Annotated in this window: 49 protein-coding genes and 1 riboswitch (2 of these 50 cut by a window edge); of the genes, 25 read left to right on the forward strand and 24 right to left on the reverse strand. The window is 71.3% G+C overall.

The features are described 5' to 3' along the window. Window positions 1-686 carry the 5' portion of an NlpC/P60 family protein gene (locus tag SH922_RS24495; RefSeq protein ID WP_393059993.1) on the reverse strand. It extends 490 nt beyond the left edge of the window, so 686 of the gene's 1,176 nt are visible here — the first part of the coding sequence; the start codon lies at window positions 684-686; the stop codon falls past the left edge of the window. Continuing rightward, window positions 685-851: riboswitch (cyclic di-AMP (ydaO/yuaA leader) on the reverse strand. Its footprint overlaps the gene before it by 2 nt. Window positions 852-1,109: 258 nt before the next feature. On the opposite strand from SH922_RS24495, the gene pcrA reads away from it, so the two are divergent. After that, on the forward strand, window positions 1,110-3,548 hold the full coding sequence (pcrA, locus tag SH922_RS24500) for a DNA helicase PcrA (RefSeq protein ID WP_393059994.1): 2,439 nt from the start codon (window positions 1,110-1,112) through the stop codon (window positions 3,546-3,548). A 220-nt stretch (window positions 3,549-3,768) separates the two neighbouring features. Here the strand turns inward: pcrA and SH922_RS24505 are convergent, their stop codons facing one another. Beyond that, complete coding sequence (locus tag SH922_RS24505) at window positions 3,769-5,337, reverse strand: peptidoglycan DD-metalloendopeptidase family protein (RefSeq protein WP_393059995.1); 1,569 nt, start codon at window positions 5,335-5,337, stop codon at window positions 3,769-3,771. A 261-nt stretch (window positions 5,338-5,598) separates the two neighbouring features. Continuing rightward, window positions 5,599-6,597: an esterase/lipase family protein gene (locus tag SH922_RS24510; protein WP_393059996.1), complete on the reverse strand. Its 999-nt coding sequence runs from the start codon at window positions 6,595-6,597 to the stop codon at window positions 5,599-5,601. A 406-nt stretch (window positions 6,598-7,003) separates the two neighbouring features. Between SH922_RS24510 and SH922_RS24515 the strand changes: the two genes are divergently transcribed. Continuing rightward, a complete protein-coding gene (locus tag SH922_RS24515; RefSeq protein WP_393059997.1) occupies window positions 7,004-7,417 on the forward strand; it encodes a cobalamin B12-binding domain-containing protein in 414 nt (137 codons plus the stop codon). 177 nt (window positions 7,418-7,594) lie between these two features. On the opposite strand, the gene SH922_RS24520 is transcribed toward SH922_RS24515, so the two are convergent. Then, window positions 7,595-9,301, reverse strand: coding sequence for a DUF5691 domain-containing protein (locus SH922_RS24520; RefSeq protein ID WP_393059998.1), 1,707 nt, complete (start codon window positions 9,299-9,301; stop codon window positions 7,595-7,597). 17 nt (window positions 9,302-9,318) lie between these two features. Then, a complete protein-coding gene (locus tag SH922_RS24525) occupies window positions 9,319-10,749 on the reverse strand; it encodes an SWIM zinc finger family protein (protein WP_393059999.1) in 1,431 nt (476 codons plus the stop codon). A 117-nt stretch (window positions 10,750-10,866) separates the two neighbouring features. Here SH922_RS24525 and SH922_RS24530 point away from each other — a divergent pair, with 117 nt between their 5' ends. From SH922_RS24530 to sucD, 7 genes are all read left to right on the forward strand, one after another. After that, window positions 10,867-11,979 carry an AAA family ATPase gene (locus tag SH922_RS24530; RefSeq protein WP_393060000.1) on the forward strand — a complete coding sequence of 371 codons (1,113 nt, stop codon included), beginning with the start codon at window positions 10,867-10,869 and terminating at the stop codon, window positions 11,977-11,979. Next, entirely contained in the window at window positions 11,976-14,384 is a 2,409-nt protein-coding gene (locus tag SH922_RS24535) for a DUF5682 family protein (RefSeq protein WP_393060001.1), read from the forward strand. Before SH922_RS24530 ends, SH922_RS24535 begins: the two co-directional genes overlap by 4 nt. Before the next feature lie 98 nt (window positions 14,385-14,482). Further along, on the forward strand, window positions 14,483-15,625 hold the full coding sequence (locus tag SH922_RS24540; RefSeq protein WP_393063676.1) for a vWA domain-containing protein: 1,143 nt from the start codon (window positions 14,483-14,485) through the stop codon (window positions 15,623-15,625). Window positions 15,626-15,729: 104 nt separating this feature from the next. Beyond that, entirely contained in the window at window positions 15,730-16,626 is an 897-nt protein-coding gene (locus tag SH922_RS24545) for a hypothetical protein (protein ID WP_393060002.1), read from the forward strand. Window positions 16,627-16,734: 108 nt separating this feature from the next. Beyond that, a complete protein-coding gene (locus tag SH922_RS24550; protein WP_393060003.1) occupies window positions 16,735-17,898 on the forward strand; it encodes a hypothetical protein in 1,164 nt (387 codons plus the stop codon). A 428-nt stretch (window positions 17,899-18,326) separates the two neighbouring features. Further along, window positions 18,327-19,508, forward strand: coding sequence for an ADP-forming succinate--CoA ligase subunit beta (gene sucC, locus SH922_RS24555; protein WP_393060004.1), 1,182 nt, complete (start codon window positions 18,327-18,329; stop codon window positions 19,506-19,508). Window positions 19,509-19,529: 21 nt separating this feature from the next. Then, window positions 19,530-20,414: a succinate--CoA ligase subunit alpha gene (gene sucD, locus SH922_RS24560; protein ID WP_326738197.1), complete on the forward strand. Its 885-nt coding sequence runs from the start codon at window positions 19,530-19,532 to the stop codon at window positions 20,412-20,414. A gap of 135 nt (window positions 20,415-20,549) precedes the next feature. Here the strand turns inward: sucD and SH922_RS24565 are convergent, their stop codons facing one another. Beyond that, window positions 20,550-21,932: a helix-turn-helix domain-containing protein gene (locus SH922_RS24565; protein WP_393060005.1), complete on the reverse strand. Its 1,383-nt coding sequence runs from the start codon at window positions 21,930-21,932 to the stop codon at window positions 20,550-20,552. A gap of 125 nt (window positions 21,933-22,057) precedes the next feature. Here SH922_RS24565 and SH922_RS24570 point away from each other — a divergent pair, with 125 nt between their 5' ends. Beyond that, entirely contained in the window at window positions 22,058-23,722 is a 1,665-nt protein-coding gene (locus SH922_RS24570) for a DUF6350 family protein (protein ID WP_393063677.1), read from the forward strand. On the opposite strand, the gene SH922_RS24575 is transcribed toward SH922_RS24570, so the two are convergent. Beyond that, entirely contained in the window at window positions 23,712-24,683 is a 972-nt protein-coding gene (locus tag SH922_RS24575) for a hypothetical protein (protein WP_393060006.1), read from the reverse strand. The two genes, SH922_RS24570 and SH922_RS24575, sit on opposite strands and share 11 nt — an antisense overlap. A gap of 365 nt (window positions 24,684-25,048) precedes the next feature. Between SH922_RS24575 and purN the strand changes: the two genes are divergently transcribed. After that, window positions 25,049-25,705: a phosphoribosylglycinamide formyltransferase gene (gene purN / locus SH922_RS24580; protein ID WP_393060007.1), complete on the forward strand. Its 657-nt coding sequence runs from the start codon at window positions 25,049-25,051 to the stop codon at window positions 25,703-25,705. Next, window positions 25,692-27,245 (forward strand): bifunctional phosphoribosylaminoimidazolecarboxamide formyltransferase/IMP cyclohydrolase, encoded by a 1,554-nt coding sequence (gene purH / locus SH922_RS24585; RefSeq protein ID WP_393060008.1) that lies wholly within the window; start codon window positions 25,692-25,694, stop codon window positions 27,243-27,245. Before purN ends, purH begins: the two co-directional genes overlap by 14 nt. A 112-nt stretch (window positions 27,246-27,357) precedes the next feature. On the opposite strand, the gene SH922_RS24590 is transcribed toward purH, so the two are convergent. After that, window positions 27,358-28,131: an RDD family protein gene (locus tag SH922_RS24590; RefSeq protein WP_393060009.1), complete on the reverse strand. Its 774-nt coding sequence runs from the start codon at window positions 28,129-28,131 to the stop codon at window positions 27,358-27,360. Between the two features lie 228 nt (window positions 28,132-28,359). Here SH922_RS24590 and SH922_RS24595 point away from each other — a divergent pair, with 228 nt between their 5' ends. From SH922_RS24595 to SH922_RS24610, 4 genes are all read left to right on the forward strand, one after another. Then, entirely contained in the window at window positions 28,360-29,223 is an 864-nt protein-coding gene (locus SH922_RS24595; protein WP_393060010.1) for a bifunctional methylenetetrahydrofolate dehydrogenase/methenyltetrahydrofolate cyclohydrolase, read from the forward strand. Window positions 29,224-29,252: 29 nt separating this feature from the next. Then, complete coding sequence (locus SH922_RS24600; protein ID WP_393060011.1) at window positions 29,253-29,840, forward strand: DUF3017 domain-containing protein; 588 nt, start codon at window positions 29,253-29,255, stop codon at window positions 29,838-29,840. A 457-nt stretch (window positions 29,841-30,297) separates the two neighbouring features. Further along, window positions 30,298-31,401 (forward strand): XRE family transcriptional regulator, encoded by a 1,104-nt coding sequence (locus tag SH922_RS24605; RefSeq protein ID WP_393060012.1) that lies wholly within the window; start codon window positions 30,298-30,300, stop codon window positions 31,399-31,401. 200 nt (window positions 31,402-31,601) lie between these two features. Beyond that, window positions 31,602-32,591 (forward strand): malate dehydrogenase, encoded by a 990-nt coding sequence (locus tag SH922_RS24610; RefSeq protein ID WP_393060013.1) that lies wholly within the window; start codon window positions 31,602-31,604, stop codon window positions 32,589-32,591. Window positions 32,592-32,685: 94 nt separating this feature from the next. On the opposite strand, the gene SH922_RS24615 is transcribed toward SH922_RS24610, so the two are convergent. Further along, the gene (locus tag SH922_RS24615; RefSeq protein WP_393060014.1) at window positions 32,686-33,405 is read right to left on the reverse strand and encodes an isocitrate lyase/phosphoenolpyruvate mutase family protein; all 720 of its coding nucleotides are present in this window, start codon (window positions 33,403-33,405) and stop codon (window positions 32,686-32,688) included. Window positions 33,406-33,451: 46 nt separating this feature from the next. Beyond that, complete coding sequence (locus tag SH922_RS24620) at window positions 33,452-33,961, reverse strand: carboxymuconolactone decarboxylase family protein (RefSeq protein WP_393060015.1); 510 nt, start codon at window positions 33,959-33,961, stop codon at window positions 33,452-33,454. Between the two features lie 47 nt (window positions 33,962-34,008). On the opposite strand from SH922_RS24620, the gene SH922_RS24625 reads away from it, so the two are divergent. Further along, window positions 34,009-35,412 carry a PLP-dependent aminotransferase family protein gene (locus SH922_RS24625; protein WP_393060016.1) on the forward strand — a complete coding sequence of 468 codons (1,404 nt, stop codon included), beginning with the start codon at window positions 34,009-34,011 and terminating at the stop codon, window positions 35,410-35,412. A 6-nt stretch (window positions 35,413-35,418) separates the two neighbouring features. Here SH922_RS24625 and SH922_RS24630 read toward each other — a convergent pair whose 3' ends face one another. Further along, entirely contained in the window at window positions 35,419-36,288 is an 870-nt protein-coding gene (locus SH922_RS24630) for a hypothetical protein (protein ID WP_393063678.1), read from the reverse strand. A gap of 98 nt (window positions 36,289-36,386) precedes the next feature. Next, a complete protein-coding gene (gene rocD / locus SH922_RS24635; protein WP_393060017.1) occupies window positions 36,387-37,592 on the reverse strand; it encodes an ornithine--oxo-acid transaminase in 1,206 nt (401 codons plus the stop codon). Between the two features lie 214 nt (window positions 37,593-37,806). Between rocD and trpS the strand changes: the two genes are divergently transcribed. Both trpS and SH922_RS24645 read left to right on the forward strand, forming a co-directional pair. Further along, complete coding sequence (gene trpS / locus SH922_RS24640) at window positions 37,807-38,820, forward strand: tryptophan--tRNA ligase (RefSeq protein ID WP_393060018.1); 1,014 nt, start codon at window positions 37,807-37,809, stop codon at window positions 38,818-38,820. 106 nt (window positions 38,821-38,926) lie between these two features. Then, entirely contained in the window at window positions 38,927-39,517 is a 591-nt protein-coding gene (locus SH922_RS24645; protein WP_393060019.1) for a 2'-5' RNA ligase family protein, read from the forward strand. An 82-nt stretch (window positions 39,518-39,599) separates the two neighbouring features. Here SH922_RS24645 and SH922_RS24650 read toward each other — a convergent pair whose 3' ends face one another. Both SH922_RS24650 and SH922_RS24655 read right to left on the reverse strand, forming a co-directional pair. Further along, a complete protein-coding gene (locus SH922_RS24650; protein ID WP_393060020.1) occupies window positions 39,600-40,400 on the reverse strand; it encodes a decaprenylphospho-beta-D-erythro-pentofuranosid-2-ulose 2-reductase in 801 nt (266 codons plus the stop codon). Window positions 40,401-40,475: 75 nt separating this feature from the next. Beyond that, window positions 40,476-41,837: an FAD-binding protein gene (locus SH922_RS24655; RefSeq protein ID WP_393060021.1), complete on the reverse strand. Its 1,362-nt coding sequence runs from the start codon at window positions 41,835-41,837 to the stop codon at window positions 40,476-40,478. Between the two features lie 140 nt (window positions 41,838-41,977). Here SH922_RS24655 and SH922_RS24660 point away from each other — a divergent pair, with 140 nt between their 5' ends. Then, entirely contained in the window at window positions 41,978-42,955 is a 978-nt protein-coding gene (locus SH922_RS24660; RefSeq protein WP_393060022.1) for a YihY/virulence factor BrkB family protein, read from the forward strand. Here SH922_RS24660 and SH922_RS24665 read toward each other — a convergent pair. Then, on the reverse strand, window positions 42,903-44,171 hold the full coding sequence (locus SH922_RS24665) for a D-alanyl-D-alanine carboxypeptidase family protein (protein ID WP_393060023.1): 1,269 nt from the start codon (window positions 44,169-44,171) through the stop codon (window positions 42,903-42,905). The genes SH922_RS24660 and SH922_RS24665 overlap by 53 nt on opposite strands. A 121-nt stretch (window positions 44,172-44,292) precedes the next feature. Between SH922_RS24665 and SH922_RS24670 the strand changes: the two genes are divergently transcribed. From SH922_RS24670 to SH922_RS24680, 3 genes are all read left to right on the forward strand, one after another. After that, window positions 44,293-44,538, forward strand: a complete 246-nt coding sequence (locus tag SH922_RS24670; RefSeq protein WP_393060024.1) for an SCO4848 family membrane protein — start codon at window positions 44,293-44,295, stop codon at window positions 44,536-44,538. A gap of 73 nt (window positions 44,539-44,611) precedes the next feature. Then, window positions 44,612-45,901: a metallophosphoesterase gene (locus SH922_RS24675; RefSeq protein ID WP_393063679.1), complete on the forward strand. Its 1,290-nt coding sequence runs from the start codon at window positions 44,612-44,614 to the stop codon at window positions 45,899-45,901. 238 nt (window positions 45,902-46,139) lie between these two features. Further along, window positions 46,140-47,693, forward strand: a complete 1,554-nt coding sequence (locus tag SH922_RS24680; RefSeq protein ID WP_393060025.1) for an ABC transporter substrate-binding protein — start codon at window positions 46,140-46,142, stop codon at window positions 47,691-47,693. A gap of 99 nt (window positions 47,694-47,792) precedes the next feature. On the opposite strand, the gene SH922_RS24685 is transcribed toward SH922_RS24680, so the two are convergent. The 4 genes from SH922_RS24685 to SH922_RS24700 all read right to left on the reverse strand — a co-directional run bounded on the left by SH922_RS24685 (window position 47,793) and on the right by SH922_RS24700 (window position 50,723). Beyond that, window positions 47,793-48,509 carry a TetR/AcrR family transcriptional regulator gene (locus SH922_RS24685; RefSeq protein WP_393060026.1) on the reverse strand — a complete coding sequence of 239 codons (717 nt, stop codon included), beginning with the start codon at window positions 48,507-48,509 and terminating at the stop codon, window positions 47,793-47,795. A 23-nt stretch (window positions 48,510-48,532) separates the two neighbouring features. After that, entirely contained in the window at window positions 48,533-48,982 is a 450-nt protein-coding gene (locus SH922_RS24690; protein ID WP_393060027.1) for a thiol-disulfide oxidoreductase DCC family protein, read from the reverse strand. 9 nt (window positions 48,983-48,991) lie between these two features. After that, complete coding sequence (locus SH922_RS24695; protein WP_393060028.1) at window positions 48,992-49,429, reverse strand: hypothetical protein; 438 nt, start codon at window positions 49,427-49,429, stop codon at window positions 48,992-48,994. A 67-nt stretch (window positions 49,430-49,496) separates the two neighbouring features. Next, a complete protein-coding gene (locus tag SH922_RS24700; protein ID WP_393060029.1) occupies window positions 49,497-50,723 on the reverse strand; it encodes an MFS transporter in 1,227 nt (408 codons plus the stop codon). An 87-nt stretch (window positions 50,724-50,810) separates the two neighbouring features. On the opposite strand from SH922_RS24700, the gene SH922_RS24705 reads away from it, so the two are divergent. Beyond that, complete coding sequence (locus tag SH922_RS24705) at window positions 50,811-51,320, forward strand: MarR family winged helix-turn-helix transcriptional regulator (protein ID WP_393060030.1); 510 nt, start codon at window positions 50,811-50,813, stop codon at window positions 51,318-51,320. 87 nt (window positions 51,321-51,407) lie between these two features. Here SH922_RS24705 and SH922_RS24710 read toward each other — a convergent pair whose 3' ends face one another. The 5 genes from SH922_RS24710 to SH922_RS24730 form a co-directional block, all read right to left on the reverse strand. After that, complete coding sequence (locus SH922_RS24710; protein WP_356315482.1) at window positions 51,408-52,184, reverse strand: succinate dehydrogenase iron-sulfur subunit; 777 nt, start codon at window positions 52,182-52,184, stop codon at window positions 51,408-51,410. Beyond that, window positions 52,184-53,938 carry a succinate dehydrogenase flavoprotein subunit gene (gene sdhA / locus SH922_RS24715; protein WP_393060031.1) on the reverse strand — a complete coding sequence of 585 codons (1,755 nt, stop codon included), beginning with the start codon at window positions 53,936-53,938 and terminating at the stop codon, window positions 52,184-52,186. The genes SH922_RS24710 and sdhA overlap by 1 nt, the downstream gene beginning before the upstream one ends. A gap of 30 nt (window positions 53,939-53,968) precedes the next feature. Next, window positions 53,969-54,451 (reverse strand): succinate dehydrogenase hydrophobic membrane anchor subunit, encoded by a 483-nt coding sequence (locus SH922_RS24720; RefSeq protein WP_393060032.1) that lies wholly within the window; start codon window positions 54,449-54,451, stop codon window positions 53,969-53,971. A 5-nt stretch (window positions 54,452-54,456) separates the two neighbouring features. After that, on the reverse strand, window positions 54,457-54,837 hold the full coding sequence (gene sdhC, locus SH922_RS24725; protein ID WP_026249405.1) for a succinate dehydrogenase, cytochrome b556 subunit: 381 nt from the start codon (window positions 54,835-54,837) through the stop codon (window positions 54,457-54,459). 241 nt (window positions 54,838-55,078) lie between these two features. Then, complete coding sequence (locus tag SH922_RS24730; RefSeq protein ID WP_393060033.1) at window positions 55,079-55,588, reverse strand: 2-oxo-4-hydroxy-4-carboxy-5-ureidoimidazoline decarboxylase; 510 nt, start codon at window positions 55,586-55,588, stop codon at window positions 55,079-55,081. Between the two features lie 346 nt (window positions 55,589-55,934). Between SH922_RS24730 and SH922_RS24735 the strand changes: the two genes are divergently transcribed. Continuing rightward, window positions 55,935-56,937, forward strand: the 5' portion of a protein-coding gene (locus tag SH922_RS24735) for a family 20 glycosylhydrolase (RefSeq protein ID WP_393060034.1). Its footprint extends 599 nt past the window's final position; only the first 1,003 of its 1,602 coding nucleotides appear in the window; its start codon is at window positions 55,935-55,937; its stop codon lies beyond the right edge, outside the window.

The raw sequence follows: 56,937 nt of genomic DNA on the forward strand, positions 1-56,937 counted from the left end.
AGTTCCGCAGCCTTGCGCTTGGCCTCCGCCTCCTTCTTGCGCTCCAGCTCCGCCAGACGCGCCTTCTCCTCGGCGGTCAGCTTCGACAGCAGGCTGCGGGCCTCGGACAGCTTCGTCTGGACGTTCTGCTTGCTGGTGCGCAGCGTCGCCTGCGACTCGGTGAGCGTCTCCAGGCTCGCCACGGCCTCGGCCCGCTGCTTGGACGCCTTCGCCTGCTGCGTACGGAAGTCCGAAACGGCCAGCGTCTGGCGCTCGGTCATCCGGTCCATGAGATGGGTCTGGTCGAAGAACGACTGCGGGTCGTCGGCCAGGAAGAAGGTGGCGGTCGGGGCGAGGGCGCCGCCGCGGTACTGGGCGGCGGCATAGGTGCCGAGTGTCCTGCGGGCCTCGTTCAGCTTCTCGGTGCGCCGGGCGACGTCGTCCAGCAGGGTGTCCACCTTGGAGCGCTGCTTGGTCGTCGCCTCCTTCGCCTGGTTGTACTGCTGGGTCGCGGTGCCCGCCTGGCGGTAGAGGTCGTCGACCTTCTTCTGCACGTCCTCGATGCTGGGCTTGGGGGCCGGGGCGGCCAGTGCGCTCTGCGTGGACAGCAGAGTCACCGACGCCAGCGCGGCGGTCGTGAGCCCGACGGCGGGGCCGGTGTTGCGCACCAGGGTGCGCGGTTTGCGATGCGACGCCAAGGCCGGCATCTCCTTCCGTGGACCGCCTACCGGGTTAGCTGTCGGGTTCGGGCGGAACGGAAGGCTGCCCTACGGTCCTGGTGGGGGATTCGGACCGATTCACCCCGGTGATGCGTGTGGGTCCCCGGTTCCGGACTCCTGATGCGGGCAGCCCGGATTCGGCGTGGACGCCCGGTCGGCGTGGATCGCCTCTGGGGGTACGGGCCGCCCGAACGAGCACGCTAGCCAACTCATGGTGCCGCTGTGAAGGTTGATGTTCGATATGCCCGATACATTTTCGTGACCTCGACGGATCGGGGTGCTGTGGGCCCGGTGGACCTGGAATTCCCCCACGCCGTGCGGTCCGCCGCTCGCTCTGTGTGTCCGGTCGTGAGTGCGTGGTTGGTCACTCGGGCCCGGAGTGTCAGTGCGGCGCCCTAGACTCGGACAGCGATGAGCAGCCTCTTTGACGACAGTTTCCTGGCCGGCCTCCAGCACACGGAGGAAGGGCCCCCGCCGCCCCCCGAGGACTCCGCACCCGAAGCGGTGCCGGAGGACCTCTTCGCGGGCGTTTTCGACGGGCCCCCGCCGCCCCGCGACGCGTACTACCGCGACGGGGCCCACCGCCCGGTCGTCGATGCCGCCGCGCTGCTCGACGGGCTGAACACCGAGCAGCGCGCAGCCGTCGTGCACGCCGGGTCCCCGCTGCTCATCGTCGCCGGTGCCGGTTCGGGCAAGACCCGGGTGCTGACCCACCGCATCGCCCACCTGCTGGCCGAGCGCGGGGTGCACCCGGGCCAGATCCTGGCGATCACCTTCACCAACAAGGCCGCGGGCGAGATGAAGGAGCGCGTCGAGCAGCTCGTCGGGCCGCGGGCCAACGCCATGTGGGTCATGACCTTCCACAGCGCGTGCGTACGGATCCTGCGCCGCGAGTCGAAGCGGCTCGGCTTCACCTCGTCGTTCTCGATCTACGACGCCGCCGACTCCAAGCGCCTCATGGCCCTGGTATGCCGCGATCTCGACCTCGACCCTAAGCGCTTCCCGCCGAAGTCGTTCACGGCGAAGGTCTCCAACCTGAAGAACGAGCTGATCGACGAGGAGACCTTCGCCGGTCAGGCCACGGACGGCTTCGAGAAGACCCTCGCCCATGCCTACGCGCTGTACCAGTCCCGGCTGCGCGAGGCCAACGCCCTGGACTTCGACGACATCATCATGACGACGGTGCACCTGCTCCAGGCGTTCCCCGACGTCGCCGAGCACTACCGCCGCCGCTTCCGGCACGTCATGGTCGACGAGTACCAGGACACCAACCACGCCCAGTACACCCTCGTGCGGGAGCTGGTCGGCCCGGCCGGTCCCGAGGACGCCCCCGCAGAGCTGTGCGTCGTGGGTGACGCGGACCAGTCGATCTACGCCTTCCGTGGCGCGACCATCCGCAACATCCTCCAGTTCGAGGAGGACTACCCGGACGCGACGACGATCATGCTGGAGCAGAACTACCGCTCCACGCAGACGATCCTGTCCGCGGCCAACGCCGTCATCGAGCGCAACGAGAGCCGTCGCCCGAAGAACCTCTGGACCAACGCCGGCACCGGCGCCCGGATCACCGGATACGTCGCGGACACCGAGCACGACGAGGCGCAGTTCGTCGCGGACGAGATCGACCGGCTCACGGACGCCGGGGACGCGAAGGCGGGCGACGTCGCCGTCTTCTACCGTACGAACGCCCAGTCCCGAGTCTTCGAAGAGATCTTCATCCGCGTCGGTCTGCCCTACAAGGTCGTCGGCGGCGTGCGCTTCTACGAGCGCAAGGAGGTCAGGGACGTCCTGGCCTACCTCCGGGTCCTCTCCAACCCCGAGGACACCGTCCCGCTGCGGCGCATCCTGAACGTGCCCAAGCGCGGCATCGGCGACCGGGCCGAGGCGATGATCGACGCCCTGTCGATGCGCGAGAAGATCTCCTTCCCGCAGGCGCTGCGCCGTGTCGACGAGGCGTACGGCATGGCTGCCCGCTCGTCGAACGCGGTGAAGCGGTTCAACACGCTGATGGAGGAGCTCCGCACGATCGTGGAGTCCGGCGCCGGACCGGCCGTCGTGCTGGAGGCCGTCATGGAGCGGACCGGCTATCTCGCCGAACTCCAGGCGTCCACCGACCCGCAGGACGAGACCCGGATCGAGAACCTTCAGGAACTCGCCTCCGTGGCGCTCGAGTTCGAGCAGGAGCGGGCGGAGGAGGAGGGCACGGGCACGCTCGCCGAGTTCTTGGAGAAGGTCGCGCTCGTCGCGGACGCCGACCAGATCCCCGACGAGGACGAGGACGGCTCCGGTGTCGTCACGCTGATGACGCTGCACACCGCCAAGGGCCTCGAATTCCCCGTGGTCTTCCTGACCGGCATGGAGGACGGCGTCTTCCCGCACATGCGCGCGCTGGGACAGGTCAAGGAGCTGGAGGAGGAGCGCCGGCTCGCCTATGTCGGCATCACGCGCGCCCGCGAGCGGCTCTATCTCACCCGGGCGGCGATGCGCAGCGCATGGGGCCAGCCCTCGTACAACCCGCCGTCGCGGTTCCTGGAGGAGATCCCGGACCAGCACCTGGAGTGGAAGCGCAAGGGCCCGATGGCGGCCCCGGCGGGACCGACGGCGGGCATCACCTCGTCGCTCTCCGCGTCCCGCTCGCGCTCCGGCCCCTCGGGCTTCGCGACCCGGCGGACCTCGGACAAGCCGACGATCACGCTGGTGGCCGGCGACCGGGTCACCCACGACCAGTTCGGTCTGGGCACGGTGACGGCGGTCGAAGGCATCGGGGACCAGGCGAAGGCCACGGTCGACTTCGGGGACGAACGGCCGAAGAAGCTGCTGCTGCGATACGCACCGGTCGAGAAGCTCTAGGGCGTGTTTCGAAAGTAGCGCCGTCCGCCCGAAGGGCGGGCCCGGCGGCGTCTGGTGCGTGCGATCGCAAGGCGGAGGGTCGCCCCGATACTGGTTGTATCGGGGTGATCCCGACAACGCGGCGAGCGTGCGTGCCAGACGCCGCCGGGCAGGCGGGACTTTCGGAACACGCCCTAGCGCTCTCGGGATCTCCCGCGGGCGGCCAACCGCCGCCCGCGGATCAGTTCGGGTTGACGTTGTGGCTGCGCAGCCAGGGCAGCGGGTCGATGGCCGCGCCGCCGCCGGGCCGCACCTCGAAGTGCAGGTGCGGGCCGGTCGAGTTGCCGGAGTCGCCGGAGTGCGCGATGACGTCACCGGCCTTGACCGAGCCCGAGCGGATCCGGGTGCTGCTGAGGTGGCAGTACCAGGTCTCGGTGCCGTCGGCCGCGGTGACGATGGCCATGTTCCCGTAGGCGGTGTTGAACTGCGTACGGACGGTGCCGTCGGTCGCCGCCATCACCGGCGTGCCGTAGTCGACGGGGAAGTCGATGCCCGTGTGCACGGACATCCAGTTGACGCCCGCCTGGCCGAAGTACGCGCTGAGCCGGTGATTGGTGACCGGCATGACGAACTTGGGGCGCAGGGCCTCCTTGCGGGCGGCCTCCTCCGCACGCTTCTTCTTCTCGGCGGCCTGCCGCGCCTTCAGGTCGATGCGCTCCTGGGTGCGGCTGGCGCGATCGGCGAAGTTCTCCGCGTCTGCGCTGAGGTTGGCCAGCTGGGTGTCCAGCTTGTTGTTGGCCGCGACGGGCTTGACCGTGCCGGGGTCGGCGGCCGCCATCGACGTGGTCTCGTCCTTCTTCTCCTCGCCGGCGCCCATTCCGCCCACGGACGCTGCGGCGATGCCCGCCACGCTCATCACGCAGGCGGACGGAACAGCGACGGTGAGGAGTGCGGAACGCTTCGCGGGGGAGCGCCTGCGGCTGCGGCTTCCGCCACCGCTGCGGGTGACGGGGCGGCCTGCGGGGCGGTGGCCGGCGGCCGGCGCGGATTCGTGACCGTCGGTCTGATCGTCGGCCTCGGACCGGGTGCCGTCGGTGGCCTCGGCGTCGGGGTCCGTCTCCGGGAGGCTGAACTCGGCGGTCCGGTAGGGCTCGTACGGATCGTAGGGATCGTAGGAGGCCTGCTGCTCGTACGCCGCTTCGTGCGTCGTCGTGGGGGAGGCCTGCTGCTCGTATGCCTCGTTGACTGCGTACGGATGCTGGGCCGTCTGTTCGGATGCGTGCGGCGTCGCCGCGGTGTGCACGGTTTGCTGTTCGTGCTCGGGCGTGGCGCCGGTGTTCCAGGCGGTGGCGTCGTACGCGCCGGTGTCGTATCCCGCTGTTCCGGTGTCGGCCCACTGGCCGTTCTGGTGCCAGGCGGTCGTGTCCCACTGGCCTGAGGCGTCCGGGGCGCCGTGCTGGGCCGGGATCGTGTGGCCGTAGCCGCCGTCCGCAGGGATCCAGGTCGCGCCGGTGTCGTACTGCGGGCCGGTGTCGTACGGGTACTGCTGCGGCTGCGCGGTGTGGGCCGGATAGTCGGCGGAGTGGCCGTACTCGGCTGTGCGGTGCGCGCCCGTGTCCCACTGGGAGGCGTCGTACGTGCCGCTGTAGTCGGCCTGGCCGGTGCCGTAGGGGGCGGCATAGGCCGTCGTGGTGTCGTACGAGGCGTCGTAGTCGCCGGGGAGAGAGCCGAAGAGCGGGTCGCTGTCGAAGCCGCCCATGGAGTGGCCGTCGTATCCGGCGTACCCGGTGTGGGGGTGCTGGTCGTTCACCAACTTCTCTCTCGCCTCGACAGCAGGACCAGTGTTTCCGGGGTCCGATGAGGACTCCGGGGGAAGCAGTGGCCGCGACTGTACCCGGCGGTACGCGACGCCGACAATCTTCGACGCCTTCCGAGCGCTCAGGAAACGGGCAATCGGCCGCCTTTCGACGGGCTGCTCACACAGCCTTGGCTCTATGTTCGAAACTCGTTCTATTTGTGGGAGAGGTGAGGTGCTGACGGTGCGGGGTGAGCCTTCGGAAATGCGGCAGATTCAGGCCACGGAGGCGGCGTCGGCCGACCCGTGGGCCGACGCGTGGGCATCGAGCGCCCGGCGGATGGCGGCGGCCACGGCCGGATGCACGGGCAGCGCGAGATGGCCGACCCCGCTGACGCGTACGTTCACCACGTCGAGGTCCGGGTGGTCGATGCAGGCCGCCTCGACGGGGACGATGACCTGGTCCAGCTCGCTCCAGAAGCTGACGAACCGGGTGCGGCAGCCGGGCGCGGGGAGCCGCAGCTCCTCGATCGGCGCCGAACCGCTGCGCATCTGGCGCACGATGGGGTGGGCGCCTGCCAGCGGGGCGACGGCGGTGCCGCCGTGCGGCGTGCCGAGGGTGACGAGGGTGCGGACCCGCCGGTCACCGCCCAGTCGCTGGACGTAATAGCGCGCTATCAGGCCGCCGAGGCTGTGCCCGACGATGTCGACCTCGCGCTGGCCGGTGCGGGCGCAGATCTCCTCGATGTGCCGGCCGAGCAGCTCGGCGGCCGTGCGGATGTCGCAGGTCAGCGGGGAGTAGTTGAGCGACTCCAGATGGTGCCAGCCGTGCCGGGCCAGTGAGCGGCGCAGCAGGACGAAAACGGAGCGGTTGTCGATGAAGCCGTGCAGCAGCACGACGGGCGGCCGGTCGGGGCGCCCGGTGGGCAGGGCGGAGGTTCCTGCGGGGACGGGGACGGGGGCGGTCGTGGGTGCGGATGCCGGGCCGGATCGTCCAGGCGTGCCGGCCGTCGTTCCGGTTGGCGCGGCTGTGGTCGTGCCTGTTGCCGATTCTGGTGTGGTTCCGGCCGCGGGGTGCCGCTCGCCGGTGATGCCGGTGGGATACAGGAGCGCGTGCCCTGCGAGCACCACCAGCTCAAGGGCGGTTGCCTTCAGCAGCGCGGCGGACAGCCGGGTGGACGGGATCCGGGCGGACGGCAGCCACGCGGACGGCAGCCACGCGGTGCCCGTACACAGCCGGCGCAGCAGTAGGGGAAGAAAAGGCAGGGTCTTCATGGTGACCTCCTGCTCCGGCACCAGGGGAGAAGCGGCTCGCTGCCCCGTATGCCCTTGTGAGGCGCCACGCCGGAGGTCCGGGCCGGCCGGTCGCCGTCCGGGACTCGCCGCCCGCCGTGCCCTCCGGATCACCATCGGTGACCGGCGGACGGGCAGGTGGTGAGCCGTACCACCGTGCCGTGCGGCTGACGGCGCGGTGGAACGGCGACCTCGTTGCGGCTCCCCTGACAGCCGGTCCCGCACGGCAGGACTGCCGCGTGCTGCGGGAACGGTGCCCGGTGAACATGTCCCACGTGTGATTTCCCCCTCCCCGTCCACCGCGAAACGGCGGCTTGCGGGATGCTGTGGATAACGTTCGTTCACATTCCCTGGCCTTCAGGCACGGGAGACGCATGTGGAGGCAGTGATGGGTGTGACCGGTCCGATCCGTGTGGTGGTGGCCAAGCCGGGCCTCGACGGCCATGACCGTGGGGCCAAGGTGATCGCGCGGGCGCTGCGTGACGCGGGTATGGAGGTCATCTATACGGGGCTCCACCAGACGCCCGAGCAGATCGTGGACACCGCGATCCAGGAGGATGCCGACGCCATCGGGCTCTCGATCCTCTCCGGTGCACACAACACGCTCTTCGCCAAGGTGATCGAGCTGCTGAAGGAGCGCGACGCGGCGGACATCAAGGTCTTCGGCGGCGGCATCATCCCGGAGGCGGACATCGCCCCGCTGAAGGAGCAGGGCGTCGCCGAGATCTTCACACCGGGCGCGACGACGGTCGCGATCGTCGACTGGGTCAACGCGAACGTCCGCCAGGCGGCGGAGGCCTGAGCGGGGAGCCCTGAGCGGGGAGTCCCGAACCGGTGGGTCTGGACCTCGGGCTCCTGGTCCGGCGGAGGTTCGAGTGGGTCGCGGCCGGTCGCCGGTCCTCAGCCCCCAGGGGCGCGGGCGCAGCGCGCTGTGCCCGCCCCGCGGCCGGGCCGGCACGGCAATGCACCGCCCGCCGCCTCAGAGGCGGCGGTCCGGTGTGAGCTCCAGGTCCATCGCCGCGCGCAGCCGCAAGGTGGAGACCAGGCGCTGGAACGCCTCCGACCAGTAGCCGTTCGCACCCGGTGAGGCGTCCGCGGGTTCGTCGGGCGTCGTGGTGAGGACCTCGAGCCGGTCCGCCTCGGCCGGGTTCAGACAGCGCTCGGCGAGGCCCATCACCCCGCTGAAGCTCCAGGGGTAGCTGCCCGCGTCCCGGGCGATGTCGAGGGCGTCCACGACGGACCGCCCGAGCGGCTCCGCCCACGGCGTCGGGCAGACCCCCAGCAGCTGGAACGCCTCCGACAGGCCGTGGGCCGCGATGAACCCGGCCACCCAGTCGGCCCGTTCGGCGGCGGGCAGGACGGCCAGAAGCTTCGACCGCTCGGCGAGCGACGCCGTACCGGGGCCGTTCGACGGAGGGGTGGAGGGGGCGCCGAGCAGAGCCCGCGCCCACTCGGGGTCGCGCTGGCGCACCGCCGCCCGGCACCAGGCCGCGTGCAGTTCCTCGCCCCAGCCGTCGGCCACGGGCAGCGCGACGATCTCCCGGGCGCCGCGGCCGCCGAGCCGCGCCGGCCACACGGACAGCGGGGACGACTCCACCAGTTGTCCCAGCCACCACGACCGTTCGCCCCGCCCGGACGGCGGGAGCGCCACCACCCCGTCGCGCTGCATCGCCGCATCGCATTCGTGCGGGGCCTCCACGGCCACGGACGGTCCGGTGCCGGTGAGGCCGGGGCTCACGCAGGACAGGGCGCGGGCCGCCATCCTGTGGGCCAGCGCCGATGCGGGGAGCGCGGACAACAGGTCGGCGGCCGTGGCGCGCACATTGCGGCTGCGGTCGGCGAGGGCCTGCTCCAGGAACTCCTCGTCGGCTCCGGACAGCCCGGTGCGCAGCGAGTCGATGAACATCAGCCGGTCCTCTGCCCGCTCCGTGGACCAGGTGGTGGCGAGCAGGGCGAGGGCGGCATCCGCGTCATGTGCCCGTACGGCGGACAGCAGGGCGACGCGTTCGGCGAACAGGCCCTCCTCCCACAGCCGGCGCACCGCCTCCGGGTCCGTCACGTCGGGCAGCAGCGCACTGCCGGACGCTCCGCGCAGTGCGAACTTCCACTCGGGGTTCAGCCGGGCCAGCCACAGCCCGCGCAGCCCGGCGAACGCCAGGGCCTGGGGCCGCAGATCGGTCCGCGCCCGGGCCGCGTCCAGCAGGGGCGGCAATGCGGCGTCCGGTGCCCGGTATCCATGCAGACCGGCGGTGGCGAGCCACTGCGGGAGCAGCTCCATGAGATCGGGAGCCGTGCCGCGCCTGCCGCCCGAGCCGCTCGGCGCCGCCCGGTCCGCGAGCAGCTGCGCAAGCCGGCTCCGGGCGGCCTCCGGCAGCTCCGGACGCGGGTCGGCGGGTGCGGGATCGGGGCGGGGCGCGGCGGGGGCGGGCAGCAGACCCGCCCGGCGCCGCACGGTGTGCAGCGCCGCGGCGTCCAGCAGCGCGGCCGCTGCGCCGTCCGGCCCGGTGCCGGACGGCGTCCCGGGCGGGCGGCGGTCCGTGCCGAGCAGCGCCGAGGTGACGAGCTCCTCCCACGGCGGAGGCACGGGCCCTCCGGCGGGCGCGGTGGTTGAAGCACCGGTCCGGGGTGCGGTCGTGGGTGCGGTCCTGGGCGCAGTCGTGTTCGTGGTCGTGGTGGTACGGGACATCGCTCCTCCTCCTCGGGTCAGATGAGCGGCACGGTTTCGGCGGCTGCGACGGCGTCCGGCCGGGCGCGCGACGACGGATCCGGCGACCCGGCGTCGCCGCCCTCGCTCCTGGCCGGCCAGGCGGCGAGTGGGTCGAAGCCACGGTGACCGCACTCGCCGAAGACGGTGAGCGGGCGTCCGCCGGAGAGGGCGACGAGCTTCCACAGCCCGGGCCGGGACAGTGCGCCGGCGGCGACCGGCAGGGCCGCATCGCCCTCCGCGTCCGCCAGTTGCCAGCCGTCCGCGGACGGTACGGGTATGACATCGCGCAGCGTCACCGGCCAGGAGTCCAGCCACGGGTCGTCGCTCAGCGCCCTGCCGTACGCGGCGATCGCCTCGGTGACGGGGACACCCGGCGGTGGTGTACCGGTCGGCACGGGCATGCCGAACTGCGGTCCCAGCTCCGCCCGCAGCTGCCCGGCTCCCCCGTAGGGCGTGACCTCGGCGTCGAGCGTGACGCCCACCGGCAGCGCCTGTCCGGGGGAGCGCCCGGCGGCCCCGAAGGACAGCAGCAGCGCGATGCGGCCCGAGTCCCTGCCGTACAGCCAGATGCGGCGGGTGACGATCTTGCCCTCGGGTGTGTCGTACTGCGCGAGGACCAGCCAGTGGTCACGGACCGGCGGCCCCTCCGCGGCGGCCGCCAGGCCCACGCGGGTGCGGACCGTCGCCGCGAGCGGCTGCGGGAGCCGGTCGATGCCCAGCCACGCCGTGTCCAGCAGATGGAGCAGCGCACACTCCTCCAGCAGCCGCACCGGCCAGCCCGGGCCGGAGGCCGCGATCGCGCCCAACTCCCGCACCCGCCCGGCCAGACCGGGCGCCTGCGCGTCGACCATGCGAGCGGCCGTCTCGTCCCACAGCCCGTACCCCGACTGCTCGGCTGCGGCCAGCCCGCCGCGCAGCAGGTCGGTCAGGCGCTGCTCCAGCTCCTGCGCGCCGCCGTCGATCCGATCCGCCCGGCGCTCGGCACGGCGCCGGGCGGCCTCGGGGTCGGCCGGACCACTGCCCGCAGCCTTCTCCCTGACCTCGGCGCGGGCGCGACGGCCCGCCAGCCACTCACCGGCCCAGTCGGGCGGCTCGCCGGCGGGCAGCGCCGACCCGTCGGAAGCGAGGAGGAGCAGCAGACCGAGCGCGTGCTTGCACGGGAACTTGCGGCTGGGGCAACTGCACTTGTACGCAGGCCCCGTGGTGTCGACGACCGTCCGGTAGGGCTTGCTCCCACTTCCCCGGCACAGCCCCCACACCGCGCCCGAAACGTCCCTTCCGGTGTCCGACCACGGGCCGGCCGAACCCAGCTTGTTCCCCGCCTTGCGTGAAGCGTCGTCAGGAGCCAGGGCCAGGACCTGCTCCACGGTCCAGCGCGCCGCCGGAGCAGCGGCGCCCAAGGGTTCTCCCCCGTCAGTCAGCAGCATGGGAACGACGGTAGGCCGCACCACTGACAATGGTCCCTGACCTGCGGGAAGGTCGATTGTCAGTGCCATGGTGCACGGTGGGAACCACATCAGGTCGACCGATCTGGAGGGGGATCCATGACCGTGTCCGAAACCACCGCAGCCATCGGCGCCGAAGTCCTGCGCCCGCATGCGGAGGACGCCTTCGCCGACGAGCTGAAGGCGCTCGCCGCCGCCGACGACCGCCCCCGGCCCGAGCGTTGGCGACTGTCGCCGTGGGCCGTCGCCACGTATCTGCTCGGTGGCACCCTGCCCGACGGCACGGTGATCACGCCCAAGTACGTGGGCCCGCGCCGCCTCGTGGAGGTCGCCGTCACCACACTCGCCACCGACCGGGCGCTGCTGCTCCTCGGCGTGCCCGGCACCGCCAAGACCTGGGTGTCCGAGCATCTCGCGGCCGCCGTCAGCGGCGACTCGACCCTCCTCGTCCAGGGCACGGCGGGCACACCCGAGGAAGCCGTCCGCTACGGATGGAACTACGCCCGGTTGCTCGCGCACGGCCCCAGTCGTGACGCGCTGGTGCCCAGTCCGCTGATGCGCGCCATGTCCGAGGGCATGACCGCCCGGATCGAGGAACTCACCCGCATCCCCGCCGATGTGCAGGACTCACTGATCACGATCCTGTCGGAGAAGACCCTGCCGCTGCCCGAACTGGGCCAGGAGGTCCAGGCCGTCCGCGGCTTCAACGTCATCGCCACGGCCAACGACCGCGACCGCGGGGTCAACGAGCTGTCCAGCGCGCTGCGCCGCCGCTTCAACACCGTGGTGCTGCCGCTGCCCGCCACTCCCGAGGCGGAGGTCGACATCGTCTCGCGGCGCGTCGACCAGGTCGGGCGCTCGCTCGACCTGCCGCCCGCGCCCGACGGCCTCGCGGAGATCCGCCGCGTGGTCACGGTCTTCCGCGAACTGCGCGACGGAGTCACCACCGACGGCCGGACCAAGCTCAAGTCCCCCTCGGGGACACTGTCCACCGCCGAGGCCATCTCCGTCGTCACCAACGGCCTGGCCCTTGCCGCCCACTTCGGCGACGGCGTGCTCCGCCCCGGTGACGTGGCCGCCGGCATCCTCGGCGCCGTCGTCCGTGATCCGGCGGCCGACCGCGTGGTCTGGCAGGAGTACCTGGAGACGGTGGTGCGCGAGCGGGACGGCTGGAAGGACTTCTACCGCGCATGCCGTGAGGTCTCGGTATGACCGCCGCGCGCCCGTCGGGGCCGCTGCTGCTCGGGGTGCGGCACCACGGCCCGGGGTCCGCCCGCGCTGTCCGTGCCGCCCTCGACGCGGCCCGTCCGCAGGCGGTGCTCATCGAGGGCCCGCCCGAGGCGGACGCGCTGCTGCCGCTCGCCGCCGACGAGCAGATGCGGCCGCCCGTCGCCCTGCTCGCCCATGCGGTGGACGACCCGGGCCGGGCGGCGTTCTGGCCGCTCGCCTCGTTCTCGCCCGAATGGGTCGCGATCCGCTGGGCCCTGGCGCACGGAGTCCCGGTCCGCTTCATCGACCTGCCCGCGGCGCACTCCCTGGCCATGGCGGAGGAGGGGGAGCGGGACGGCCGCCCGGAGCGGGACGACGAGCCCCGGCCCGTTCCCGTCGACCCGATCCGGGTGCTGGCCGAGACGGCGGGTTACGACGACCCCGAGCGCTGGTGGGAGGACGCCGTCGAACACCGTGTCCCCGGCGGTCCCGGCGGTCCCGGCGGTCCCGGCGCCGCAGCCGCCGACCCGCTGGCCGCCTTCTCCGCGCTCGGCGATGCGATGACCGCTCTGCGCGAGGTGTACGGCGACGGCGGACACCCCAGGGACGCGGTCCGGGAGGCGTACATGCGCCTTCAGCTCCGCGCCGCTCGCAAGGAGTTCGGCGGCGCGTTCGCCGTGGTCTGCGGGGCCTGGCATGTTCCCGCACTCGAAGCGAGGACGACGCAGACCGCCGACCGCGCGCTCCTCAAGGGCCTCCCCAAGGTCAAGGCCGAGCTGACCTGGGTCCCCTGGACCCATCAGCGGCTCGCCCGGCACAGCGGATACGGGGCCGGGATCGACTCGCCCGGCTGGTACGAGCACCTCTTCGCCTCCCCGGACCGCCCGGTCGAGCGCTGGATGACCAAGGTCGCCGGACTCCTGCGCGACGAGGACCGGTTCGTGTCCTCCGCCCATGTCATCGAGGCGGTCCGGCTCGCCGACACCCTCGCCGCCATGCGGGGCCGGCCGCTCGCCGGGCTGAGCGAGACCACCGACGCCGTCCGCGCCGTGATGTGCGAGGGCTCCGACGTGCCGCTCGCCCTCGTCCGGGACCGGCTGATCGTCGGCGTGACACTCGGAGAGGTACCGGACACCGCGCCCGCCGTGCCACTGCAGCGCGACCTCAACCGGCAGCAGCGCACCCTCCGCCTCAAACCGGAAGCCGCCGAACGGGAGTTGGAGCTCGACCTCCGCAAGGACACCGACGCGGCGCGCAGCCGGCTCCTGCACCGACTGCGCCTCCTCGGCATCGGCTGGGGCGAACCCGCCGCAGGCCGGGGGAGCACCGGCACCTTCCGGGAGAGCTGGCGGCTGCACTGGGAGCCCGAGCTGTACGTACGTGTCGCGGAGGCGGGTGTCTGGGGCACCACCGTGCTCTCCGCCGCCACGGCACGCGCCGAGTCGGAGGCCTTGGCGGCCACCGCCCTCGCCGAGGTGACCGCCCTAGCCGAACGGTGCCTGCTCGCCGGACTGCCCGAGGCGCTGCCCGTCGTGATGCGGGTCCTTGCCGACCGTGCCGCTCTCGACGCCGATGTCGGCCACCTCGCCGACGCCCTGCCGGCCCTGGCCCGCACCCTCCGCTACGGGGACGTCCGTTCGACGGACACCTCCGCGCTCGGCGAGGTCGCGGCCGGGCTCGCCGAGCGGATCTGCGTCGGACTGCCGCCCGCCTGCACCGGGCTCGACGCGGACGGGGCGGCCGCGCTGCGCGGTCAGGTGGACGGCGTCCACACGGCGATCGGACTGCTGGCCGGCGCCGTACCGGAGAACGCGGACGGTCTGCGCGAGCGCTGGAGGGCGGTGCTCCACAAGCTGTCAGCCCGGGACACGGTCGCCGGCGTCATCCGGGGCCGGGCCGCCCGGCTGCTGCTCGACGAGGGACACCTCGCGCAGGACGATGCCGCCCGGCTGATGGGCCTCGCCCTGTCACCCGGCACGCCACCCGCCGACGCCGCCGCGTGGATCGAGGGCTTCGTCGGCGGGGCGTCAGGCGGCGGCATGCTCCTGGTCCACGACGAGCGGCTCCTCGCCCTGGTCGACTCCTGGCTCACCGGTGTTCCCGCGGACACCTTCACCGACGTACTGCCCTTGCTGCGCCGCACCTTCTCGGCGTACGAGCCGGGCGTGCGGCGCACGCTGGGTGAACTCGTCCGGCGGGGCCCGGCCGCCACCGGCACCGGCCAGGACCCCGGGGCGGCGCCGGGGCGCGAGTCCACGGCGCCCGGATTCGGACCGGTCCTGGACGGCGTGCGCGCGGATGCGGTGGTGCCGGTGTTGCGTCTGCTGCTGGGCCTGGACGTCGTGTCCGTCGTGTCGACGGCGGAGACACCCGACAACCACGAGGAACGGCTGGGGGCAACGGGATGACGACAGGAATCGGCACGGACGCCGTGGACGTGGCAGCGGCAACAACGCCGACGCCACCACTCCCCCCGGGCGACGGGGAACGGCTGCGGCGGTGGCGCATGGTGCTGGGTGCGGAGAGCGCGGAGAGCACCGGATGCACCCTCACCGGCCGCGACGCCGCGATGGACGGTGCGCTGACCGCGCTGTACGGGAGCGGGGGCCGGCCCGGAGGCAGGGGCGGCAGCGGACGATCGGCCGGACTCGGGGCATCGGCCCCGTCCGTGGCCCGCTGGCTCGGCGACATCCGTACGTACTTCCCCACGTCCGTCGTCCAGGTCATGCAGCGCGACGCCATCGACCGCCTCGGCCTCTCCGCGCTCCTGCTCGAACCGGAGATGCTGGAGGCCGTCGAGGCGGACGTCCATCTCGTCGGCACCCTTCTCTCCCTCAACAAGGCCATGCCGGAGACGACGAAGGAGACGGCAAGAGCCGTCGTGCGCAAGGTGGTCGAGAAGCTGGAGCAGCAGCTCTCGACCCGGACCCGAGCGACGCTGACGGGCGCACTGGACCGATCCGCGAAGGTCACGCGGCCCCGGCACCACGACATCGACTGGGACCGCACCATCCGAGCCAACCTCAAGAACTACCTGACCCTCCCCGGTGGGGACGGGGCCGGCACGATCGTCCCCGAGCGGCTCATCGGCTACGGGCGGGCCGCGCAGTCCGTGAAGAAGGACGTCATCCTCTGCATCGACCAGTCGGGCTCGATGGCGGCCTCCGTCGTGTACGCCTCCGTCTTCGGCGCCGTCCTCGCCTCCATGCGCTCGCTGCAGACCAGGCTCGTCGTCTTCGACACGGCGGTCGTCGACCTCACCGACCAGCTCGACGACCCCGTCGACGTGCTCTTCGGCACCCAGCTCGGCGGCGGCACCGACATCAACCGGGCGCTCGCCTACTGCCAGTCCAGGATCACCCGACCCGCCGACACCGTCGTCGTGCTCATCAGCGACCTCTACGAGGGCGGTATCCGCAACGAGATGCTGAAGCGGGTCGCCGCGATGAAGGCGTCCGGAGTGCAGTTCGTGACCCTGCTCGCCCTTTCCGACGAGGGTGCACCCGCCTACGACCGCGACCATGCGGCGGCGCTCTCTGCGTTGGGTGCTCCCGCCTTCGCCTGTACGCCGGATCTCTTCCCTGACGTGATGGCGGCCGCGATCGAGAAGCGGCCGCTGCCCATACCGGACAAGGAGACTCATCAGTAACAGGGGACTTGCGTGCCCCCGGGCACCTCGTGCAAGCATCGTCCCGACGTCCGCGGAGGATCGCATTCCGCGGTCCGCGCCATCCTGAGAGGGCTCGCTCCCACGTGACCACAGCAGTTGCCGGTGCCGCCACCGCCCCGCGCCTCCGGCGCGGTGCGGCAGGCCGCCGCGCGCTGCAGGTGGTGTTGTTCCTCGGCGGCCTGCTGGCTCTGGGGCTGCTCTTCGGCACGCGTGCGCAGGCGGATCAGCAACCGGATCAGCAACTGGTCCAACATCCGGAACAGCAACTGCTCCAACAACCGGCCCAACAACAGCCGCACCAGCCGCACCAGCCGGTCCGGCAGTTGCGGGACGCGGCAGCGGATGCGGTGGCACCGGCCGCCTCCACTCCACCCGCACCGCCGGTACGGGAAGTGTCGCCGGTACGGGAAGCACTGCCTGTTGGGGAAGTGCCGTCCGGGCGGGTCACCGTCCGGCAGCTGACCCGGCCCGTCGGCCAGGTCGTCGAGAAGACCGTCGGCGCGGCCGTCACCGGTCTCCGAGACATCACGGTGGCTCTCCCGGGCGAACGGCCTCTGCCCATACCGTCATTGCCGTCCGCGCCGGAGGCACCGGCCGCGTCGCAGGCCGGTCCCGCACCGGTGTCCGATGCGCCTGACCGGGGCGCCCCGGGCTTCCCGGCCGCGCCCCGCCCCGTCACCGCCTCGGTTTCCCTCATCACCCCGGCGCCTGCCGTGTTCCCCGCGTCGAGCGGGCCGGCGGCGGCCCCTCACCGGGAGGCCGCGGCGGACCACCGTCCGGCACCCCGGGGGCCCTTCGGGCCTGACGGCGGGCAAGGTCGTTCCGTGCCCGCCGAGGTCCACCCGCCCCGAGGCGGCGACCAGCACGCCGTTCCGTTCGCGGACGGCACCTGCTTCGGACTCGTCCGTGGCGCCGGTCTTCCGGCGACCGGCGCACCGGTCCGTGACAGATCAGGCGAGATCCTCGAATTTCCCGGCTAGGGCAGGCCTTTCCCCCGCCTCGACCTGCCGCGCGGGGGCGGAACAGGTCTGCCCGCCGTCCGGACGCGCTCCGGACCGCCGAACACATTCGAAGGATCTGACACACACATGCACAAGAACATCCGCCGTTCCATAGCCGTCGCTGCCACGGCCACCGGTATGTGGGCCCTGGGCACCGCAGCCGCAAGCGCGGACGAACTGCCCGTCTCCGTCCCCCTGTCCACCCCCGACCACGCGGCCGATGCTGCCGACGTGATCGACGGCGTCGACGGTGCTGACGTCGCCGGCAAGGCAGGAGGCCTCCATGACACCGCCCGGGCGACGGCGGCCGACGTGACGTCCGCCGCCCGGAACGCCGTCGCCGGCCACGCGATCGAGAGCACCGACCTCGCGGACCGCGCCGACCTCGCCGGCCACGCCTCGCAGGTCCGGGACGAGGCCGCCGGTACCCTCGGGAAGGCCGCGGGAACCACGGTCGACACCTCTACCCCCGAAGCGCCCGTCGACTACCTCTTCGGCCCCATCGAGCAGCTCCCCGGCTACGGGCAGAACACCGTTCAGCACGCCGGGCAGAACATGGGCCAGGACATCGGTCAGCACGTCGGCCAGAGCATCGGCCAGGAATACGTGCAGACCGCGGCGCCGTACGCACTCGACACCGCCGGGACCACCGCCGAAGGTGTCCTCGCCCAGGCTGCTCCGGTCGTCGGGCAGACCTCCGACGCCGTGCTGCCGCCCCTCGTCGCCGATGCCGTCTCCTCGGTGCTGCCGGTCGTCGGGCAGGCGCTCGGTGACGTCTCCACCCTCGCCCAGGGCGTCACCGGCGAGGTCCCGCCGTTCGCCGACGGAGTCGTGACACAGGCCGCCGCGCCCTTCGTGCAGGGCGTGACGACCGAGGTCCAGCCGCTGGCGTACGGAGTGACCGGTGCGGTCCAGCCGTTCGCCGAGGGCGTCGTCTCCGAGGTCCAGCCGCTGGGCCAGGGCCTGACCGGGGACGCCGTCGCCCCGTTCGCCCAGGGGGTCACCAGCCAGGTGATGCCGCTCGCCCAGGGCATCGGCTCCGAGGCCAGGCCCTTCGCCGGCGGTCTCGTGTCCACGGTCGGCGACGACGCGCGTCCGGCCGTGGCGCACGCTGCGTACGGCTCCGCGGGCCTGACGTCCGTCACTCCGGCCTACGTCTCCGACACCGTGGCGTCGGCCTCGGCGACGGTCTCGGCGCTGAACCCGGCGCACTCCGTCACCACTCCGGGGTACCCGCTCCAGGGGATCTGAGAGGGCCTCCCGCACCACCCGTAACAACACCACCTGCAACAACACCACCCGTAACAACACCTTCCGCACCACCTGTCACTCCGGTTCACTGCCCCGGGTGACTCGCCGGGCGGCCTCCCGTACGGTCCGGACCCACCCGGGTCCGGGGCAGGGGGCCGCCCGGTCCGCGTTCGGCAGTCCTGCCCTCGCCCCCGTGCCGTTTTGTCCACTGCGACCCGGCCACCAGCGTGATCTGTGACCGTAATCACCGCCCAGGTGTGATCTGCGATTTAGGGTCCTGCGGGGCTCGGGGATAACCTGCGAGACGGACATGCCGCGTATTCGGTCACCGTGTGCGCCTTCCTTGTGACAGAGCAGTCACGTTGCCCCTCGCGGCACGCCCACGCAGAAAACCAACCGCGAGACCATTTGATAAGGGACGGACGCGCGTGGACCTGTTCGAGTACCAGGCGAGGGACCTCTTCGCCAAGCACGGTGTACCGGTGCTGGCCGGTGAAGTGATCGAGACGCCTGAGGCAGCCCGCGAGGCGACCGAGCGGCTGGGCGGCAAGTCTGTCGTCAAGGCGCAGGTGAAGGTCGGCGGCCGCGGCAAGGCCGGTGGCGTGAAGCTGGCCGCCAACCCCGACGAGGCGGTCGCCCGGGCGACCGACATCCTCGGCATGGACATCAAGGGCCACACGGTCCACAAGGTGATGATCGCCGAGCTGTCCCCGGAGATCGAGGCGGAGTACTACGTCTCGTACCTCCTCGACCGGACCAACCGCACCTTCCTGGCCATGGCCTCGGTGCAGGGCGGCATGGACATCGAGGAGGTCGCGGAGAAGACCCCCGAGGCCCTCGCGAAGGTCCCGGTCAACGCCGTCGACGGGGTCGACATCGTCAAGGCCCGGGAGATCGTGGCCCAGGCGAAGTTCCCGGCCGACGTGGCCGAGGGTGTCGCCGAGGCCCTGGTGACCCTGTGGGACACCTTCGTCGCCGAGGACGCCCTCCTTGTCGAGGTCAACCCGCTGGTGAAGACCAAGGACGGCCGAATCCTGGCCCTGGACGGCAAGGTGTCTCTCGACGAGAACGCCGACTTCCGTCAGCCGGGTCACGAGGCGCTCGAGGACAAGGCCGCAGCCAACCCGCTCGAGGCTGCCGCCAAGGCCAAGAACCTCAACTACGTCAAGCTCGAGGGCGAGGTCGGCATCATCGGTAACGGTGCCGGTCTGGTCATGTCGACCCTGGACGTCGTCGCGTACGCCGGTGAGAACCACGGCAACGTGAAGCCCGCCAACTTCCTCGACATCGGTGGCGGCGCCTCCGCAGAGGTCATGGCGAACGGCCTGGAGATCATCCTCGGCGACCCGGACGTCAAGTCCGTGTTCGTCAACGTCTTCGGCGGCATCACCGCCTGCGACGAGGTCGCCAACGGCATCGTCCAGGCGCTGGAGCTGCTCAAGAGCAAGGGCGAAGCGGTCACCAAGCCGCTCGTCGTGCGCCTTGACGGCAACAACGCGGAGCTGGGTCGCAAGATCCTTTCCGACGCCAACCACCCGCTCGTTCAGCGTGTGGACACCATGGACGGCGCGGCCGACAAGGCCGCCGAGCTCGCCGCGGCTGCGAAGTAAGGAAGAGGGACTCAGACCACCATGGCTATCTTCCTCACCAAGGACAGCAAGGTCATCGTCCAGGGGATGACCGGCTCGACGGGCATGAAGCACACCAAGCTCATGCTCGCCGACGGCACCAACATCGTCGGCGGCGTGAACCCGCGCAAGGCCGGCACGACCGTCGACTTCGACGGCACCGAGGTGCCGGTCTTCGGCTCCGTCGCCGAGGCGATGGAGAAGACCGGCGCGAACGTGTCCGTCCTCTTCGTGCCGCCGGCCTTCTCCAAGGCCGCCGTCATCGAGGCGATCGACGCCGAGATCCCGCTCGCCGTCGTGATCACCGAGGGCATCGCCGTCCACGACTCGGCCGCCTTCTGGGCGTACGCCGGCGCGAAGGGCAACAAGACCCGGATCATCGGCCCGAACTGCCCGGGTCTCATCACCCCCGGCCAGTCCAACGCCGGCATCATCCCGGGCGACATCACCAAGCCGGGCCGCATCGGTCTCGTGTCGAAGTCCGGCACGCTGACCTACCAGATGATGTACGAGCTCCGTGACATCGGCTTCTCGTCCGCCGTCGGCATCGGTGGCGACCCGGTCATCGGTACGACGCACATCGACGCCCTCGAGGCGTTCGAGGCCGACCCCGACACCGACCTGATCGTCATGATCGGCGAGATCGGCGGCGACGCCGAGGAGCGTGCGGCGGACTTCATCGCGAAGAACGTCACCAAGCCGGTCGTCGGTTACGTCGCGGGCTTCACCGCCCCCGAGGGCAAGACCATGGGCCACGCCGGCGCCATCGTCTCCGGCTCCTCCGGCACCGCGCAGGCGAAGAAGGAGGCCCTCGAGGCCGCCGGCGTCAAGGTCGGCAAGACGCCGACCGAGACCGCCAAGCTGGCACGCGAGATCCTCGGCGCCTGACGCCTCACCGCGTCGGAGCAGCACCGCAGGAACGCGTCACCGGACAAAGACGCGGGCCCGTACCCCGATCAGGGGTACGGGCCCGCGTCTTTGTGTGACAGGGCGTGCCGCAGCCGGCCTGGCCGGCCGCCCGGGTCAGCCGGCCCGGGGGAGCAGCCTGCCCGGACCGCGCCCCAGTTCACTGCCGAGCTTCTTCTGAAGCTTCCTGTCCTGCGGCGTCAGCTTCTGCGGACCACCGAGCGGAGGGACCCCCTGGACCCTCTGCCCGGGCGACCGGGGTGTCTCGTACCGCGTCGGGGCCGTCGCCAGGGTGATCAGCGTCAGCCCGATCAGCAGCACGGTGAACGCGATGGCCGCCCTGGTCCACAGCTGCGCCTTGCGCTCGCTGCCCGTACGGATCAGGTCCGGAACGGGGAGCGAGGACGCGGGCTGGGCGAGGGCGAGGGCGCCGAGCTGTTCGTGCAGCAGCGCGGACTGCGCCTCCGGTGTCGAGGGCTCGGCGAGCTCGGGCAGCTGCTCGGCGACCGCGGCCCGGGCGTTCACCAGCCGGCCGGCCGCCGCCGGGGTGCTCGCCTCGGTCTCCGCCGCGGTCTCCGGCAGCCCCAGGCCGACCCCGTCGTGCAGCAGCAGGGTGCGGCGGTACGACGGCGGCAGGGCCAGCAGCGCGTCGAGCAGGGCGCGTGGGCCGGGCGCCTCGGGCGGCGGGTCGGGGTGGCGGTGCTCGCGGCGCAGCCGGCGCCACGGCGACATCGCGTACTCGTAGGCGGCCGCCCGCACCCAGCCCACCGGGTCGCGGTCGACGGCGACCTCCGGCCAGCGCTGCCAGGCCTGCTCGAAGGCCTTGCCGACGGCCTCACGGGAGAGGGCGCGGCGTCCGGTCAGCAGATAGGTCTGGCGGAAGAGCGCGGCGGCGGCGTGCCGGTACAGCGCGTCGAACGCCTCGGCGGGCGAAGGCCCGGCCCCGTCGGCCTCGTCGGTTCTTCCGGCTGCCTCGACCGCCTCGGCTGCACGGGGCGCCTCGGGTGCGGTGGTGCCGGGCTCGGTCGGGTCCATGGCGTCGCTCCCGGTGGCTTCGACGGGGGTCGGCGGACGGGTATTCGGGGATGGCGTCGCGGTCGGCTCGGCAGCTTTCGGATCCGAAGGCCCGGCCGCCGTCTCCGCCACCCCGCCCTCAGCCGCCCTCGATGCCCCGCTCCCAGCCGCCCTCGCGTTCTCGGCCGACCGGGCCCGCCGTGCGGCGGCGCCCCTCGGCCGGTGGTTCGGAGTGGCCGGCTTGACGGTGGAGGGGCGTGAGGCGGAGCGCGTACTGCCGGTTCCGATCAGTCGCGCGTACACCTCGCGCTTGCGTCCGCGCGGGCTGGTCCGGCCCGTCTCCCAGGCCCGGACCGTGGCCCGGGTGACGCCCACGGCAGCCGCGACCTGCTCCTCACTCAGTGACTTCGCCTCCCGCAGCCTGCGCCGCTCCTTGGGCGAGGGGAGCGGATGGGCAGCGGCCGTGCCGGTCGTGCTCTGCGTCATGAGGGCTCCCCGCCCGGCCTGCACTGGGTCAAAAAGTACATAAACGTATATTGAGCGACACAACGGCCGTTCGCCCGTTACACGGAATAAGCGCGTGTCGTTGGGAGCATTGCGGCGTGACCCAAATGACCGAACGCGGCCCGTTGTTGTCGGCAGAGCACGGACGGCCCGCCGTGCAGGCCCGGGCGCTGCTGCGCGGGGCCGTCGCGGCAGGGCTGGGGCTGGGCTCCGTCGCCGTGCTCGTCGTGGTGCTCTGGATCAGTTCCCCGTCACCCGACAGCGGCCCCGGCGAGGCCGTCCACGCGGCGGCGGGTCTCTGGCTGCTCGCGCACGGCGCCGAGCTCATCAGGACCGACACCCTGACCGGGGCCCCGGCCCCCGTCGGCGTCGTTCCGCTGCTCCTCACCGCCCTGCCGGTCTGGCTGGTGCACCGGGCTGCCAGGGATGTGCTGGAGCCCGAGGAGGGGCGCGGCGCTCCCTCGGCCGGGGGCGCGTTCGCCCTGGTGACGGGGGGATATCTGCTGGTCGGGGCGGCTGTCGCGCTCTACGCCCGGGGTTCCTCACTGTCCGCGCGGCCACTGTCCCTGCTGTTCCCGTCGGTCCTCGTGGTGGCGGGCGCGGCGGCCGCCGGGGTGTGGACGGCCTCGGGGCGCCCGCTCGGGCCGCCGCCCTCGTGGGCACCGGTGCGGCTGCACGAGGCGATGGCACGCTCCCGGTTCGCGCGGCGCGCGGAGGTGGTGGGCCGGTCCGCGGCGGCCGGAGTGGCGGTCCTGCTGGGCGGGGGCGCGCTGGTGGCCGCGGCGGCGCTGGTGTGGCACGCGGAACCGGTTCAGGAGTCGTTCCTGCGGCTCTCCGGCGACTGGGCCGGGCGGTTCGCGGTGCTCCTGCTGGCGCTGGCGCTGGTGCCGAACGCCGCGGTGTGGGGTGCCGCGTACGGGCTCGGCCCCGGCTTCGCGCTCGGTGCTGAGTCCACGGTCACCCCGATCGCCTTCGAGGGGCACCCCTCGCTGCCGGACTTCCCGTTGCTGGCCGCGCTGCCGGCGCAGGGGGCCGGGACGCCGATGAGCTGGGCGGCCGCGGCGGTGCCGGTCGCGGCCGCGGTGACGGTCGCCTGGTTCACCGTACGAAGGGCGGCGCCCGCCCACGGCGAGCGCGAGGAGGCGTGGAGCCTGCGCGAGACGGCGCTCACCACCGCGCTGGCGGCGGCCGGCTGTGGCTTGGGGGCGGCCCTGCTGGCGGCCGCGGCCGGGGGGCCGCTCGGGACCCACGCGCTGGCACGGTTCGGCCCGGTCTGGTGGCTCGCGGGGGCTGCTGCCCTGGTGTGGACGGCGGCACTCGCCGTCCCGGTGGCGCTGCTGCTGCGGGCCTGGCGGCTGCGTGGGCGCACACCGGCCGAACAGCAGGCGGCCGGGGCGGAGGGCGCAGTTCCGGACGGTACGGACGAGGTGCCGAAGCCCGGGGACGAGGCGGAGGGAGAGGCCGGGAAGGCCTGGCGCAGGTGGTGGCCGAGGCGCGGCCCCCGGCCGGTGGAACCCGGGGCGGACGAGGCCCCCGTGTCCGTGCCCCGCCCGGCCGGCCCGGTGGGTCCTCGCCCGGGGGACGCGGACGACGAGTTCGAGGCGTACGACTTCCTGCCGAACGACCCCTGGCGTGCGGAGACGCCCGGCGCAAGGCCGGCCCCGTCCGCAGCACCCGCAGCACCCGGAGATGCCACCCCGGCGAAGGACTCCACGGCTTCCGGACCGGCCGCGCCTCTCGGCCCGGCCGGTCCGCAGGACGCTACTCCTTGACGCCGAAGAAGGGTTCCAGCGGCTTCGGGAGCAGGTCGTTGCAGGACAGCTGGCCGGTCTTGGTGAGGGCGTCGTTCACGCAGGTGTAGTAGTCCCGGTAGACCAGCTGCACGGTGAACGTCGTCGCGACGATGGACAGGGCGATCAGCGCCGTCACCAGGCCACTGACCGCGGCCGTCGTCTGCTGCCGGCTGCCGCGCTGGACGTAGTTGGTCCCCTGCGGGCCCGCCGCGGCAGTGGATCCGGTGATCGGTGCCGGGGCGGACGGCTGACCGGGTGCGGCGCCGTGGCCCTGCGCGAGGGCGCCCGTGCCGGGCGCTCCGGCCGCTTCTCCCGGAGCCGACGGCTCCTTCGGCTTGGCCCGGAGCGCGCTGATCGACCAGTAGGTGGCGAGTGCGCCGAGCAGCAGTGCGATCTCCGGCAGGTCGAACAGCGCGAAGAAGAAGGCCCACATGCCGGAGAGCAGTGAGTACCGGGCGCGGCGCTGTACCGGGTCGGTCGGGTCCCAGCGCAGGCCGTTGCGGGGGCCGTCGGGACCGTTCCGTCCGCCGCCCTGGCCACCCTGGCCGCCGGGTCCGGTGGGGCGTCCGCCGAAGTTGCCGTTCTGGCGCCCCGGCTGGTGGCTGCTCCACTGGCTGCCCCAGACGGGCCGGCTGTCGGAGGAGTCGCCCTCGGGTGCGTCCCCGGAGTCGCCGTTGCCCTCGTCGTTGCCGTTCGTACCTCCGCCGGCCGGGTGGCGCGGCTGCCACGGCTGGTCGGGGCGGCCCTCGGGCGGCGGGGCGAACGGGTTGTCCTCGTCGGGACCGGAAGGTCCGGAGGAGCCGGCCGGCGAGGAGGAGGGCGGAGTGGAAGAGGAGGAGGAAGAGGAGCCCGGCGCGGGGGACTGGCGTTCCCGCATCAGCAGTGAGGACCGCTCGGGCAGCGGGTGGCGGAAGGCGGTGCGGCGGCGTCGGTCCGGCATATGGTGAACGTCTTCCCCATCTCGTCATTTCCGCCCAGTGGACGGTTCGCTGTCCCCTGACGCTACCCTCCGGCGCAGAGGGGCCGGAAGCTGGGCGTACGGGCGTGGTGGCCGACAGCTGTCACCCGGGCCACCCGCCCCTGCCGGGCCGGCGGTCACCGGACCCTCACCCCCGTCAGACGAGGGTCTCCCGAGGTGCCGGTATCGTTGCTGACGGTCGGCTCGTTCGTAGAGTTCCCCGTATCGAGGGGCGCGATTCTTTCGTACGACCGCACAAACAGCATGGCCGCCGTGCCGCCGCTCCCGCAATGTGGCGGGTGGTGCGGCCGCTTCGAACTGCTCCACACGCGAGAAAGGGCCCAGCCGTGGCCTCCCCGCTCTCCTCCGCCGGACCGGCCCGTCTGGTTGTCCTGGTCTCCGGTTCCGGTACGAACCTCCAAGCCCTGCTCGACACGATCGGCGACGACCCCGAGGGGTACGGCGCCCGGATCGTCGCGGTCGGTGCGGACCGCGACGGCATCGCAGGTCTGGAGCGTGCCGAGCGGGCCGGGATTCCCACCTTCGTGTGCCGGGTCAAGGACCACGCGACGCGCGGGGAGTGGGACGCGGCGCTCGCCGCGGCCACCGCCGAGCACCGCCCGGACCTCGTCGTGTCCGCGGGCTTCATGAAGATCGTGGGCAAGGAGTTCCTCGCCGGGTTCGGCGGCCGGTTCATCAACACCCATCCCGCCCTGCTCCCCAGCTTTCCCGGTGCCCACGGTGTGCGCGACGCGCTCGCGTACGGCGTGAAGGTCACCGGGTGCACCGTCCACTTCGTCGACGACGGCGTCGACACAGGTCCGATCATCGCGCAGGGCGTGGTCGAGGTGACCGAAGAGGACACCCCGGAGGGCGAAGCCGCCCTCCATGAACGCATCAAGGAAGTCGAGCGCAAGCTGCTCGTCGAGGCCGTGGGGCGGCTCGCCCGTGACGGCTATCGCATTGAGGGACGAAAGGTTCATCTCGGTCATGTCGGTGAATAAGCCCATCCGCCGCGCCCTGGTCAGCGTCTACGACAAGACGGGGCTCGAAGACCTCGCGCGCGGTCTCCACGAGGCGGGTGTCGAGCTGGTCTCCACCGGCTCCACCGCCGGGAAGATCGCGGCCGCCGGAGTGCCGGTCACCAAGGTCGAGGAGCTCACCGGCTTCCCCGAGTGCCTCGACGGCCGCGTCAAGACGCTGCACCCGCGCGTCCACGCCGGCATCCTGGCCGACCTGCGCCTGGACGCCCACCGCGAGCAGCTCGCCGAGCTCGGTGTGGAGCCGTTCGACCTGGTGGTCGTCAACCTCTACCCGTTCAAGGCCACCGTCGCCTCCGGTGCCTCCGCCGACGAGTGCGTCGAGCAGATCGACATCGGCGGCCCGTCGATGGTCCGCGCCGCCGCCAAGAACCACCCGTCGGTCGCCGTCGTCACCAGCCCCGAGCGCTACGCCGACGTCCTCGCCGCCGTCAAGGCGGGCGGCTTCGACCTGACCGCCCGCAAGCGGCTCGCGGCCGAGGCCTTCCAGCACACCGCCGCGTACGACGTGGCCGTCGCCTCCTGGTTCGCGGCCGACTACGCCGCTGCCGACGACTCGGGCTTCCCGGACTTCACCGGTGCGACGTACGAGCGCAAGAACGTCCTGCGCTACGGCGAGAACCCGCACCAGCCCGCCGCGCTCTACACCTCCGGCGAGGGCGGCCTCGCCGAGGCGGAGCAGCTGCACGGCAAGGAGATGTCGTACAACAACTACACGGACACCGACGCCGCGCGCCGGGCCGCGTACGACCACGCCGAGCCGTGCGTCGCGATCATCAAGCACGCCAACCCGTGCGGCATCGCGATCGCCGACGACGTCGCCGAGGCGCACCGCAACGCGCACGCCTGTGACCCGCTGTCGGCGTTCGGCGGCGTCATCGCCGTCAACCGCCCGGTGACGGTCGCGATGGCCGAGCAGGTCGCGGAGATCTTCACCGAGGTCATCGTCGCCCCGGCGTACGAGGACGGCGCCGTCGAGGTGCTCGCCCGCAAGAAGAACATCCGTGTGCTGCGCTGCCCCGACGCCCCGTCCTCCGAGGTCGAGGTCAAGCCGATCGACGGCGGTGCACTGCTCCAGGTCACCGACCGCCTCCAGGCCGACGGCGACGACCCGGCCAACTGGACGCTCGCCACGGGTGAGGCGCTCTCCGCCGACGAGCTCCGTGAGCTCGCGTTCGCGTGGAAGGCGTGCCGCGCGGTCAAGTCCAACGCGATCCTGCTCGCCAAGGACGGCGCCTCGGTCGGCGTCGGCATGGGCCAGGTCAACCGCGTCGACTCCGCGAAGCTCGCCGTCGAGCGCGCGGGCGAGGAGCGGGCACGGGGCGCGTACGCGGCCTCCGACGCCTTCTTCCCCTTCCCCGACGGGCTGGAGATCCTGACCGCGGCCGGAATCAAGGCCGTGGCCCAGCCGGGCGGTTCGGTCCGCGACGAGCTGGTGGTCGAGGCCGCGAAGAAGGCCGGCGTGACGATGTACTTCACGGGCACGCGCCACTTCTTCCACTGACACGAGCTGCACCCGGGTAGCCCGGGTACGACCGAAGGCCGCCAACTCCCCCGAACGAGTGGGGAACTGGCGGCCTTCGTGTGGTGGTGAGGTGGTTACACCTTCAGCATGCTCACTTCGTCTTGATGACGATCGTGCTGCCGGCGCGGTCGTGCCAGCCCTGGAGCTTGCCCGAGTTGTCGAAGAAGGGGGAGAGGTAGACCAGCAGCGTGCCGAGACCGCAGAAGAGCGAGCCGACCATCGGGATGATCCAGCGGATGAAGCCCGCACCCAGACCGGGGGCCTGGCCGGTGTTCTCCCTGACGACCTTGACGTTGAGGACCATCTTGCCGAGCGTGGCGCCCCAGATGGAGACCATCAGCCACTCGTAGAGCAGCGCGATCAGCGCGAACACGGCGATGAAGCCGAGGAAGCCCGCGAGGATGCCGACGCCGGCATCGGCCGCGTCGTTCACGCACTGGGTGTAGGCAGGGGTGCCGTACTCCATGCCGCTGCAGTCGTCGATGGACTCCGAGGCGCCCACGAGACCCGCGACGCCGATCACCGAGAAGATCACGTAGAGGATGCCGTACGCGACGGCGTCCAGCGCGCGGGCGCCCAGGCGACGCCCCATCGTGGCGAGTTCGACGGTGCCGAGGCCCGCGACGTTGATGTAGCCGTTGTTGGCCTGGAGGGTGCCGCCCGGCTGCTGGGGCGGGTAGCCGTAGCCGGGCTGGCCCTGCGGGGGCACGCCGGGCTGCTGCTGCGGGTAGCCGTAACCCGGCTGACCCTGCGGCGGGACGCCCTGGGGGGCCTGCTGCGGGTAGCCGTATCCCGGCTGGCCCTGCGGCGGCTGACCGGGCTGCTGCCCGTAGGGGTTGTTCGGATTCGGGTCGCCGAAGCTCATCTGGGGCGTTCCTCCAACGGACGTACGGGGACGAATGCGGCCGCACGGAGGAAAGAAAACATCAGCGGTCCGCCCCCCGGGTACTTCTGCGGCACTGCGGCCTTCATCGTTATAAGCAGGACGTAAGTTTGTCCAGCCACTGCCCAAGAAGTTGTCCAAGTGCAACCTTGTGTCCACGGCCGCGCCTGCAATTGGTCCGCGGGCCGGGTCATCCGCGAGAATGTCCCCATGACTGCCCAGATTCTCGATGGCAAGGCCACCGCAGCCGCGATCAAGTCCGATCTCACCGTCCGCGTAGCGGCCCTCAAGGCCCGGGGCATCACCCCCGGCCTGGGAACCCTGCTGGTCGGGGACGACCCGGGCAGCAGGTGGTACGTGAACGGCAAGCACAAGGACTGTGCCCAGGTCGGCATCGGCTCCATCCAGCGCGAACTCCCCGACACCGCCACGCAGGAGGAGATCGAGGACGTCGTCCGCGAGCTCAACGCCGACCCCGCGTGCACCGGTTACATCGTGCAGCTGCCCCTGCCCAAGGGGATCGACACCAACCGTGTCCTGGAGCTCATGGATCCGGCCAAGGACGCCGACGGCCTGCACCCGATGAGTCTGGGCCGGCTCGTGCTCAACGAGCAGGGCCCGCTGCCCTGCACCCCGCAGGGTGTCGTGCAGCTGCTGCGTCACCACGGTGTCGAGATCAACGGGGCGCACGTGGTGGTCGTCGGGCGCGGCGTCACCATCGGCCGGTCGATCCCGCTGCTGCTGACCCGTAAGTCCGAGAACGCCACGGTGACCCAGTGCCACACCGGTACCCGTGACCTCTCCTCCCACCTCCGCCAGGCCGACATCATCGTCGCCGCCGCCGGCGTGCCGCACATCATCAAGCCCGAGGACGTGAAGCCGGGCGCGGCCGTGCTCGACGTCGGCGTCAGCCGCGACGAGAACGGCAAGATCGTCGGTGACGTCCACCCGGGCGTGGCCGAGGTCGCTGCCTGGATCTCGCCGAACCCGGGCGGTGTCGGCCCGATGACCCGCGCCCAGCTGCTCGTCAACGTGGTCGAGGCGGCCGAGCGCGACGCCGCCGACGCCGTCTGAGCCGGCTGAACCGATCCGGAAGGAACCCCATGGGTGCTGGTACGAGTCCGGCCGACCGGGCCGCCTCGGCGACCGGCGCGGCCGCCGAGCAGGCGGAGGGCACGGCTGACGCCGCGGCCGAAGCCCCCGCCGCAGATACGGCAGACGGCCCTGCCGAGGGTTCGGACGGCCGCACCGGCAGCCACCCGGAACCCGGCCCCGACGCGTCCCCCGCGGCGCGCCGGTCGCGGCGTTTCCCGTCGTTCACCCGGGACACCGCGCGTCCCGAGGGCGGTGGCCGGGCTGCGGGCGGGGACGCCCCCGCGCCCGCCCGTCAGTGGCCGCTGCTCGCCGTGCTCTGCACGGCCGGGGCGGGCCTGCTGATCGTGGCCGCCGACCCCTTCGACGAGGCCTTCCGGATCGGCACGATCCTGATCGGTGTGGCGCTCATCGGGGGCGCGGTCCTGCGGCTGGTGGTTCCCTCGGTGGGCATGCTCGCGGTGCGTTCCCGCTTCACCGACCTGGTGACGTACGGACTGCTGGGCGTCCTCATCGTGATGCTGGCGCTCGTGGCGCAGCCCAAACCGTGGCTGGACATCCCGTTCCTGGAGGACGCGGTCCACTTCACGATCCGCTGAACGGTGTCCGTCCCCTCCCCCGAGAAGGGACGGACACCAGGGGCGGGGCACGCCGGAGCGGATAGCTCCGGAAAGTGGCGACTTGAGCGGCCTTGCCCCGTCCTGACTCCAGCCTTGTCGACGGGGATCGAGGGTTCAAGGGATGACTGTGGCCTGTGGCACGGAAGTGACCATTCCGCCACGGTGTGATCGCTGGGCAACGGCGGCGGAAGGCCCGGCCGTCCCGGGCGGGGGCGTGCGAGCGTGCGCTCGGACGCCTGAATGCCACCATGCGCTGTCTGCTCAGGAACTGGCAGTCTGCGTTTGCGCATCTACCTGGGTAGTCCGGAGCGGAAGACCACCGGTCCGGACAGGGGGCAGCACGTGCGCGGCGCAGTGGAAGCCGGGCGAACCGAACCGAACGGGGACGCACATGCAACGAGTGGTAAGCGGTAGCAGCAGTAAGTAGGGGGAATTGATGCCTCGTTGGAAGGCACTGCCGGAGGAGCTCGACCCACAGATCCGGGAGTTCACCGGCCAGCTGCGCAGACTCGTCGACCGCAACGGCCTGAGCCTCGCCGCGGTGGCCGACCGCACGGGCTACAGCAAGACGTCGTGGGAGCGGTATCTGAACGGCCGGCTGCTCGCCCCCCGCGGGGCGATCGTCGCGCTCGCCGAGGTGACCGGTACCGACCAGGCCCATCTGAACACCATGTGGGAGCTGGCGGAACGGGCCTGGAGCCGTGCCGAGATGCGCCACGACATGACGATGGAGGCCATCCGGATCACCCAGGCGCGGGCCGCGCTCGACGAGGCCGGGGTCCCGCGCGGACACGGCAGGAGCCGCCCCTCCGGCGCCGTCGGTACGGCGGGGGGCGCGGGGGCGGGCACGGTGCCGGGCGAGGGCCGCTCACCGTCCGTGCCGGCTCAGCGCGGGTCCCTTCCGCGGGTTCCGCAGCAGCCGCAGGCCGGGCCGGACTCCGCCCCGGGGCACGGCCTGCCGCCCGCCGTGGCCTTCGCCGCCGGCATCGGCGGACCGCAGCCGCCCGCGCGTCGCGACGGGCCCGGTGGCAAGGGCGGAGGCAACCGCAGGACGGCCGTGATCGCGGCCGTCGTCGTGGGCGTCCTGCTCGTGGTCACCGGTGTGGTGCTCCTGATCGGCCCGGACGGCGACTCCAAGGGCGCCGAGGCCGCGAACACGCCCTCCCCTACGCCGACGGCCAGCGCTCCGGTGCTGCCCGCCGGCGTCGAGTGCAAGGGCTCGACATGCGCGGGCCAGGACCCCGAAGAGATGGGCTGCGGCGGCGAGCACGTCCGTACGCTCTCCAGCGCCACCGTCGGCACGAGCGTCATAGAGGTGCGCTACAGCGAGACCTGCGCCGCGGCGTGGGCGCGGATCACCGGGGCCGTCCCCGGTGACACCGTCGAGATCACCGCGGGCGAGGCAGGGCAGAACAGCACGGTGGACGCGACCACGGCCGCGTACACCCCGATGGTCGCCGTGAAACGGATCGCCGACGTCGAGGCGTGTGCCGCGCTCGCCTCCGGTACGCGAGGGTGCACCGTCGAAGCGGCCGGGTAGGGGGAAGGACCTCACGCCGGTCGGCCGCGGACGGGTGAGCGGGGAGTGACCGGTTGTGTGCGGTGCCACAGGGGGGTGGGCGGCCGCGGGGTTCCGGGTCGGATAGCCTGATCGCTGGATATCTCTTCACATCAAGATTCAGGGATGTCCAGCACCAGGGGCCAGGAGCCCCCACCGCCAGCTGTCTAACGGAGATCGCCATGACCCGCACTCCCGTGAATGTCACCGTGACCGGCGCAGCCGGCCAGATCGGCTACGCGCTGCTCTTCCGCATCGCCTCCGGCCACCTGCTCGGCCCGGACGTGCCGGTCAACCTGCGTCTCCTGGAGATCCCGCAGGGGCTGAAGGCGGCCGAGGGCACCGCGATGGAGCTCGACGACTGCGCCTTCCCGCTGCTGCGCAACATCGAGATCACCGACGACGCCAACGTCGGCTTCGCCGGCGCGAACGTCGCCCTGCTCGTCGGCGCCCGCCCGCGCACGAAGGGCATGGAGCGCGGCGACCTGCTCTCCGCCAACGGCGGCATCTTCAAGCCGCAGGGCAAGGCGATCAACGACAACGCCGCGGACGACATCAAGGTCCTCGTCGTCGGCAACCCGGCCAACACCAACGCGCTCATCGCGCAGGCCGCCGCCCCGGACGTACCGGCGGAGCGCTTCACCGCGATGACCCGTCTGGACCACAACCGCGCGATCTCGCAGCTGGCCGCCAAGACCGGTGCCGCCGTCTCCGACATCAAGAAGCTGACGATCTGGGGCAACCACTCGGCCACCCAGTACCCGGACATCTTCCACGCGGAGGTCGCCGGGAAGAACGCCGCCGAGCTCGTCAACGACGAGGCCTGGCTGGCCGACACCTTCATCCCGACCGTCGCCAAGCGCGGCGCCGCGATCATCGAGGCCCGTGGCGCGTCCTCGGCCGCCTCCGCCGCGAACGCCGCCATCGACCACGTGTACACCTGGGTCAACGGCACCGCCGAGGGCGACTGGACCTCCATGGGTATCCCGTCGGACGGCTCCTACGGCGTCCCCGAGGGCATCATCTCGTCCTTCCCCGTCACCACGGAGAACGGCACGTACAAGATCGTCCAGGGCCTGGACATCAACGAGTTCTCCCGTGCGCGCATCGACGCGTCGGTGAAGGAGCTCACCGAGGAGCGCGACGCGGTCCGCGAGCTCGGCCTGATCTGATCCGCACGTCCCCTCGGGGGACGCGGGAACGCCACCGCCCCCGGCAGCAGTCGCTGCCGGGGGCGGTGGCGTTCCCGGAAGGGCCGGAGCGCTTTCAGAGCACGGCGGCGATCTCGCCCAGGGCCGCCATGGCACGGCGTTGGAGGCCGGGGCCGAACGTGACACGGGTGGCGCCCAGTTCACCGAGGCGTCGCGGACCCGGACCGTCCGGCCGGGCGAGGGCGTTCAGCGGCACCGGTACGGCGGCGGCCAGGCGGGGGAGGGCCTCGGGTGGCGCCATGATCGGGTAGACGCCGTCGGCGCCCGCCGCCACGTACAGCAGCGCGCGGCGCACGGTCTCGGCCTCCTGGTCGGTGCCCTCCGGGACGCCGGTGACGTACGTGTCCACCCGGGCGTTGACGAACAGCGCGTCCCCGGCGGCCGCCCGCACCGCCGCCAGCCGGTCCGCCTGCCACCCGGCATCCACGAGGACCCCGTCCACCGTGTCCTCCAGATTGCAGCCGACGGCCCCGGCATCGAGCAGCCGCTCCACCAGCTCCCCGGGCGCCAGCCCGTACCCCGCCTCGACGTCGGCCGACACGGGCACGGAGACGGCGCGGGCGATCCGCGCCACCGCCGCGAACATCTCGGCGGCGGGCGTGGCCCCGTCCTCGTACCCGAGCGAGGCCGCCACCCCGGCGCTCGGTGTGGCGAGGGCCGGGAACCCCGCGTCGGCGAGAACGCGGGCGCTCGCGGCGTCCCACGGGCCGGGGAGGACCAGCGGATCGCCGGGGGTGCGGCCGTGGTGCAGGGCGCGGAGGACGGATGCGGTCATCGCGGAAGGCTCCTGAGACGGGCAGGTGGACCGGGGAGAGGGCGGGTCAGCGGTGGTCGCCGGGGGTGTAGTGCCCCGGGACCATGCGGGTGGTCACGGCGAACCGGTTCCAGGAGTTGATCGTGATGATCGCGGCGATGAGGTGGGCGAGCTCGGCCTCGTCGAAATGCTTGGCGGCCGTCGCGTACACCTCGTCCGGCACGAAACCGTCGGTCAGGACGGTCATCGCCTCGGCCAGCCCGATCGCCGCGATCTCCTTCGGCGTGTAGAAGTGCTGCGACTCCTCCCAGGCGCTGAGCTGCACGATCCGCTCGATGGACTCACCGGCGGCGAGTGCGTCCTTGGTGTGCATGTCGAGGCAGAACGCGCAGTGGTTCAGCTGCGAGCACCGGATCTTCACCAGCTCGGCCACGACCGGGTCGAGCCCCTTGCGGGACGCGGCATCCAGGCGGGCCATCGCCTTGTAGACGTCGGGGGCGTGCTCGGTCCACTGCATGCGGGGGGTGTGCTCGGGGGCGTACTCGGAGGTCGCGTGGCTGTGTGTGTTCGTCGTCATGGATATGACGCTACGCGGCGAGTGGCGCACCTGTATGGTCCATTTCCATGACAGATGCCTGGGCCACTTTCGGCGCCGACCTGCATATCGACGTGACCGGGTCGAACGGGCTGCGGGCCGGACTCATGGACGCCCTGCGGGAGGCGGCCCGGACCGGCCGGCTGGCGCCCGGGACCCGGCTGCCGTCGTCCAGGACCCTCTCCGCCGACCTCGGCATCGCCCGCAACACCGTCGCCGACGCCTACGCGGAACTGGTCGCCGAGGGCTGGCTCACCGCCCGGCAGGGCTCCGGCACCCGGGTGGCGCAGCGGTCCGAGCCACGCCCGTCCGCCACCTCGGCGCCGCGCACCCGGCCGCCCCGCAGCAGTCCCACGTACAGCCTGATGCCCGGCTCGCCCGACCTCGCGACGTTCCCGCGCGCCGAATGGCTGAAGGCGGCCCGCCGCGCCCTCACCCGCGCACCCAACGACGCCTTCGGCTACGGCGACCCGGCCGGCCGCATCGAGCTGCGCACCGTGCTCGCCGACTACCTGGCACGGGCCCGCGGGGTGTACGCGGATCCCGAACGCATCGTGGTCTGCGCCGGCTTCGTCCACGGGCTGAGGATGATGGGGAAGGTGCTGCGGGAGCGCCGCGTGCGCGAGGTGGCCGTCGAGTCGTACGGACTGGACGTGCACACGGGCCTGCTCACCGACGCCGGCCTGCGCATCCCCTGTCTGCCGCTCGACGGACTCGGCTCCCGGACCGGCGAACTGCACGGGATGCGGGGCGCGGGCGCGGTGCTCCTGACACCCGCTCACCAGTTCCCGACCGGGGTGCCGCTCCACCCCGACCGGCGGGCCGCGGCCGTCGACTGGGCGCGCAGTACCGGCGGACTGATCCTGGAGGACGACTACGACGGAGAGTTCCGCTACGACCGCCAGCCGGTCGGCGCGCTCCAGGGCCTGGACCCCGAACGCGTCGTGTACCTGGGGACGGCCAGCAAGTCACTGGCGCCGGGGCTGCGGATGGGGTGGATGGTGGTGCCGCAGTCACTGGTCGGCGAGGTGACCGCGGCCAAGGGCTGGAGCGACTGGGCGTCGAGCGCGCTGGACCAGCTGACCCTGGCGGAGTTCATCGCCTCCGGCGCGTACGACCGGCATGTGCGCTCCGTGCGGCTGCGCTACCGCAACCGGCGCGACCAACTGGTCGCGGCACTGGCGGAGCGGGCCCCCGCCATCCGTGTCAGCGGGATCGCCGCCGGTCTGCACGCCGTACTCGAACTCCCGGAGGGCACGGAGGCCGAGGTGATCAGGTCAGCGGCCTGGCAGGGGCTCGCCGTGCAGGGCCTGTCCTTCTTCCGCCACCCGGACGCCGAGGTGCGGCGCGAGGCCCTGGTCATCGGTTACGGAACGCCGACCGACAGCGCCTGGGCGGGCGCACTGGACGCCCTGTGCCGGATCCTGCCGTGAGCGGGCCTACGGGTGCCTTACGGGTGGCGCGCCCGGCACCGCGGGCTGCGGAGTGTCCGCAGGGGCCTCGCCGAACCGGGCCAGGGCCAGCGCTCCCGCCACGGCCACCGCGAAGCCGGTGACCGCCGGCCAGCCGAGGCCGTCGCGGGTACGGTCCCCGAGCCAGACGACCCCCACCAGCGCGGGCCCGATCGTCTCGCCCAGCACCATCCCGGCCGTGGCGGTCGTCACCGAACCGCGCTGCAGCGCCGAGGTGAGCAGCAGGAACGCCGAACCGCCGCCCACCAGCAGTGCGTACACGGCGGGGTTGGTGACGAGCGCGGAGGGCGACACATCGTCGATCAGCCGGACGGCGACCTCCACCACCCCGAAACCGCAGCCCGCGCCGAGCCCCAGGACGAGGGCGCGCCCCCGCTCGGGCAGCCGGCCCGCCGCCGTGCCGATCAGCAGGATGCCGACGGCGACGCCGAGCATCGACCAGCGCAGCGCATCCGATCCGGCCGCCTGACCCTCCTCGCCGGAGGAGAGCCCCAGCATGCCGAGGCCCGCGCAGACCACGGCGACGGCCGTCCACTCGGTGGCGCTCAGCCGGACCCCGAGCAGCCGGGCGGCGACGACCGCGGTCACGGCCAGACTCGCGGCCAGGGCCGCGCCCACCGCATAGATGGGCAGCGAGCGCAGGGCGATGATCTGGAAGACGAAACCGAGGCCGTCGAGGGCGAGCCCGGCCACGTAACGCCACTGGCGAAGGGCCCGCAGCAGCAGGGCCGGATCGACCCCCGCACCGGCCCCGGGCTCGGCGGCGGCCCGCGCGGCGACGGCCTGGAGGACGGAGGCCGTGCCGAAGCAGACCGCGGAACCGAGCGCGCAGATCATCCCCAGGAGCACACGGGGACTCTACTGGGGACGGCGCGGGGCCGGGGTCCCAGCCGGAACCCCGGCCCCGCCCCTCCCGGCAGGCCGGGTGCCGGCGATCAGCCGCGCAGCACCTCGCGCAGCTGCTCCAGCCCCCAGTCCAGATCCTCCTTGCTGATCACCAGCGGCGGGGCGATCCGGATCGTCGAACCATGGGTGTCCTTCACCAGCACCCGCCGGTCCATCAGCTTCTCGGAGATCTCCCGTCCCGTGCCGTGGCCCGGTTCGATGTCGACGCCCGCCCACAGCCCACGGCCCCGCACCGCCTCCACCGCGCCGCCGCCCACCAGCAGGCCCAGCTCCTGATGGAGGTGCTCGCCCAGCTCGGCGGCCCGCTGCTGGTACTCACCGGTGCGCAGCATCGCGATGACCTCCAGCGCGACCGCGCACGCCAGCGGATTGCCGCCGAACGTCGAGCCGTGCTCCCCGGGCCGGTAGATCCCCAGCACCGCCGCGGACGAGACCACCGCCGACACGGGCACCACACCTCCGCCCAGCGCCTTGCCGAGCACGTACATGTCGGGCACGACATCCTCGTGCTCACAGGCGAAGGTCTTCCCGGTCCGGCCGAGGCCCGACTGGATCTCGTCCGCGATGAACAGCACGTTCCGCTCGCGGGTCAGCTCGCGGACCCCGGGGAGGTAGCCGGGCGGCGGCACCAGCACCCCGGCCTCGCCCTGGATCGGCTCCAGCAGCACCGCCACGGTGTTCTCGGTCATCGCCGCCCGCAGCGCGGTCAGGTCGCCGTACGGCACGATCTCGAACCCCGGGGTGTACGGACCGAAGTCCGCGCGCGCCTCGTGGTCCGTGGAGAAGCTGACGATCGTCGTCGTCCGGCCGTGGAAGTTGTCGGCGGCGACGATGATCTTCGCCATGCCGTCCGGGACGCCCTTGACCCGGTAGCCCCACTTGCGGGCCGTCTTCACCGCGGTCTCCACCGCCTCCGCCCCGGTGTTCATGGGCAGCACCATCTCCATGCCGCACAGCTCGGCGAGCTGCGTACAGAAGTCGGCGAACCGGTCGTGGTGGAAGGCCCGTGAGGTGAGGGTCACCCGCTCCAGCTGTGCCTTGGCCGCGTCGATCAGACGGCGGTTGCCGTGGCCGAAATTGAGCGCCGAGTAACCGGCGAGCATGTCGAGGTAGCGCCGGCCCTCTACATCGGTCATCCAGGCGCCGTCCGCCGTGGCGACGACGACGGGCAGCGGATGGTAGTTGTGCGCGCTGTGCGCCTCGGCAGAGGCGATGGCGGTTTCCGTGGTCGACACGGGATCTCCGTTCGTCGTGCGGCGTGGGCCGGGGTCTTGCCCACTTTGTATCGTCGGTCGGATCGCCCACGAGGAAACCTTCAGTTCGCGGCGCGCCCGCGTTTTCCGCTGCCGGGCGGGCTCCGCGGCCCTCCGCGGAACCCCGTCAGGCGTCCTCGTACCTTTCTCGCACCGGCTGCCCGAGATCCCTTCCGTACCTGAGACAATGACTTCCATGGCCTCTGAACGTCCCCGTGTGCTCTCCGGAATCCAGCCCACCGCAGGCTCGTTCCACCTCGGCAACTACCTCGGCGCGGTCCGCCAGTGGGTGGCACTGCAGGATTCCCACGACGCCTTCTACATGGTGGTCGACCTGCACGCGATCACCGTCCCGCAGGACCCGGCGGAGCTGCGCGCCAACACCAGGCTCGCCGTCGCCCAGCTGCTCGCCGCCGGAGTGGACCCGGAGCGCTGCACGCTCTTCGTCCAGAGCCACGTCCCCGAGCACGCCCAGCTCGGGTGGGTCATGAACTGTCTGGCCGGATTCGGCGAGGCGTCCCGGATGACGCAGTTCAAGGACAAGTCCGCCAAGCAGGGGACCGACCGCACCACGGTGGGGCTCTTCACCTATCCGCTGCTGATGGTCGCCGACATCCTGCTGTACCAGGCCGACCAGGTCCCGGTGGGAGAGGACCAGCGCCAGCACCTGGAGCTGACCCGCAATCTCGCCGAGCGGTTCAACGGCACCTACGGGGACACCTTCACCGTGCCGGACCCGTACATCCTCAAGGAGACGGCGAAGATCTACGACCTTCAGGACCCGTCCGCGAAGATGAGCAAGTCCGCGGCGACCACCAAGGGTCTGATCAACCTCCTCGACGAGCCGAAGACGACCGCCAAGAAGGTGAAGAGCGCCGTCACTGACACCGACACCGTGATCCGCTTCGACCAGGTCGAGAAGCCGGGGGTCAGCAATCTGCTGTCCATCTACTCGACCCTCACCGACACGTCGGTCGCCGACCTGGAGCAGAAGTACGAGGGCAAGGGCTACGGTGCGCTGAAGACCGACCTCGCCGAGGTCATGGTCGACTTCGTCACACCGTTCCGCACCCGTACCCAGGAATATCTCGACGACACGGAGACGCTGGACTCCATCCTGGCCAAGGGGGCGGAGAAGGCCCGGGCCGTCGCCGCCGAGACTCTGGCGCTGACCTATGACCGGATGGGCCTTCTGCCCGCCAAGCACTGAGTCCAAGGACCCTGGCGTCAGGACCTCCACAGGCGGCACACTGGCGGCGTGAAGCATGCGGCCGTCAGTGGCTGAAAACAGACCATCGAGGATTGAGGAGAACGACGTGGGGACCGTAACGCTCGGCGTTTCGATCGCGGTCCCGGAGCCCTACGGCAGCCTGCTCCAAGAGCGGCGCGCGAGCTTCGGGGACCCTGCCGCACACGGCATTCCCACCCACGTCACCCTCCTGCCGCCGACCGAGGCCGAGGCGGCCGACCTCGCCGCGATCGAGGTGCACCTCGCAGCGATCGCGGCCGGCGGCCGCCCCTTCCCGATGCGACTGTCCGGCACGGGCACCTTCCGCCCGCTCTCGCCGGTCGTCTTCGTCCAGGTCGTCGAGGGTGCCTCGGCCTGCTCCTGGCTCCAGAAGCGGGTCCGGGACGCCTCCGGGCCGCTGGTGCGCGAGCTCCAGTTCCCGTACCACCCGCATGTGACCGTGGCGCACGGCATCTCCGAAACGGCGATGGACCGGGCCTATGCGGAGCTCGGCGACTACGAGGCGTCCTGGACCTGTGGTTCCTTCGCCCTGTACGAGCAGGGCGCGGACAGCGTCTGGCGCAAGATCAACGAGTTCCCGTTCGGAGCGGGCGGCGGCAGCCCCGCCGTGCCCGCGCAGAGCGGCAGCTCCATGGACGCACCCTCGCTCCACACCTGAGAAGGCCGCGGGCCCGCACCTTCACGGGCCCGCACCCCCACGCCCCACCTGAGCGGGCCGGGCAGGGCGGTTCCCCTCCGGCTCAGACCGGCAGGCGCCGGAACAGCGGCCGCGGCACATGCCGCAGCGCCGACATCACCGCCCGCAGCGCCCCCGGCACCCACACCGTCTCCGAACGCCGCCGCAGCCCCGTCACGATCGCTTCCGCGACCGCGTCCGGCGTGGTCACCAGCGGGGTCCGGGTGAACGGGATCATCGCGAGTGGCGCATCGGCCGCCGCGGCGGCCGACCCGGCCGGCGCGGTCGCCGGCCGGACGAGCCCGGGGCGTACGACCATCACGTGCACGCCCGTCCCGTGCAGGGCGTCCCCGAGCCCCTGCGCGAACGCGTCCAGGCCCGCCTTGCTCGACCCGTAGATGAAGTCCGCGCGCCGGGCGCGCTCCCCCGCCACCGAGGAGAGCACCACCAGTGAGCCGTGACCCTGCGCCTGGAGTGCGCCGGCGCACACCAGCCCGGCGGAGACGGCCCCCGTGTAGTTCGTCTGGGCGACCCGGACCGCGGCGAGGGGCTCCTCCTCGTCGCGCTCCTGGTCGCCGGGGACACCGAAGGCGAGGAGCACCATGTCGATGTCGCCCTCGGTGAAGATCTTGCCGAGGCCGGCCTCGTGGGACTCGGTGTCCAGCGCGTCGAAGTCGACGGTACGGACATAGGTGCCCCGGCCGCGCAGTTCGGCCGCGGCCGACTCCAGGGCGGGGGAGGGGCGTCCGGCCAGCCAGACGGTGCGGGTGCGGCGGGCGATCAGGCGGCGTGCGGTGGCGAGCCCGATCTCCGATGTGCCGCCGAGGATGAGCAGGGACTGCGGGGCACCGAAGGCATCCTTCACGAGAACGCTCCTTAAGGGCGGGTGGCGGAAGGCGGATGAGGGGAACGCGCGGAAGGGGTGGCGGCCGTCGCGCCGTCAGAGGGAGAGCCGGCGCGAAAGGTCCGACCGGAACGCCCCGTTCGGGTCCAGCTCGGCCCGGAGCTGCCGGAACGCGTCCACTCGCGGGTACATCGCGGCCAGCGCGTCCGGGCGCAGCCGGGCGTCGGCCGTCAGACAGACCCGGCCGCCCGCCGCCGCCACCTCCTCGTCCAGGCGGTCGAGGAAGCGGGCCAGTCCCGGCAGGGCCGCGGGCAGGTCGAGGGCGAGGCTCCAGCCGGCTTCCGGGAAGGACAGCCAGCCGGGATCGCCCGGTCCGAACCGTTTGAGCACGGCGAGGAACGAAGGGCAGCGCCGTTGCGAGACCTGTCCGACGATCCGGCGCAGTGTCTCCGCCCGCCTGTCCCCGACGGTGAACTCGTAGTGCACGAAGCCGCCCCGGCCGCGGATCCGGTGGGCGTGCGGCGCGGTGTCCAGGGGGTGGAAGAACGTGGAGATCCGCTGGAGTTCACCGGTGCGGGCCCGCGGTGCGCGGCGGTAGCGGAGCTCGTTGAAGGCGGCGGCGGACATGCGGCCGAGCAGCCCGCCGGGCACGAGGTCCGGTACGAGGGAGTGCGTGGGGGGCAGGGGAGTGGGGCGGAAGAGCAGCGGTGTGCGCCGGGCGTGCGCCGGGAGCATGTTCAGGGGTGCGTGCTCCCCCAGGGTCAGGACGCCACGCCCCGTCGACCGGCCGCGGGCGGTCAGGTCGACCCAGGCCGACGCATAGCGGTGGCGGCGGCTCCCGGTGGCAAGCCTCGTCATCAAGTCATCGAGATCGAGGGCCCGTTCGGTGTCGACCGACATCAGGGACGTCACGACGGGATGGAACCGCAGCGTGGCCGAGAGGATCACCCCGGTCAGGCCCAGGCCCCCCGCCGTCGCGTCGAAGAGCGGGGTGCCGGCGCGGACCGTACGGATCCCGCCGTCCGCGGTGAGGAGCTCGAACTCCGTGACGTGGCGGGAGAAGGAGCCGGAGGTGCGGTGGTTGTGACCGTGGACGTCGGAGCCGATCGCCCCGCCCACCGTGATGTACCGGCTGCCGGGTGTCACCGGCAGGAACCAGCCGAGCGGCAGCAGCACCTCCAACAGCCGGTGCAGGCTCACCCCCGCGTCGCACACCACGAGGCCGGCCCCGGCGTCGATGGTGCGGATCCGGTCCAGTCCCGTCATGTCGAGGACGGAACCCCCGGCGTTCTGCGCCGCGTCGCCGTGCGCCCGGCCGAGGCCTCGAGCGATCGAGCCGCGCGGCCCGCAGCCGCGCACGGCGGCGACGGCCTCCTCGTGACTACGGGGGTGGAAGCGCAGCGCGGTCGTCGGGGCGGTACGGCCCCAGCCGGTCAGGGACACGGTGTCGACAGACATGAGGGTGACCGTATCGCCCGAGAAAACACCTTTGAGGGATTTGTTACAACACTCACCGAAATGGGTGATTGAAGGGGAGTCATCTTCTACGCTGCCGACGGGACGCCTGATTTCGGTGTCCGGGAGGGTAGTCGTACGGCATGGACTGGCTGAAGAAACTCCCCGTCATCGGGCCGCTCGTCTCCTGGCTGATGGAGACGCATCTCTGGCACAGCTACGAAACGCTGGATCGGGTCCACTGGGCCAGGCTCGCCGCGGCGATCACGTTCATCAGCTTCCTGGCGCTCTTCCCCCTGATCGCGGTCGCTGCCGCGATCGGTGCGGCGCTGCTCTCCGACAAGCAACTGGACAAGATCGAGGACAAGCTCGCCGAGCAGGTGCCCGGCATCTCCGACCAGCTCGGCATCGACAATCTGGTGGCCCACGCGGGGACGGTCGGGCTGGTGGCCGGTGCGCTGCTGCTCTTCACCGGCATCGGCTGGATCGGCTCGTTGCGGGACTGCCTGCGCGCCGTCTGGGAGATGGACGATCTGGATCAGGGCAATCCGGTCCTGCGCAAACTCAAGGACGCCGGGCTGCTGTTCGGGCTGGGCGGGGCGGCCCTGGTGACCCTGGCGATCTCCTCGGTGGGCTCCGTGGCCGTCGGCTGGGTCGCCGATCTGGTCAACATCCCGGAAGACGGCGCGGGCGGCGTACTGCTGCGGATCGCGGCCCTGGTGGTGGCGGTGGTCGCCGGCTTCCTGCTACTGCTCTATCTGCTGACCCTGCTGCCCGGGGTCGAGCCGCCGCGGCGCCGGCTCGTGGTCGCCGCGCTGATCGGCGCGGTCGGGTTCGAGCTGCTCAAGCTGCTGCTCGGCAGCTATATGAAGGGCGTCGCCTCGAAGAGCATGTACGGAGCCTTCGGTGTGCCGATCGCGCTGCTGCTGTGGATCAACTTCACCGCGAAGCTGCTGTTGTTCTGTGCCGCCTGGACGGCCACGCGGAGCAAGGGAGAGGCGGAGCCGTCGGCGGACACGGAGCAGGACTCCGCATCCGCCGACGGCAGGGAAGCCGGCGGCAGCACCCTCAGCGGCGGGGGAGGCGGCGCACCAGGTCCGGGAGCGGCCAGCGCCGGTTGACCAGGAACGCCGCCCCGGCCAGCAGCACCAGCACGCCGCCGACGATGCCCAGGGCGATCCCGACCCCGCTCGTGCTGTCGGTGGCGGTGGCGGCCTTCGTGGTCTGAGGTCCGTTCCCGCCCTTGTTCGCGGCCGGCTTGTCGGCCTGGGCGCCCTTGCCCGTACCCGTGCCGGTTCCGGTCTCGGCGGACTTCGGCGGAACGAGTTCGCCGACCGGGGTGACCTTGCCGCTCGCGGCGAAGCCCCAGTCGAGCAGGCTGGCCGCTTCCTTGTAGACGGCGTGCGTCTCGTCGGACGACGGGTTCATGACGGTGACGAGCAGCACCTTGCCGTCGCGCTCGGCGACGCCGGTGAAGGTGTTCCCGGCGTGCGTCGTGTAGCCGTTCTTGACACCCGCGATGCCCTTGTACGGGGTGACGCCGTCGGCCCCCGTGAGTAGCCGGTTGGTGTTCTGGATGCCGAAGCTCTCGCGCTTCTCGCCCTTCTTCTGCTCACCGGGGAACTGCGCGGTGGCGGTCGAGCAGTACTCGCGGAAGTCCGCCTTCTGCAGCCCGCTGCGGGCGAACAGCGTGAGGTCGTACGCGCTGGAGACCTGGTTGGGGGCGTCGTAGCCGTCGGGCGACACCACCGTGGTGTCCAGGGCCTGGAGTTCATCCGCGTGCGCCTGCATGTCGGTGACGGTCTTGGGGACGCCCCCGTACATCGAGGCCAGCACGTGCACCGCGTCGTTGCCCGAACGCAGGAAGACCCCGAGCCACAGGTCGTGCACCGTGTAGCTGAGGTCCTCCTTGACGCCGACCAGACTGCTGCCCTCGCCGAGATCGGCCAGGTCCTCGTCCTTGACCGTGTACTCACGGGTCTTCGGCTGGAGCGCCGGTGCCTGCATCACGGTGTCGGCGAAGAGCATCTTCAGCGTGGAGGCCGGAGGCAGCCGCCAGTGCGGATTGTGCGAGGCGAGCACGTCGCCGGTCTCCGCGTCCGAGACCATCCAGGACCTGCCGGTCAGGTCCTTCGGCAGGACCGGAGCGCCGGAGCCCAGGTTGACCTGGGTCCCGCTCCGGCCGAGCTGCACGCCACCGACCTGCGACATGCCGGGGGGCGGCTTCGGCTCGTCGTCCGAGGTGTCCTGACCGACCGCCGACGCAGGACTGACGAGGAAAACGGACAGCAAAGCGGCAGAGGTGACCGACAGAGCGGCCTTCTTGAGAGCTGACACGGTCGAAAACGTACATGCAGTTGATCTGAATATGGATACCGGAGGTATGACCCGCCGTGCGTACCGCCGGGACAGCCCACCCCGGACGAGGCGGCCGGAGCGTGGCGGAGATACTGAATCCATGAAGCTCAGCCGCCCCGTCTCCTGGTTCCTGCTCGCTTTCGGGGTGTGGAGCTGGTTCATTTGGGTCACTTTCGTAAAAAATCTATGGAAAGACGGCAGTGGTCTCGCCTTCGACGACGCGGGTGACCCGACTGCCTACTTCTGGGTGCATCTGCTGCTCGCCATCACGTCCTTTCTCCTGGGGACGGCAGTGGGAGTGATCGGGTTCCGTGGCGTCAGGGCCCTGCGTGGTCAAGGCGCGTAGAGCGTCGACTTCCGGCCGGGGCCGGATGTAGGGCAAACGGGACGAACGAGGCGGGGGAGTGCGCGTGGCGGTCATGGGGTTCGCTCTGCTGGCGGCCGCGGTGCTCGCGCTGCTGGCCCTCGTGCACCGCTATGTGTGGCGCCGCTTCGTCGGTGACACGACGACAGCGGGCAGCCCCCTGCGCCGGGCCGGCACGGTGGCGGCGTACGTCCTGCCGCTGCTGAGCGTCGGGGCTCTGGTCTCCGGGCGTACGGGGGCACCCTTCTGGCTCCAGCAGGTGCTGGCCTGGCCCGGTTACCTCTGGCTGGCCGCCCTGCTCTACCTGACGCTCGCCCTGCTGGCCGGCGAGGCGGTGCGGCCGCTGCTGCGCCGGCTGCCGGCCCGCCGGGCCGCGACCGCACCGGAAGCGGAGGCGACGGAGACCGCCGCGCCGGCACCGGAAGCGGAGGCGGCGCCCGCCGAACCGGTCACCGCCGCGCACGGGTCCGACACCAGGACGGCGGCCCCGCCGGTCGCCACACCCCTCGTGCCCGCCGACCCCTCGCGCCGTCTCTTCGTCGCGCGGGCCGTCGGGGGCGCAGCCGCTGTCGCCGGGCTCGGCGTGACCGGCTACGGCGCCTACGGGGTGCTGCGCGGCCCCCGCGTCAAGCGCGTCACCGTCCCGCTGGCGAGGCTGCCCCGGTCCGCCCACGGCTTCCGGATCGCCGTCGTCAGCGACGTCCACCTGGGCCCGATCCTGGGCCGGGCCCACACCCAGCGGATCGTCGACACGGTCAACCGGACCCAGCCCGACCTGATCGCGGTCGTCGGGGACCTGGTCGACGGATCGGTCGCCGATCTCGGCCCGGCCGCCGAACCGCTCGCCCGGCTCCGCTCCCGGCACGGCGCGTTCTTCGTCACCGGCAATCACGAGTACTACTCGGGGGCCGCCGAATGGGTCGATCACGTAAGGGAATTGGGCCTGCACCCGCTGGAGAACGCCCGGGTCGAGATCGACGGTTTCGATCTCGCCGGAGTCAACGACATCGCGGGCGGGAGTGAAGGTCAGGGTCCCGATTTCGGCCGGGCCCTCGGCGACCGGGACCCCGGCCGCGCCGCCGTCCTCATGGCGCACCAGCCCGTCGTCATCGACGAGGCCGTCGAGCACGGCGTGGACCTGCAGCTCTCCGGGCACACCCACGGCGGCCAGCTCTGGCCGGGCAACTACATTGCGGAACTGGCCAATCCCACTGTCGCGGGGCTCGAACGCTACGGCGACACCCAGCTGTACGTCACACGCGGCGCGGGTGCCTGGGGTCCGCCCGTGCGGGTCGGCGCGCCCTCCGACATCACCGTCGTCGAGCTCGCGTCCCGCCGGGCGTAGTCGCCGCACCGTTCACAACCCCCCTCGAACGCCCCCGAAATGGCCGTTCGGGTGACCGGTCATGAACCCTCTGTATTCGACGTATCGGCCCAAGGTTTCAACTAACGAACAAAAGGCTATGAGCCTCCGATTTCCTCTTCCAGATGTGAAAATCGTGTGATTGGCTGAGCGCGAACGTGCGGTGATCTGCGTATCTGAGCGCGACGCCGAGGTGGGGCTGGTAAGGGAGAGCACGGCAATGCGGTCGATCCGACTACGGATTCTCGCGATTCTCGCGGTATTGGTCATCGTGGGCGTCGGCGCCTGGCAGCTGCTTCCCTCGGACGAGGGGAAGAGCGATCCGGTCAGGGTCGGCACCACCGACGAGGTGACCTCGCTCGACCCGGCGGGCGCGTACGACGCGGGTTCGTGGGCGATGTACAGCAACGTCTACCAGTCCCTCATGACGTTCAAGTCCGGGGCGATCGTCCCCGAGCCGGACGCCGCCGAGAGCTGCGGCTTCATCGGCGGGAAGCTGCAGACGTACCAGTGCAAGCTCCGTGACGACCTGACGTTCTCCGACGGCAAGGAGATCACCGCCGAGGACGTCAAGTACTCCTTCGACCGGATGATGGAGATCAAGACGGACGTCGGTCCCTCGGTCCTCTTCCCCAGTCTGAAGAACGTGGTGACCGAGGGTCGGACCATCACCTTCAATCTCTCCGCGCGTGACGCGACGTTCCCGCAGAAGCTCGCCACCGGTGCGGGTTCGATCGTCGAGAAGGGCTCCTACTCGGAGCACAAGTTGCAGACCGACAACAAGGTCACCGGGTCCGGGCCGTACGTGCTGAAGTCGTACGAGCCGGGCGTCTCCGCGGAACTCGAGCCGAATTCGAAGTACAAGGGCGCACTGAAGAGCACCGGTGGTCCGGTCACCGTGCGCTACTACAAGCAGTCGGACGACCTCCTGGCCGCCTGGAAGTCCGGCCAGATCGATGTCACGCACCGTCAGCTCCCGTCGTCCACGCTCGCCGAGCTGGACACCGGTGACGTCGACCAGCGTGTGACGGAAGCCGACAGTGCCGAGATCCGCAACCTGGTCTTCAACGTCCGCGAAGGCTCGCCGCTCGCCGACCGGAAGGTCCGCCAGGCCGTCGCGGCGATCATCGACCGTGCGCCCCTGGTGAGCGACATCTACAAGAGCACCGTCGAACCGCTCTACTCGCTGATCCCGCAGGGCTACATCGGGCACAGCACCCCGTTCTTCGACCAGTACCCGTCGCCCGACCCCAAGCGCGCCCGGAAGCTGATGCAGGAGGCGGGTGTGGAGCTGCCGCTGCCCGTCACCTTCGCCTACCGCGACGACGACGAGTACACGAAGGAGACGGCGGAGATCCGCCGCCAGCTGGAGGCGGACGGACTGTTCAAGGTCACCGTGAAGGCCGTGGAGTGGCAGGTCTTCCAGAAGGGTTACGCAGCCGGCAAGTACGACATGTACACCGTCGGCTGGCTCCCGGACTACCCGGACCCCGACACCTTCAGCCAGCCGCTCGTCGGCCGCGACAGCAGCCTTCACAACGGCTACACCAGCAAGAAGATGGACCAGCTGATCAGCTCCACGCTGCAGTACAGCGACCGCAGCCGCACCTCCGCCGACTTCAAGGAGCTCCAGAAGCTGGTCGGCGAGGACGTGCCGCTCGTGCCGCTGTGGCAGAAGAAGGACTACGTCGTCGCCAAGCCCGAAGTCTCCGGATCGCAGTACCTCTCCGACGGCACCGGCATCTGGCGGCTGTGGGAACTGGGCTGGATCTGATCCGGCGTCACAGCACGACATCGAGCGGCCGTCCCGGGATCCGGTCCCGGGACGGCCGCTCGGCCGTTTCCGTCGCTGCGCGGCCTTCCGCCGCCGCTGCTACTTGGCCGCCGCCCGGCCCGCCACTCCGGGCAGGAACTCCTCCAGCACCTCGTGGACCTGGCGCACGAGCGGCCGCAGCACCCGGAACCGGGACAGGGCGATGGCCCGCGCGACGATCGGGGCGGTGCGCTCGACGAGGCGGCGGCTGCGTTCGGCGTCGTCCGTCCGGTCGTAGACCCAGTACAGCACCAGGCCCATCTGGTTCAGCCACATCAGCTGGGGCAGCAACTCGGCCAGTTCGGGGTCGATCTTGGTGCCGGAACCCGCCAGGCAGCGTTCGTGGATGGAGATCGCCGCCTCCCGCGCGGAGACCGAGTCGTGCGAGAACGGGCTGAGCGGACTTTCGGGGTCCGCGGCGTTCTTGAAGAACTGGGCGGCGAAGCGGTGGTACGGCTCCGCCACGTCCAGCCAGCAGAGCAGGACCCCGCGGATGCGTACCGCGAGGTCCTTGTCGCCGGCCAGGACCGGCTGGACCGCCGCTTCGTGCTCGGCGGCGATCCGGTCGTAGAAACCCTGGACGAGATGTTCCTTGGACGAGAAGTAGTAGTACGCGTTCCCTACGGAGACGCCGGCCTCCTGGGCGATGGCCCGCATCGTCGTCTTGTCGTAGCCGCGTTCGGCGAAGAGCCGGAGCGCGGTTTCGAGGATGAGTGTGCGGGTCTGCTCGCTCTTGGGAGCCTTGACTTCCTTCACGTCCTTCTCTTCCTTCACCACGGTCCCGAGGGTATCCGGACCGGCTACGTTCTCGGGCCGGGGCCCTGCACCCGGCACTCCCCGCCCGCCCCGCCGCCACCGTCAGCGCGGCACGGCTCGGCAGTCAGGGAGCGGTACTTGGCCGCGGCGAGGACGGTCGCCCGGGCGAACGGCCGGCCGGCCGGAGTGGTCAGCCAGTGGGCCGTCGGCCGGTACCCGTCCAGCGCCCAGAGGCAGACGATCCACGCGGAGGTTCCGCGGTAGATCTGCCCCCGGTCACCGATCACCGTGATCTCCTCCAGCGTGCCGGAGTGGTCCAGGGCGGGAAAGCGGCGGTGTGCCTCGTCGGAGTCCGCCGGCACGAGGTCGAGCGGGACCAGTTGACGCCGGCTCATCAGCCACTGGCGCAGATGGACGCAGAGCGAGCACTGTGCGTCGTAGAGCACGGTGAGCCGTTCGACGGACAGCCGCAGCCCACCGGGGCGGGTCGTCATGGCCGGCCCTCACGCCCGGGGGGCGGGCGCGGCCCACGGCCCCTGTCCCGGGCCGGGGCCCACCCAGCCCTGCGGTGCGACGGGCGGGGTCTGCTCGCGTTCCATCATGCCCCGGCGGCGGATCTTGTTGAGTACGTAGACGTTGCCCAGGTGCATGACCCCGAGGACGAGCAGGACGACGCCGACCTTGACCGACAGGGCCTCGAAGAGCTGCCGGGCGTCGGCGACGCCGTCGGAGTTCTTCAGGTAGAGCGTCACGAACCCCAGGTTGACCAGGTAGAAGCCCACCACCAGCAGGTGGTTGACGGCGTCGGCGAGCTTCTCGTTCCCGTGCAGGACATCGGCGAGGAACACCTTGCCGTTGCGGCTGAGTGTGCGGGCGACCCAGATGGTGAGCGCCACGCTGATGAGCAGATAGATGACGTACGCGACAACAGTGAGGTCCATGCCCCACCCTCCCTTGAACGCGTTCAAATGCTGTTGTCATGGACTGTAGACCCGTCTTTGAACATGTTCAAGCAGAGGCTTCGGTGGCGGCCGTCACGCTCTTTGCCGGCGGCCTGAGGTTCCGTACACCCGGCACGGCCGCGGTGGCCAGGCAGGCCGCACCGACCATCAGCCCGGCCGCGGCGAGCGGGACTTCGGCGCCCCATGCGGAGGCGGCGAGCGGGGCCAGGGCGTAGCCCAGCGGCATCGCGCCGAGCGAGAGCAGCCAGTCGTACGAGGTGACCCGGGCGAGTGCGTGCGGGGGGACGGCGGACTGGACGGCGGTCTCCCAGACCGGGTTGAGGAAGCCGAGTCCGGCCAGGGCGATCCCGTACGCGAGGACGGCCACGGCGACGGGGGCGTGCGCGGCCAGCAGACAGAGCGGCAGTGCGTAGAGGGCGAGGCCCAGATTGGCGATCAGGACCGGACGGCGCGGCCGGGCGCGGCCGGCCACCAGTGAGCCGAGCAGCAGGCCGACGGCACCGGTCTGGAGGAAGGCGACCCAGGCGCCCTTGCCGCCCAGGTCGCGCAGGAAGAGCGCCGGGCCCAGCGTCATCAGGACGGCTGCCGCGCCGTTCCAGACGGCGTGGGCGATCAGGCTCGTCCAGTACCAGTCGCGGCTGCGGACCTCGCCCCAGCCCTCCTTGAGATCGGCGATCAGCGAGCGTCGCGGGATGGGGACGTGCCGGACGTCGATCGCGGCCAGCAGTGCGGCGCTCACCGCGAAGCTCGCGCCGTCCAGGACGAAGGCCCAGCCCGGCCCCGCGGTGAACACCAGCGCCCCGGCGACGGCCGGGCCGCCGATCCGCGTCGCGCTGCTGACCACGGCCATCAGGGCGTTGGCGCGCAGCAGTCCGGACTCCGGCACGGTGCCGCGGATCAGCGGCGAGACGGTCGGCATCGAGAAGGCGCCGGCGGCGCCGCCGATGGCCTCGGCCACGGCGATCTGCCACAACGCAGGGGTGCCGGAGAGCAGTTCGGCGCCGACGAAGAGCTGGGTGACGCACCGTACGAGGTCGGTGGTCAGTGCGACCGTGCGGGCGTTGAAGCGGTCGCCGACCACGCCGCCGAGCGGCAGCAGGAGCAGCTTGGGCACCATCGCGCAGGCGAGGACCAGGGCGAGGGCGCCGTTCGAGCCGGTGGCCAGGTAGACGGCGATGCTGAGTGCGGCGGGAATCGCGGCGTCACCGAGCAGGGAGAGGCTGCGTCCGATGAAGAGCAGGCGGAAGGAGCGGGTGCGTAAGGGGTGAGACATGGTCGGGAATCTATTTCGTCACCAAACTATTCGTCAACGAAATATAAGCTTCCGAAGTATGGGGAGGTCCGGCGTAGGCTGTTGCTCATGCATCAACGCGACTGGACCGACGGCCACGTGGAGCGATGGAAGCCGGTACTTCCCGAACTCGACCCGGATGTCGAGGGCGCGGTGACGCGGATGAAGAAGCTCTCCGTCCATCTGCGCAGGGTGCGGGAGCAGTCCCTGGTCGACTTCGACCTGGACCGCCAGGAGTTCGACACCCTGCACAAGCTCGCCGGCCGCGGCGGCAAGGCAGCCCCGTCCGAGCTCGCCGCCGACCTCGACCTCGCGCCCGCCTCCGTCACCGGCCGGCTGGACGCCCTGGAGCGCCGCGGGTTCGTCCGCCGGACGCCCTCCACCACCGACAGGCGCCGCGTCGACGTGGAGCTGACCGACGAGGGCCGCTCGACCTGGGTCGGCGCGATGGAGTTCCTCGGCCACGAGGAGGAGCGCCTGCTGGGCGTCCTCCCCAAGGACGAACGCACGCTGCTCAACGACATGCTGCGGCGCATCATGGTGGTCGCGGAGGACAAGGGCGGCGCCGGCTGGGAGTAGGGCGCCCGGTGCACGGCAGGAGGCCCCGTCCCGCGCAGCAGTGCTGTGCGGGACGGGGCCTCCGGTGTGCTCGGGGACTCCCGGGGATCAGAAGCGACGCGTGATCAGCGCGCGCTTGACCTCCTGGATCGCCTTCGTGACCTCGATGCCACGCGGGCAGGCGTCCGTGCAGTTGAAGGTGGTGCGGCAACGCCACACACCGTCACGGTCGTTGAGGATCTCCAGGCGCTGCTCGCCGCCCTCGTCGCGCGAGTCGAAGATGAAGCGGTGCGCGTTGACGATCGCCGCCGGGCCGAAGTACTGGCCGTCGTTCCAGAACACCGGGCACGAGGACGTGCACGCGGCGCACAGGATGCACTTGGTGGTGTCGTCGAAGCGCTCGCGGTCCTCGGCGGACTGCAGACGCTCGCGGGTCGGCTCGTTCCCCTTGGTGATGAGGAAGGGCATGACGTCGCGGTAGGCCTGGAAGAACGGGTCCATGTCGACCACGAGGTCCTTGAGGACCGTGAGGCCCTTTATGGCCTCGACCGTGATCGGCTTCTCCGGGTTCAGGTCCTTGATCAGCGTCTTGCAGGCGAGCCGGTTCTTGCCGTTGATCCGCATCGCGTCGGAACCGCAGATGCCGTGCGCGCACGAGCGGCGGAACGTCAGCGTGCCGTCGGTCTCCCACTTGATCTTGTGAAGGGCGTCGAGAACACGCTCCTTCGGGTCGATCTCGATCTGGAAGTCCTGCCACTGGGCCTCGTCGGAGACCTCGGGGTTGAACCGGCGGATCCGGAAGGTCGCCGTGATGTACGGCGAGTCCGCGAAACCGGCCTCGGGCTCGGGAGCCTTGTCGGCCTTTTCCAGGGTGGGGGTAGCCATCAGTACTTACGCTCCATCGGCTGGTAGCGGGTCTGGACGACCGGCTTGTAGTCCAGCCGGATCGACTCGGTGCCGTCGTCGGCGACCTCGCGGTACGCCATGGTGTGGCGCATGAAGTTGACGTCGTCGCGGTTCGGGTAGTCCTCGCGGTAGTGACCGCCGCGGGACTCCTTGCGCGCCAGCGCCGAAGTCGCCATGACCTCGGCGAGGTCGAGCAGGTTGCCCAGCTCGATGGCCTCCAGCAGGTCCGTGTTGAACCGCTTGCCCTTGTCCTGGATGGACACGTTGAGGTAGCGCTTGCGCAGCTCCGCGATCGTGTCGACCGCGGTCTTGATCGTCTGCTCGGTGCGGAACACCATCACGTTGGCGTCCATGCACTCCTGCAGCTCCAGGCGGATCGCCGAGACGCGCTCGGTGCCCGTGGAGTTGCGCAGCCGCTCGACCTGGTCGACGACCATCTGTGCCGGGTTCTCGGGAAGCTCGACGAAGTCGTTCTTCGCGGAGTACTCGGCGGCGGCGATGCCCGACCGGCGTCCGAAGACGTTGATGTCGAGCAGCGAGTTGGTGCCGAGGCGGTTGGCGCCGTGCACGGAGACACAGGCGACCTCGCCGGCGGCGTACAGGCCCGGGACGACGGTGGTGTTGTCGGCCAGCACCTCGCCCTCGACGTTGGTCGGGATGCCGCCCATGGCGTAGTGCGCGGTCGGCTGGATCGGGATCGGGTCCGTGTAGGGCTCGATGCCGAGGTACGTACGCGCGAACTCCGTGATGTCCGGGAGCTTGGCGTCCAGCTGCTCCGGCGGGAGGTGCGTGAGGTCGAGGTAGACGTGGTCGCCCTCGGGACCGCAGCCGCGGCCCTCACGGATCTCCGTGTAGATGGAGCGGGACACGACGTCACGGGACGCGAGGTCCTTCATGACGGGCGCGTACTTCTCCATGAAGCGCTCGCCGTCCTTGTTGCGGAGGATGCCGCCCTCACCACGGGCGCCCTCCGTCAGCAGGATGCCCATGCGCCAGATGCCCGTCGGGTGGAACTGGAAGAACTCCATGTCCTCCAGCGGCAGACCGCGGCGGTACGCGGCGGCCTGGCCGTCACCGGTCAGGGTGTGCGCGTTCGACGTCACCTTGAAGAACTTGCCCGTGCCACCGGAGGCGAAGATGATCGACTTCGCCTGGAACACGTGGATCTCGCCGGTCGCCAGCTCGTACGCGACGACGCCCGCGGACTTCTTGACCCCGTCCACTTCCTGGAGCAGCAGGTCCAGGACGTAGAACTCGTTGAAGAACTCCACACCCTCCTTGACGCAGTTCTGGTACAGCGTCTGGAGGATCATGTGGCCGGTGCGGTCCGAGGCGTAGCAGGACCGGCGGACCGGGGCCTCGCCGTGGTTACGGCTGTGGCCGCCGAAGCGACGCTGGTCGATCTTGCCCTCGGGCGTGCGGTTGAACGGCAGGCCCATCTTCTCCAGGTCGAGAACGGAGTCGATGGCCTCCTTCGCCAGGATCTCCGCGGCGTCCTGGTCGACCAGGTAGTCGCCGCCCTTGATCGTGTCGAAGGTGTGCCACTCCCAGTTGTCCTCCTCCACGTTGGCGAGCGCGGCGGCCATGCCGCCCTGCGCCGCGCCCGTGTGGGAGCGGGTGGGATAGAGCTTGGTCAGCACGGCGGTGCGGCTGCGCTTGGTCGACTCGATGGCCGCGCGCATGCCGGCGCCGCCGGCGCCGACGATGACGGTGTCGTACTTGTGGATCTGCATGGTTTACCTCTGGTCCTTCGGGCCCGGCGCCTAGCGGATGTTCGGGTCGAAGGTGAAGATCACCAGCGTGCCCAGCAGGACGGTGAACACCGTGGCGGTGTACAGCAGCATCTTCAGCCAGAAGCGGGTGTTGTCCCGTTCGGCGTAGTCGTTGATGACCGTACGGAGACCGTTGGCGCCGTGCAGCATGGCGAGCCACAGCATCGCCAGGTCCCAGACCTGCCAGAACGGCGAGGCCCAGCGGCCCGCCACGAAGGCGAAGCCGATCTTGGAGACGCCGCCGTCCAGCACCAGCTGGATCAGCAGGTGGCCCAGGACCAGGACGACCAGCACGATGCCCGACAGGCGCATGAAGAGCCAGGCGTACATCTCGAAGTTGGTGCGCGAGCCCTTGGGGGTCTTGCCGGTCCGCTTGCGCGGCGGCTCGATCACGGGCGCCGGGTTGTCAGCGTCATATCGGCCCACAGGGCTGACGCCCTCGACGTCGCCGATCGCGGAAGTTTCGGTGGACATTGGCCTCAGCTCCCGAATACTTCGCGTACGGCGTGGCCGAGGACGGGGTACAGGGCCCCGACCATCAGCACGATCCAGATACCCAGTACGGCCCAGAGCATCTGCTTCTGAACGCGCGGGCCCTTGGCCCAGAAGTCCACGGCGACGATGCGCAGACCGTTGAGCGCGTGGAAGAGAATCGCGGCCACCAGGCCGTATTCGAGGAGCGCGACGATCGGCGTCTTGTACGTGGACACGACGTCGTCGTATGCCTCGGGGGAGACGCGGACGAGTGCGGTGTCCAGGACATGTACGAACAGGAAGAAGAAAATGAGGACACCGGTGACTCGATGAGCCACCCAGGACCACATGCCTTCCCGGCCGCGGTACAGCGTTCCAGCCGGCACGGAAGAACCCTCCGGGAGCGGGGATTGGGGTCGGCCGGCTTGACTGTCGGTCTGACCCGGCCGGGTACGGTCCACCGGCCCCGGCCATCGTAGCGACGGATTGTCGGTTCGATCGCGCGGGGGCCTCTGGTGTGATCAAAGTGGCAATGAATCAGGCACGGACGGGCTATGGACAGGCGCCGACGGGCCTGTTTGCCCGCCTGTGGCAGGGAATCCCCCATCGGGGCCCACCGCCAACCCGTTACTGACTCGATACCAGCTCGATGATGCGTCCCCGGGCGAGTCGCCGCATCTCGTCCGCCGTGACCACCCGCTCCTGTTCGGGTTCGTGCCCCAGCCGGGCCCGGATGTCGGCCAGCACCTGGTCGGGGTGCTCGGCGGGCCGGAAGTCGTCCAGGCAGATCACGAAGACATGACCGAACTTGCATTCGTACGCGGCGTGCGCGGCGGCCAGCGCGAGATGGGCGGAGTGCGGTGCGTCCGGGTGCAGCCCCGGGGAGACCTCGACGGCGAGCGCCTCGGCGCGGTCGGTGGGGGAGAGGTCGTAGCCCGCCTCGTCGGCGGCGGCCAGCAGTGCGTCCAGGTCCGGGTACGGGCGGTGGCCGGCCAGCCGCTGGGCCCAGCGGCGGCTGCCGTAGCACTCCAGCATGGCGGCCTCGGCCTCGGCGGCGGGCGCCGCGTTGAAGCGGCGCAGGCCGTAGGGGCCGGAAGGGGGGCGGCCGGGCACGGACCCGCAGTTCTGCACGGGCACGGCGGCCCGCCGGGCGGACGGGGGCGGATGCTCGGGGAGGCCGGCGTGGGACTCGCTGGACCTGGACAGCGTGGGCTCCTCGAATCAACGGCATCTGTGAACCTGGAGTGGGGAGGGTCCGGAGAGACCAGGTGGATGCAGGGTGAAGGGAGAGACGAATGTGCCTCAAAGCTAGCGACGCCGGGCAACGGCCGTCCGACGGATGCGCGAATTTCACCCGGACGGGAGAGTTTCACGATGCGTGAGGGACGAATGGGCGAGGAGAATGCCCGGCTATCTCCCCGCATCTGTCCTGATTTCTCTCACTTCCGCTCTCTTTCCCCCTGAAACCGGAGGTTTCTGACTGATGGCACCCTCACGCGGCGCCCTCATGGCCGTCACGGCGGTGGCTGCGGCGACCGTCACCGTCGCCGCCTGCGACGGCTCCGGCACCGAACACCGGAACGGCTCCGAGACGTCCCACTCGTCGGCGTCACCGTCCGCGTCCCCCAAGCCCTCCCCGACCCGGAGCTACCCGCTCTCGAAGGCACCCCGCACCATTCCCTCCGTACGGGAGCACACCCCTGCCCGCGGCCCCGGCTGGCAGCCGGGTAAGAGCAGCACAGTGGTGATCGCCAAGGGCGACAAGGCGCTCGCCGACGAGGGGCGGCTGCTCGCCGGCGAGCTGAGGATCAGCTACCGGGGCGAGGCCACGGCCCGTGCGGGCGACGTGGAGCTCGCCCTGGCGCCGAAGGCGGGCGGCGGGCCGGAGTCGTACACCCTGCGGACCCACGACGGACGTGTCACGATCAGCGGACCCGGCGAGGCAGGCGTCTTCTACGGCACCCGCACCCTCAAGCAGTCCCTGCGCGCCGACGGCACCATGCCCGAGGGCGAGGTGCGTGACCGCCCCGACCGCCCGCAGCGCGGGCTCAACCTCGACATCGCGCGCAAGCACTACAGCGTCGGCTGGATCGAGGACCGGCTGCGCGACATGGCCGACATCAAGCTCAACCAGCTCGGCCTGCACTTCTCCGACGACCAGGCCTTCCGCATCGAGTCCGACACCCACCCCGAGGTCGTTTCGCCCGAGCACCTCACCAAGGCCGAGGTGCGGCGTATCGTCGCCCTGGCCGGCCGGCTGCACATCGAGGTCGTCCCCGAGATCGACTCCCCGGGCCACCTCGGCGCGGTGCTGCTCGCCCACCCGGACCTCCAGTTGCACAACGTCTCGGGCGTGCCCTCGAAGGGATCGCTCGACATCTCCAAGCCCGGCGCGGCGAAGCTCATCGACGAACTCCTGGGTGAGTACACCGAGCTGTTCGGCGGTGCCTACTGGCATCTGGGTGCCGACGAGTACCAGGCACTCA

It is taken from the genome of Streptomyces sp. LN549 (assembly GCF_043203805.1).
Classification (GTDB): Bacteria; Actinomycetota; Actinomycetes; order Streptomycetales; family Streptomycetaceae; genus Streptomyces.

Bases quoted from the DNA above. Each gene is read 5' to 3' on its own strand.
- pcrA (WP_393059994.1), top strand. From the start codon at position 1,110: ATGAGCAGCCTCTTTGACGACAGTTTCCTGGCCGGCCTCCAGCACACG.
- SH922_RS24510 (WP_393059996.1), bottom strand. From the start codon at position 6,597: ATGAAGACCCTGCCTTTTCTTCCCCTACTGCTGCGCCGGCTGTGTACG.
- SH922_RS24515 (WP_393059997.1), top strand. From the start codon at position 7,004: ATGGGTGTGACCGGTCCGATCCGTGTGGTGGTGGCCAAGCCGGGCCTC.
- SH922_RS24520 (WP_393059998.1), bottom strand. From the start codon at position 9,301: ATGTCCCGTACCACCACGACCACGAACACGACTGCGCCCAGGACCGCA.
- SH922_RS24525 (WP_393059999.1), bottom strand. From the start codon at position 10,749: ATGCTGCTGACTGACGGGGGAGAACCCTTGGGCGCCGCTGCTCCGGCG.
- SH922_RS24530 (WP_393060000.1), top strand. From the start codon at position 10,867: ATGACCGTGTCCGAAACCACCGCAGCCATCGGCGCCGAAGTCCTGCGC.
- SH922_RS24535 (WP_393060001.1), top strand. From the start codon at position 11,976: ATGACCGCCGCGCGCCCGTCGGGGCCGCTGCTGCTCGGGGTGCGGCAC.
- SH922_RS24540 (WP_393063676.1), top strand. From the start codon at position 14,483: ATGGTGCTGGGTGCGGAGAGCGCGGAGAGCACCGGATGCACCCTCACC.
- SH922_RS24550 (WP_393060003.1), top strand. From the start codon at position 16,735: ATGCACAAGAACATCCGCCGTTCCATAGCCGTCGCTGCCACGGCCACC.
- sucD (WP_326738197.1), top strand. From the start codon at position 19,530: ATGGCTATCTTCCTCACCAAGGACAGCAAGGTCATCGTCCAGGGGATG.
- SH922_RS24565 (WP_393060005.1), bottom strand. From the start codon at position 21,932: ATGACGCAGAGCACGACCGGCACGGCCGCTGCCCATCCGCTCCCCTCG.
- SH922_RS24570 (WP_393063677.1), top strand. From the start codon at position 22,058: ATGACCGAACGCGGCCCGTTGTTGTCGGCAGAGCACGGACGGCCCGCC.
- SH922_RS24575 (WP_393060006.1), bottom strand. From the start codon at position 24,683: ATGCCGGACCGACGCCGCCGCACCGCCTTCCGCCACCCGCTGCCCGAG.
- purH (WP_393060008.1), top strand. From the start codon at position 25,692: ATGTCGGTGAATAAGCCCATCCGCCGCGCCCTGGTCAGCGTCTACGAC.
- SH922_RS24590 (WP_393060009.1), bottom strand. From the start codon at position 28,131: ATGAGCTTCGGCGACCCGAATCCGAACAACCCCTACGGGCAGCAGCCC.
- SH922_RS24595 (WP_393060010.1), top strand. From the start codon at position 28,360: ATGACTGCCCAGATTCTCGATGGCAAGGCCACCGCAGCCGCGATCAAG.
- SH922_RS24600 (WP_393060011.1), top strand. From the start codon at position 29,253: ATGGGTGCTGGTACGAGTCCGGCCGACCGGGCCGCCTCGGCGACCGGC.
- SH922_RS24605 (WP_393060012.1), top strand. From the start codon at position 30,298: ATGCCTCGTTGGAAGGCACTGCCGGAGGAGCTCGACCCACAGATCCGG.
- SH922_RS24610 (WP_393060013.1), top strand. From the start codon at position 31,602: ATGACCCGCACTCCCGTGAATGTCACCGTGACCGGCGCAGCCGGCCAG.
- SH922_RS24615 (WP_393060014.1), bottom strand. From the start codon at position 33,405: ATGACCGCATCCGTCCTCCGCGCCCTGCACCACGGCCGCACCCCCGGC.
- SH922_RS24620 (WP_393060015.1), bottom strand. From the start codon at position 33,961: ATGACGACGAACACACACAGCCACGCGACCTCCGAGTACGCCCCCGAG.
- SH922_RS24625 (WP_393060016.1), top strand. From the start codon at position 34,009: ATGACAGATGCCTGGGCCACTTTCGGCGCCGACCTGCATATCGACGTG.
- SH922_RS24630 (WP_393063678.1), bottom strand. From the start codon at position 36,288: ATGATCTGCGCGCTCGGTTCCGCGGTCTGCTTCGGCACGGCCTCCGTC.
- trpS (WP_393060018.1), top strand. From the start codon at position 37,807: ATGGCCTCTGAACGTCCCCGTGTGCTCTCCGGAATCCAGCCCACCGCA.
- SH922_RS24655 (WP_393060021.1), bottom strand. From the start codon at position 41,837: ATGTCTGTCGACACCGTGTCCCTGACCGGCTGGGGCCGTACCGCCCCG.
- SH922_RS24660 (WP_393060022.1), top strand. From the start codon at position 41,978: ATGGACTGGCTGAAGAAACTCCCCGTCATCGGGCCGCTCGTCTCCTGG.
- SH922_RS24670 (WP_393060024.1), top strand. From the start codon at position 44,293: ATGAAGCTCAGCCGCCCCGTCTCCTGGTTCCTGCTCGCTTTCGGGGTG.
- SH922_RS24675 (WP_393063679.1), top strand. From the start codon at position 44,612: ATGGGGTTCGCTCTGCTGGCGGCCGCGGTGCTCGCGCTGCTGGCCCTC.
- SH922_RS24680 (WP_393060025.1), top strand. From the start codon at position 46,140: ATGCGGTCGATCCGACTACGGATTCTCGCGATTCTCGCGGTATTGGTC.
- SH922_RS24690 (WP_393060027.1), bottom strand. From the start codon at position 48,982: ATGACGACCCGCCCCGGTGGGCTGCGGCTGTCCGTCGAACGGCTCACC.
- SH922_RS24695 (WP_393060028.1), bottom strand. From the start codon at position 49,429: ATGGACCTCACTGTTGTCGCGTACGTCATCTATCTGCTCATCAGCGTG.
- SH922_RS24700 (WP_393060029.1), bottom strand. From the start codon at position 50,723: ATGTCTCACCCCTTACGCACCCGCTCCTTCCGCCTGCTCTTCATCGGA.
- SH922_RS24705 (WP_393060030.1), top strand. From the start codon at position 50,811: ATGCATCAACGCGACTGGACCGACGGCCACGTGGAGCGATGGAAGCCG.
- SH922_RS24710 (WP_356315482.1), bottom strand. From the start codon at position 52,184: ATGGCTACCCCCACCCTGGAAAAGGCCGACAAGGCTCCCGAGCCCGAG.
- sdhA (WP_393060031.1), bottom strand. From the start codon at position 53,938: ATGCAGATCCACAAGTACGACACCGTCATCGTCGGCGCCGGCGGCGCC.
- SH922_RS24720 (WP_393060032.1), bottom strand. From the start codon at position 54,451: ATGTCCACCGAAACTTCCGCGATCGGCGACGTCGAGGGCGTCAGCCCT.